We start from the raw sequence: 51,090 nt of genomic DNA, 5'->3' as shown, positions 1-51,090 counted from the left end.
GGCCGAATGGGCCGCATACCGCTGTTGTATGTGGCCCATTCGGCCGTGCCCCCGGGAGCCGCCTCAGGCGCGACTATCGCGAACACGGACTTGTGAAACAGGCGCTAGGGCCGCGCGAGCCGCCGGTACAGGGGGCGCAGCTCGTCGGTCACCGAACGGTCGTCCACGACGAGCGGGTCGAGCTGGTCGAGCAGCGCGTCCGGGCGCCGCGTGGTCGGCTCCACCACGTCCGGCACGACCTCGGCGACCTTCGGGCGTGCCCAGAAGGCCTCGAACGAGTCCTCCCGCGGTCCCTGCGGCGCTTCGGGCTCGTCGGGAGGGATGGGCGCGCGCAGGTCGCGCAGCCGGTCGAGCAGGTCCTCGCGGGACCGCCCGCGCCAGGCCAGGATCTCGAACGGGTCGGTGTCGAACGACTCGGCGAGCAGGTAGCAGGTGGCGGCGAGGTGCTTGCACGGCACTTCCCAGTCCGGGCACGTGCAGTCCATGTGCAGCTCGCGCATGGTGCTCGGGAAGAGGGTGAGGCCGAGGTCGGCGAACACGTCCTCGATCTCCGGCGGCATCTCGCCCGCCAGCAGCTTGGCCGCGAAGATCGCCTGGTCGGCCAGCGCGTGCTCGATGCGCCGCCAGTCGTCGTCGGTGAACTTCCGCACCCCGATCCGCGCCCGGTACGGCTCGGGACGCGTCCCGGTCACCAGCGCCACCACCAGGCTTGACGACAGGGACAGGCTCATCACCTGGCCGGTGCGCGCGTACGACCGGCCGCGGGCGAGGCGCGCGGCCATGCCGAACGACTCCAGCACCTCCAGGAACCGGCGCGACCACCACGTCTGCGCGATGTCGCCCCGCTTGCTGCGCAACGTGAGGCCGCCCTCGACCCGGATCGGCCGCGCCGGCGGGTGGTACCCGTGCCAGTCAGTCACCGACGGCCTCCCCGGACAGGGCGAACAGCTCGCGCAGCTCGCCGGTGGACATCTCGGTCAGCCAGTCCTCGCCCGCGCCGACCACGAGCTGGGCCAACCCGCGCTTCTCCTCGATCATCCGGTCGATCCGCTCCTCCAGCGTGCCGACGCAGACGAACTTGCGCACCTGCACGTGGTTGCGCTGGCCGATGCGGAACGCCCGGTCGGTGGCCTGGTCCTCCACGGCCGGGTTCCACCAGCGGTCGAGGTGGATGACGTGGTTGGCGGCGGTCAGGTTGAGCCCCGTGCCGCCCGCCTTCAGCGAGAGCACGAAGATCGACGGGCCGTCCTCGGCCTGGAACCGCCGCACCATCTCGTCGCGCTGCCGCTTCGGCGTGCCGCCGTGCAGGTAGAGGACTTCGGTGTCGAAGCGGGCGGCCAGGTGGGGCACGACGAGCGAGCCGAAGGCGGTGAACTGGGTGAAGCACAGCGCCTTGTCGCCGTCGGCCAGCGCTTCGTCCAGGACCTCCTCCAGCCGGGCGAGCTTGCCGGAGCGACCGGCGACCCGCGAGCCGTCACCGAGGAGCTGCGCCGGGTGGTTGCACACCTGCTTGAGGCGGGACATCGTGGCCAGGACCAGGCCCTTGCGCTTGACGCCCTCCGCCTCGGCGATCTTGGTCAGCATGTCGTCCACCACGGCCTGGTAGAGCGTGGCCTGTTCGGCGGTCAGCGTGCACAGCTGCTTGACCTCGATCTTGTCCGGCAGGTCGGTGATGACCCGCGGGTCGGTCTTGAGGCGGCGGAGCACGAACGGGCCGGTGATCCGGCGCAGGCGGACGGCGGCGTCCTCGTCGTGGTGGCGTTCGATGGGCACGGCGAAGCGGGCGCGGAACGTGTTGACCGTGCCCAGGACGCCGGGGTTGACGAAGTCCATGATCGACCACAGCTCGGCCAGCCGGTTCTCCACCGGTGTGCCGGTCAGCGCCACGCGGTGCCGTGCGGGCAGGGCGCGGACGACCTTCGACTGCCGGGTGGAACTGTTCTTGATGTTCTGCGCCTCGTCGAGCACGACCCGGTCCCAGCTCACGTCGGCGAGCTTCCCGGCGTCGCGGGCGACGACCGCGTAGGTGGTGATGACCAGGTCGCAGTCGGTGTCGAGGGCGCGGTCCGCGCCGTGGTAGACGCGCACCTCCAGGCCGGGGGTGAAGCGGGCGGCTTCGCGTTGCCAGTTGCCGACCACCGACATCGGGCAGACCAGCAGCGTCGGCAGGCGTGCGCCGTGCGCGCGGTTGTGCGCTTCCAGGGCCAGCAGTTGGACGGTCTTGCCGAGGCCCATGTCGTCGGCCAGGCACGCGCCGAGGCCGAGCCGGTCGAGGAACGCGAGCCAGGCCAGGCCGCGCCGCTGGTAGGGCCGCAGTTCGGCGACCAGGCCGTTCGGCTGCCCGACCGGCTCCAGGTGGTGCTCGACCTCGCCGGAGAGCAGGTCGCCGAGCCAGCCGGTGGCGCTGACGCCGTTGAGCGGCAGTGGCAGGTCGGCGTCCTCGGGGTGCAGGCCGGAGTGCAGCAGGACCTGCGCGGCGGTCATCTGCCCGCCGCCGCGCTTGAGGAAGGCCAGGCCCGCGGCGAGGCGTTTCGGGTCGACGTGCACCCACTGGCCGCGGACCCGGACCAGCGGGACCTTGGCCTCGGCGAGGGACTGGAGCTCGGCCTCGGTCAGCCGTTCGTCGCCGACGGCCAGTTCCCACTTGTAGTCGACCAGGACCTTCAGCCCGAGTTCGCTCTCCTTGGCGACCTGGCCCGCCGTGCCGCGACTGGTGGCCGTGAGCCGGAGCCCGAGGCGGTGGGGTTGCCGCCACCACGAGGGCAGCATCACGCCGAAGCCGGCCTCCGCCAGCACCGCCGCGTGCTGGAGGAAGTCGTAGGCGCCTTCGACGTCCAGTTCCAGCTCCACCGGTCGGCGGGCGGACAGCGCCCGGTCCAACGCCGGGTAGAGCCGACCGGCCCGGCCCAGGTCGCCGAGCAGCACGTCCTCCGGCCGGCCGACCCACCGCCGCAACACCGCGTCCTGCTTGTGCCACAACTGTTCGGCCGTCACCACGACGCTGGGTTCGTCCACGGCCTGGAGCAGGAACTCGACCCGCCACCCGTCCTTCGCCATGCCGCCCTGGTCGGGCGAGCTGAGCCGGAAGCAGGTCCGAACAGGACTGTCCTGCAACCCGTTCGCCCGCCAAGTCGCCACCTTGGCCCGCAACGCACCCACTTCACCGACCACGCGCGGCTCGTCCACCAACGCGTTCAGCCACTGCCCGACCATCCCGTCCCCGCTGGGCCGCGCACCCCGCAACGCCACCCTGACCTCACGGTCGACCGCGCGGTCCAGGACTTCGTGGACCAGGTCGCCGGGTCCGTCGGAGCCCAGGAACGCCGGCGGCACGCTCGCCCGCAAAGCCGCGAAGCGCAACGCGTCCACCCCGGACAACGCGGCCCGCCACCTCGCGAACCCGTCCCCGTCCAACGACGGCAGCACCCGCCCGCGCCGAACCAACTCCCGCCCGAACTCGAGGACGTCGACCAGGAACTTCCACGAAGCCCCACCCCGACAGTCCGGTGGCAGCGACCCGGCCACCCCCTCCACCCACACGACGGGAACCAACCACTCCCGCCACCGCAGAGCCCCCCGCCGCCCACCGACGGCCTCCCTGACCAACTCGGGCGACCCGACCGGCCCACCGGCGTAAGAGGGCAACCGAACCGAAACCTCCCCGACCACCCCACCAACCAACCGCGCGAGCCCATCCCCACCAACCGCAAACGGATGCCGGACCGCCCGCCGAGGCAACCGCCCACCAACCCGCTCCGGGAAGGCCGAATCCTCACCCCAAACCCCAACCCGCCCGCCACCCACGCCCAACGCATGCAGCACCAACACGAACAGCACTATGCGCCTACCCCGACCTCACCCCCAACCCACCCCCACCCAGCCCTCCACCGCCCGCCCGACCCCGCCACCACCCCTCCCACCCCACCTAGCCACCCAACCCGCCAGCCACCGCCCCCAACCGGGCCGCCACTGCAGCCCTCACACCGCAGCCCTCCGCGCCAAACGGTCCACCCACTCCCAACCGCACCACCTGACCACTCGCCACCACACGCCCCTGCTGCCCGGCGCACCCCCGCCGCACACCCCCCGCCACACGCTGCCCAGCCGCGCGCCATCCACCTCACGCACCTCGCCGCACCACCCGGCCGCCGCGCGTACGACCAGTCCGACGACCCAGCCGCGCTGACCCGCCGCCTCCGCATCCGGTCGCACCGCCGGCCAAGTTGGCCGGCGACGCCGACCCGCCCCACGGCCCAGCCGCACCGCTGGCCCCACGTACCTGGTGACGCCGCGTGGCCCACGCGCACGGCCGCACCGCCCAACCGCGTACCCGCGTACCCGCGTACCCGCGTTGAACCTGCCGGCCGGGATCGAGTCGGGCGGCTGCTCGCCTGGGTGAGGCCGGGCCCTTGCCCGCGGTCCCGGGGTCGGGTTGCGGCGAGGTTGGCCCGTGCGGGCAGGTGCGTGGTGGGCAGGGGGTGGTGGCAGGCCGGACGGGGTTGGACCGGGCGGCCTGCCGGTGGTCAGGGTGGTTACTGGGGCTGGCGGGACCTCCTGCGGGCCAGGGCGGTGACGCCGACGGCGGCCAGGCCGACTTGGAGGGCCAGTTCGATCCAGTCGATGCCGGAGGTGTTCGAGACGCCGATGATCGACGCCGCGAAGGTGCCCACCAAGGCCGCCGCGACACCGACCAGCACCGTCATCAGCATCGAGATCTTCTGCCTGCCCGGCACGACCAGCCGCCCGAGGCCACCGACGACCACACCGATGAACAGCGCCGAGATGAGCCCGGTGATCTCCACGAGAAGTCCTTTCCCCGCCCTATGCGTCCACCACGAGCATCACTCGACGCCCTCCCCTCCCGAATCGGGTTTGCCCCTGACCCACCCCTGATCCCGACCCTGAACCCGGAACACCTGCGCGCCGTCGGAGGACAGCTCCCGGCCGGGGACGTCCGGGTCGCAGCCCACCCTGGCCAGCCTTGACCTGATCGAGGTGGGGGAGCGTTCCAGCCGCTTGGCGATCGAACGGATCAGGTCGGCGGTCGGGGTTCCGGCGCCGGCGGCCAGCCAGTCGGCGCGCAGGCCGTCGTCCAGCTCCTGGGTCCACGGTTGGTTGGCGTTGGCCGGGCGGTCGCGGGCCGAGGGCGAGGACGGTGTGCTCAACCTGCTCAACGCCTCCAGCACCTGCGCCAGCAGCTTGCCGATCTTCGCGCCGGCGTCCGCGGGCAGGCGGATGGTGCCTTCGGCCACCAGGACACCCGAGGCGTCGACACCGGCCAGGTCGACGGACAGGTCCGGGTCGGCGGTGGCGACCACCTGGTAGGTCGTGGAGCCGATGCGGACCGCGTTCTCATACGTGGTTGTCGTCATGGTGATGACGCTAGCGGAGGGGTCTGACAATTCCGGGCCGTCGGCGATCGGGCAACGGACGGGGCCGCAGGGTGGGGGAGCGGGCCGGAAGCCCGGGGTCGCGGGCGGGAGGGCAGGGAGGTCAGGGGCAGAGCGGGCAGGTCGGCGCGGTCGGCTCGGTGCCCGTCAGGTAGGGCTTGAGGTGCTCGGCGATGGCCCTCGCCAACGACGGCGGCACGGCGTTGCCGATCTGCCTGGCCACCTCGATCTTCGTGCCGCACCACTCGAACGAGTCCGGGAACGACTGCAGCCGCGCCGCCTCCAGGTGCGTGATCGGGCGGTCGACCCGGTGGCCGTCCTCGCCCGGCTCCCACTGCGGGTGCAGGTAGCGGCCCTTCTCGGGCTTGTAGAACTCGGTGCGGATGGTCACCGACGGCTCGTCCCACCGCAGCCGGCCCATCACGTCCGTCGTGCCGCTCTTCTTCTCCCGCCAGCACCGCGGCAGCAGCTCCGTCGGCACGTCGAACCGCCCACCGCCCGGCGGGACGTGGCGGTACCGCTCCAGCGACAACGGCGTGGGGTTGCGACCGATGTGCAGGTCCGGGCTCTTGAACGGCCCCGGCAGCTCCCGACCGAAGAACTCCACCACCGAGTTCGGCAACGCGGTCGTCACCGGCCGCTCGGGCAGGCCGCGGAGCACGTCGCCCACGGTGTGCCACTGCCCGCGCGGGTGCGTCGCGACCGGCAGCGGGACGCGCCCGATCCGCGAGCCGATCACGATCGTGCGCCGACGCCGTTGCGGCACGCCGAAATCCGCCGCCAGCAGGATGCCGAAGCTCAGCTCGTAGCCCTCGGTCTCGGCCTGGAGCAACGCGAACTCCGTCGACGCCAGGAACCGGTCGACGTTCTCGATCACGAACACCTTCGGCCGGGCCTTCCGCACGAACCGCAGGTACTCGCGCCACAACGAGTTGCGCGGGTCGTCGACGTCCTTCGAGCCCAGGTTCGAGAACCCCTGGCACGGCGGGCCGCCCACGATCACGTCGACCTCGGGGATCGCGCTGTCCGGCACGGCCGCGATGTCCGACCAGCGGATGTGGTCGTCACCGAAGTTCGCCGCGTACGTCGCCGCCGCGTGCAGGTCCCACTCGACCGCCATCACCGGCGAGTAGCCGCCCGCCGCGGTGAACCCCGCGGTCATGCCGCCACAGCCGGCGAACAGGTCGATCATGGACAGCACGGGCTCAGGCTAGCCGACCGCGACGCCGCAACACCGTGGTCCGCACCCGACTCGCCGCGACGGCCGGGTCCTCGTGCTCCCACACCCGCACCGCGAGCCACCCCGCGTCCGCCAGCACCTGGTCGGTGTTCGCGTCACGCGCCTGGTTCGTCTCGATCTTGGTCCGCCAGAACTCGCCGTTGCGCTTGGGCCAGGTGCCGTGCTCCGGGCAGCCGTGCCAGAAGCACCCGTCCACGAACACCGCCACCTTGGCCGGCCCGAACACCACGTCCGCCTCACGCCGCACCGCGCGCACCGGCCGCTGGTGCACCCGGTACCGCAGCCCCAGCCGGTGCAGCTCGCGCCGCAACGCGACCTCGATGCCCGTGTCACGGGAACGCTGCTTGCTCATCCGGGCGCGGACGTCGTCCGTCGTCTCCAGGTTCGGCACCCGGCCATGATGGCTCATGCGCCTGTTCCGCCGGCGCTCGCCACGGCCCGAGCCGGTCCGGAACCTCCCTGCACCCGCCGGCGCTCACGACGGCCGGACCTGTGCCTGGCCTCCCCTCATGCCGGGTGCAGCACGTCCCGCAGCCGCCGTGCCGCGCGGTCCAGTTGGGTGCGTGACGGCAGCAGGGCCGCGCCGACCTGCGTGAACTCGGTGATCCCCAGGTCGGTGAAGAAGAACGGCGGCATGGCGTGCACCAGCAGGTCCGCCGAACGCTGCCCGCCGCCGCGCGGGTTGACGATCAGCCGCTCCACCCACGCGTCCACCTTGAACACGGTGTCCGCCAACGGGTGCACCCGCACGTCCAGCCCGTGCCCGCGCAGCACCGCGACCACGTGCACGTCACGCAGGAACCCCAGGAAGTCGGACACCACGCGGTTGCGCAGCGCCGCACGCCCCTCCGGCCCCACCTCGGCGATCACTTCACGAGCAGGCGTCCACAACATCCCCCGCGCCTGCTCGTCGGCCTCGCAGAACTCCCGGAACTCCGGCCAGCGGGGTAATCGGCCCAGCGCCTCGACCACGTGGTGGGCCACGTGCGCGAAGGCGAAGTCGGGCCGCCAGTCCCGGATCTCCGGCACGTCGGTCGGACCAGGCCGCGGCGCGCTGCGGCACGCGGCCTCGACCTCGTCGGGGGTGATCCGGTGCACGGCGACGGACTCGTGCGCCATCACGTGCGCCACGACGTGCTTGCGCCCGCTGAACCAGTGGTTGAAGTGGAACCGGGTCTCCTGCGTGACGTTGAACAGCCGGCGCACTTCCATCGCGGTGGTCATGACGCGGAGAGTACGGACGACCACCGACAGTTCCGGCGAACCCGCAGGTCAGGTGATCGACAGGTTGGCCCGGTCCGCGGCCGAACGGCCCGCGTCCCACCCCGCCGCGCTGCGCACCGGCGTCGTCTTGGCGACGGTCCGGGCGAACATCGCGCCGAAGTACTCCTCCACCGCCTTCTTGCGCTCGGCCAGCACGGGCAGCAGCCGGTCGTCGTCGGGCACCTCGTTCGCCGTCCGCAGCCGTTCCCCGATCCGGTGCGCGTAGGACAGCAGGAACGACTTGCGGAACGCCGCCGACCGCGCCTCGTCGCCCTTGCGCGCCTTGTCGCCCGCCGCGACCATCGCCCGCGTCGCCTGGACCAGCAACGACGCCGACAGCAGCTCCACGATCTCCAGGTCGAGCTCCTCGCCGACCAGCGCCACGAACCCCAGGTCGTACACCACGGCGCGGCAGCGGTTCGCCTCCGCGACCACGTGCACGACGTGCGCCTTGCCGTCGAAGTACCGCTTGTCCAGCCACAACCGGCGTGACGTCGTCGTCGGCGCCTCCAAGGGCATCCGCTCCAACGCGTGCCGCGTCACCAGCTCCTGCGCCTTGGCCGACAGCGCCTCCGCCTCGTCCGGGAACGCGGTCGACTCCGCCTTGGCCAACAGGCCGCGCACCCGGTTGAGGATCTTCGGGTCGACGTGGTGGTGGTCGACCTCGGCCAGCGGCGTGCCCGGCTTCGGCACGATCACCGGCAGGCCCGGCAACGTGACCAGCACCGCCAGCGCCGCCACCGCGGCGGCCACGGCGTCCTCGCGCAGCTCGATGTGCCTGCTCGCCCACTGGTCGACGTGCGGCTGGGAGGTGTCCCACCACACCGTCGCCCCGATCTCCGCCAGCTGCTCCCGCCAGCGCGGGTGCAACGCCGGGTAGCGGGACGCCTCGATGGCCAACGAGTCGACCAGGAACGACAACGCGCGCTCGTCCTCGTTGCGCCGTACGACCTCGTACACGTCGTAGGGCAGCCAGCCGTGCTCCCAGAGGTGATCGAAGGCACGCCTCAGCACCGCCTGGACGGCGTCGTCCACTTCGGCCGGTGGGAGGGAGGAGGTGCGCGGCAGCCGGGCCCGGCGGTTCGCCGCGGCCCGCCACAACGCCTCGCGCAGGGAGTCCACGACCGCCGATTGTCCCCTTTCGGGTGTGGTGTCGCCGCACCCGGTGCGCGTTGCGGCCCGACCCGACCCCCGACGTGCCAGCCTCGCGCGGTGAGCCGGAAGACGCAGGTGCCGAAGCGGCGGCCGATCGTGGTGGTGAACCGTCCACAGGGGACGCCGCTGACCGTGGCGCAGCGACAGGTCGTCCACCGCTGCCGCGCCCTGCCGCAGCTGCTCGACCCGCTGGAGGCCGAGCTGACGGTCAGCAGCGCGGTCGCGGACCTCCGGCCGGACGAGGAGTTCTGGGCGGGCCTGATCGAGCACGCCGTGTCGCTGCCCAGCCGGCGCAACCACGCCCTGCTGCGCGTCCTGGCCGCCGTGCTCACCGGGCGTCCGCGCGAGTGGGCGGCGAGCGCCGTCACGCCGGCGGGCCCGGACCTGGTGGTCGGCGGGGCCTGGATCTGCGACCGCTCGATCGACGCCGGCTACCTGGCCCTGATCTGCACGTACACGTTCGCCCGCGCCGAGCACGCCATGGTGTTCCTGATCGACGAGCTGTCGGGCGGCGAGGTGCGCACCGCCTTCGTCACCAGGGACGTCGTCACCGCCCGCACCCGCTTGGCCGACCAGGGCCCGCTGAACCCGATCGGGAGCGAGGCCGCGCACTGGCTGCTGGCCAAGTCCTACGACCGCCTCGACCGCAACGCGGACGCGGTGATCGACCAGGACGTCCGGCGGACCCGGCTGCTGGCGGCCCGGCGGATCGCGCTCGCGTTCGGGTGACCCCTAATTCATTACCTCGGGATCGAATCGGGTGACCGCGGTCACGATCCCACTGGTCCGAACGGAGAGCGAATTGCCGAAGTAGGGGAATGTGTTCCGTACTGGCATACCGTACGGTCGTGTTGTTGGTCGAATTGACACGCCACGGGGGTAGCGGATGTCGCGATCAGATCAGGGCCCGGACCAGGCGGCCGAGCGGGGTAACACCTTGTCGGGGTCCGTCTCCGGCGGCGCGGTGCAGGCGGCCGTGGTGCACGGGGGGATAGCGTTCCACAATGCACCGTCCACACCGCCGCCGGTGCCGCGGCAATTATTGGGCGCTCCGGTGCATTTCACCGACCGGGCCGCGGAATTGGCCGAGCTGAACGAGGCGCTGGCCGACAACCGGCGCGACGGAATCCGCATGTTCGCGGTCCTGAGCGGTCCCGGCGGGGTGGGCAAGACCGCCCTCGCGCTGCACTGGGCGCACACCGCGCGCGACCGGTTCACCGACGGGCAGCTCTACGTCGACCTCGCCGGGTTCAGCGGATCCGAGCCGGTGTCGCCGGAGGACGCGCTCGGCCTGTTCCTGCGCAGCCTCGGCGTGCCGTCCAGGGAGGTGCCGCTGGAGATCGCCGAGCAGGCCGCCCTCTACCGCTCGATGACCGCGGACAAGAAGCTCCTGGTCCTGCTCGACAACGCCTACTCGGCCGCGCAGGTGCGCCCGCTCGCGCCGAACTCGCCCGCCAGCGCCGTCCTGGTGACCAGCCGCAACCGGTTGACCGGACTGGTGGCCGAGGGCGCACGACTGGTCGACGTCGGTCCGCTCGGCAAGCTGTCGGCGGTCCGGCTGCTGGCGAAGGTGGTGGGCAAACGCCGGATCGACGACGATCCCGAACGGGCCGAGGCGCTGGTCGGCATGTGCGGCGGCCTGCCGATCGCGGTCCGGGTGGCCGCCGCGCGGCTCGCCAGCCGACCCAAGTGGTCCGTGCAGAAGATCGTCACCGAGCTGAGCGACGAGCGCAGCAGGCTGTCGATGCTGTCGGCGCCGGAGCTGTCCGTGCAGACGACCTTCGACCTGTCCTACCGCGCGCTCGGACCGACCGCCGCGGCCCTCTACCGCCGGCTCGCGCTGCACCCCGGTCGCGAGTTCGGCGCCTCGGTGGCGACCTCGGTGCTGGCGCAGGACACCTCGCACGCGTTGTTGGAGGAACTGGTGGACGGCAACCTGGTCGAGTCGGTCGGCGAGAGCCGGTACCGCTTCCACGACCTGCTCCGGCTGCACGCGCGCAACAAGGCCAACTCCGAGGACGACCCGGACGAGCGGGCGCACGCCGTGCGGCGGATGGTCGAGTGGTACCTCGCCGGTGCGATGGCGGCCGACCTCGTCGTCACGCCCCACCGGCGCAGGCAGGCCTACGAGTTCCTGGCGCGGCCCGAGGGCGTGCCGGAGTTCGCGGACCGCGAGTCGGCGCTGGCGTGGCTGGAGGAGGAGCGGCAGAACCTCATCACGTGCGGCCTGGTGGCGGAGGAACGCGGCTGGTGGGCGCTGGCCTGGCAGCTGTCCGACGTGCTCTGGCCCCTGTTCCTGCACCACAAGCACTATCGCGACCGCCTGGAGGTCGACCGGCGCGGCGTGGAGGCGGCACGCCGGTGGGGCAACCGGCTCGCCGAGGCCGACATGCTCAAGCGGCTCGGCCTGGTGTGCACCACGGTGGGCAGGTTCGAGGAGGCCGAGGAGCACTTGCGGGCGTCGGTCGCCGTCGCCGAGGAGATCGACGACCGGCGCGGCGCCGCCGACGCGGAAGAGGCGCTCGCGCTGCTGCACGTGGCCGGTGGCAGGCTCGCCGAGGCGGTCGGGCTGTTCGAGCGGTTGGCCCGGACCAACCGGGACCTGGGCGCGCGGCGGAGCCTCGGCCTCACGCTGATCAACCTCGGCCGGGCGCTGACCGGGCTCGGCCGGGTCGACGAGGCGCAGCGGGCGTTGCTGGAGGCGACGGCGCAGTTCCGCGGCTTGGAGCCACCGGACCCCTACAACCAGGCACGGGTCGTGGTGGCGCAGGCCGCGGCGTACCTGCGTGCCGACGACCTGCCGCTCGCCGCCCGGACGGCACGGAGCGCGCTGGACGAGCTGAGCGCGCTCGGCTCCAAACAGGGGATGGCGGAGTCCCACCAACTGCTCGCGGAGTGCGCCGAACGGCAGGGCGACCCCGGGCGGGCCGCAGAGCACTGGAGACAGGCCCTGCGGCTCTACACCGAGATCGGCTCCTCAAAGGCCGACGGCATCGCTCAACGACTGCACGCCCGGGACGACGACGACCCGGAGCCACCCGCACGCGACGGCTGACCGCCGTGCCCGGTGTTCCGCGCACCACACGGGCAGCCCACGCGACCGCAGCGCGCGCAGGTCGAGTCGTGCCACGTGCCACGCGTAGAGCGACTGGGCGGCCGACGCCACGACCGCCTCGACGTCGAGGCAGCGCGCCGCGGTGGCCGCGGGCGCGAGCTCGACCACCTGGCCGAGCTCGGTCCGCACCACCAGCCGATCGGTAGACACGGCGACGGCCATCGCGGCGAACGGGTTGTCGCGCAGCAGCGCGGCGGTGGGATCGTCACCGTCCACACCGGACACCTCGCGCACGACGACGTCGGCCAAGCGGTCCGACCCGCTCGTCCACCGCACTATCGGTTCGGTCACGGCGTCTCCTCGGGTGGTGTCGGAACCGGCGGCACGGCGCGGTGCCGTCCCGGTTCGGGGAGGTCCAGCAGCTCGTACATGATCTGCCGCAACCGGGCGGAGGCCCGGCCGGGCTCGGAGGTCAGCCGCTCGCGCACGACCTCGCCCAGTTCGGCCGCACGTGCGGCGGCCAGCTCCAGCTGCGGTCGCACGGGCGACCCCGCCTGGAGCCTGGGCGCCAGGTGCCGCAACAGCTCCTGCGCGGACCCGCCGGACGTCGCGACCCGCACCGGCGCGTCGACCAGGACCACCGGCCGGCCGATGGCCGCCGCGTACACGCCGACCGAACCGTGGTCGGCCACGACGTGGTCGGCGGCGATCACCGCGGCCCGCCAGTCCACGTGCGGGCCGACCACCACCAGCCCCGCGTCCCGGCACTCCGCGAGCCACGCGTCCACCTGCCGCCGACCGTGGCCGAACCACGCTCCCGGGTGCACCAGAGCCACCACTCGGAACCCTTGCGGCGTCAGCTCTTCGAGCAGGCTCGGCAGCAGGTCCTCGAACCTGGCGAACAGCGAGTCCAGCCCCCACGTGGAGCTGACCACCACGGCCTGCTGACCCGGCTCGATGCCCAGCGCGGCCCGGTACGCGTCGCGCCGCGGCAGGCTCGCGACCAGGCGGTCGTAGGCCGGGTCGCCGGCCACGACGGCGACGTCGAGCGCCTGCGGGCACTGCCGCCGCAGCACCTCCCGCTCGTCGTCGTGCGCGAGCACCAGCGCGCTCGCCAGCACACGGCCGTTGTGCAGGAGCCGTTGTGCGTCCAACCCGTAGACCACCGGCTCGCCACCGGTGGTGAAGGACTTCCCGTAGCCCGCGCCGTGCGGCATCACCACCAGCGGCGCGTGCAGCTCGTGCAGCCCGCCGTAGGACGCGGCGACGGCCAAGGAGAACTCCTGCCGGACCGCCAGCTCCCACGGCCACACGACGCCCCCGGTGGACCGCAGGAACTCCGCCACCCCGTTGCTGAAGACGTCAGGCGCCTGGGTGAAGACGACCTGCAGCCTCGTGTCCGTCTCGATCAGCTCCACGGCTTCCAGCAGACGTTGCCCGCTGGTGACCGTGTGCACCACGGCGAGCACCGGAAGGCACCCGGCGCGGCTGACCCACTGCGACGCGTCGAGCCCGATCGGCACTCGCGGCCACTCTGGACGTGTCATGCACTCCCCCTCGCGCTCCAACCCTCGGGAGAAGAGTGACGGACCGGTTTGCCGGGAACTTGCAGTCCGCTTGCATCTGCCGATCGCCGGCCGCCAAATAGGCAATTCGGACGAAAATGGGTAAACGAGCCTGCGGAACTTCCTCCCAGTGAAGCACACTGTGCCCAAGGGCAAGTTGGCCAGCGAAAGGGTGGCGCTGGTGGAGTTCAAGATCATCGGCAAGACGCGATTACACATCGACGGGAATGATTGCGATCTCGGGCCGGCCAAGCACCGCGGCGTGCTCACATTGCTCCTGTACTACTTCCCGAGACCGGTCCAAGTGGACACCATCGCGCAGGTGCTCTGGCCGGACAGCGGTCCGGAGCAGGTGAAACGAAACCTGCAGCCGATCGTCAGCAGACTGCGCTCGATTCTGGCCAAATCGGGGACAGGCGCCTCGATACCGAAGGAGGGCAACGCTTATCGGTTGGTGTTGGCGCAGGCGGACCTGATCGACTACCACCGTTTCCGCAAATTGGCGGAGATGGGTCGGGTAGCGGCCTCTCGGGGTGACCACCGCGAAGCCAAGGCATTGCTGCGCGAGGCGCTTTCGCAGTGGAACGGCCGACCCCTCGAAGAGCTCGGCGGGGCGTGGGCGGACCATTGTCGTGACCAGATGGAGACATTCGACCGGATGCCCGCGTTTTACGCGTTGCTGGACAGCCAGCGCCAACTGGGCGAGCACCTGGAGGTGATGGCGGAAGCGGGCAGGCTCACCGCGACCCAGGCCCCGGACGAGGCGTTCGCCGGCCTGTACCTGCGCTCCCTGGACGCCTTGGGCCGCTACTCCACGGCGCTCGACTTCTACGCCGTGTTCTGCCAGCGCCTGTTCGAGCACGTCGGCGCCGAACCCGGGCCGGAGCTGCGGGACCTCTACAAGAGCATCCTGCGCAAGCAGGAGAGCACCGCGGTGTCGGGCACGACGGCGCCGCACCAGCTGCCGCCGCCCGCGCGCAGCTTCACCGGCCGCGACGACCTGCTGGCCAGGCTCGACGCCCTGCTCGGCGAGGGCGACCAGGGCCGGGTCGTCGCGCTGCACGGGATGCCGAGCGTCGGCAAGAGCCAGCTCGCCCTCAAGTGGGCGGCACGGCACCGCGACCGGTTCCCGGACGGCAACCTGTACCTCGAGCTGCGCGGCGCCAGCCCAGGCACGCGGGTCGCGCCCGACGACGTGCTGGCGTTCCTGCTGAGGTCGCTCGGCGCCGAGCGAATACCCGCCACCGGCGGCGAGCGGCAGCTCGAGCTCCGCCGGGTGCTGGGCAACCGCAGGATGCTGGTCCTGCTCGACGACGCGCACGAGAGCGCGCAGGTCAGGCCGGTCCTGGCCGCGACGCCGCAGTGCCTCACGATCATCACGAGCCGGACCAGGCTGATGGGGCTGAAGGTCCTCGACCACGTCGACCTCGTGCCCGTGCCGCCGCTGTCGACGGTGGAGTCGATCACGTTGTTGCGCAACGAGATCGGCCGCCAGCGCTCCGACGCCGACCCCGCGGCGCTGCGGGACCTGGCCGGTCTGGTGGACGGCCTGCCGCTCGGGCTGAGGATCATCGCGCAGCACGTCGCGAACCGGCCGGACACCCCGATCGGCGATCTCGTGGAGGACTTCAAGGGGCAGGAAGGGCTCGGGATCCTCGGATCGGTGCACGACAGCGACGACGAGAGCGCCACGCTGCCGGCGGCGTTCTCCTGGTCGTTCCGCGACCTGCCCGCGGACACCGCGCGGATGTTCCGGCTGCTGGCGCTGAACCCGACGGCCGAGTTCTGCGTCGACGCGGCGGTCGCGCTCCTGGGCGAGCCCTACGACGCGGTCAGCGCGCACCTCAGCACGCTGGTGCGCAGCAACCTGCTGGACTACGGCGCCGTGCCGCGGCGGTTCAGGCTGCACGACACGCTGTACGGCTACGCCCTGCACCTCGTGCGCCGCGACGAGCCCGCGCAGGCGCGCAAGCACGCGATGACGCGGCTGCTGGACTGGTACCTGGCTTCGTCCGGGGTCGCGGCACACTTGTTGGACCCCCAGACCTCGCCGGTGCCGCCACTGCCCGGCATGTCGGCGAAGCCGGTGCCGCTCGCGGACCAGTCGGACGCGTTGCGGTGGCTCACCAGGGAGCGGGCGAACCTGGTCGCCGCGGTGCCGCAAGCCGTGCGCCACGGATTCCACGCGCACGCGTGGCGGCTCTCCGCGAATTTCCACGAGGCCTACGACCGGTCCGGGCATTTCGAGGACGTCCTCATCAGTCACCGGGCGGCGCTCAAATCGTGTGCCGCGCTCGGCGACCTGGAAGCGTTGAGCGGCACGCACAGCAATGTCGGAATGGTGCTGTACCGGTTGTGCAAGTACGCCGAAGCGGAAGAGCACTTCAAAGCCGGATCCGACCTGGCGGAGGCGATCGGCGCGCACGAGATCCAACTCATCTGCTCGCACAACCTGGCCGGAATCCGCCTGGCCCTGGGCGAGGTCGGCGCGGCGATCGAGCTGTACCGGGAAACCTTGGAGGCGACGCGCAGGTCCGGCTACCGCGACGGCGAGGCGTACGCCCTGAATGAACTCGCGAACGCGTACCGCAAAGCGGAGCAGGACGACCTCGCGTTGGAGCACTACTACCAGGCGCTCGCCATCCGTCGTTCGATAGGGCACATCAGGGGAGTGGCGACCACCCTCACGGACGTCGGGCGGCTCCACTTCGAGCGGGGCGAGCACGAGGAGGCCCTGCGCCGGCTCCACGAAGCCCTGGCGCTGCACCCGATCGGCGGTGATCGCGCGCGCACGGCCGACGCGCTCGTCACCCTCACCGAGGTGGAGTACGACCTGGGCCGGTTCGGTGAGGCGATCGGCCACGCTGAAGAGGCGGTTTCCACGTGTCACGTCCTAGGGGCACGTGCGGGGCAGGGGCGCGCGCTGCACGTCTGGGGTCACGCGCTCGTGGCCCTCGGGCGGTTGGACGAGGCCGAAGAGCGGTTCCGGCTGGCCGCCGGGGTGCTGCGAGGGGTGCAGGAGGTGGAGGCCGAGGTGGTGACGGAACACCTGGCTGATGTGAAGACCATTCGCAGTGCCATTCCTGAGCCTCGTGGGGCGGCACCCGACTTCACCGGGACCCCCGCCCGGGAGATCACTGAGCGTAAGAACTGACAGGAAAGGACGTCACCTGATCCAGTGAATGTTGAGTGAGACAACAAAATAGTTATGCATCAATGGTGTCGCCGCTCTTCTCTGACGGGTGGGTGACACCCGGACGAGGACCACCCCCGTGTGAACGGACCACTGGGGCGGGTGATCTACTGCGCCCGTGCGTACCCACGTGTCCCGCGCAATGCGGAAGATTGCTGCCCCGCTCATCGGTTCACTCGCCGTCGTCGCATTCGTGCTCGGCGGCCCGACGGCAACGGCCGCCGAAGCCGACCTGGGCAGCTCGGCGTGCGTTGTGCAATGGCCCGGCCGCATCGGATGACGACCGCGCAGCGGTGTCGCGACTCGAACGAGGAGCTCTGATGGAACCCGACATAGGTAGAGCCGGCAGTACCGGTGGTGGAACCTCCGAGGCGCCGACCTGAGGACGTGGGTGGGAAGAACGAGTTCCCACCCGCTCCTTCGTGGCGTTCATCGCCGGGAAAGACAACAAGAGAGCCACCGGAATGGTGACCCTCTCGCTGTGTTGTGCGCCGCCAGGGACTCGAACCCCGAACCCGCTGATTAAGAGTCAGCTGCTCTGCCAGTTGAGCTAGCGGCGCTCGGACTCTCTTGCTCCGTCCGACGTGAAGAACATTAGCACAGCGTCCGACCGGGCTCCCAATCGCCTGGTCAGGGTGGGTGTGTCGCCCTGATGCAGGGGGAACTTCGCCTTGGTAACGATCCAGCATCTCGGGCAACATCGTCAACCCTCCAGGCGTCACCTTGTCAGGGGCGCCGACAGACTCCTGTTGCGGACTGTCACGGCGTTCTGGGGACGAAGCGGAGGACGGGGATGTACCGCAAGCGGGGGGCGCGCCGAGCGCTGGGGATCGTCGCGATCGGGCTGGTCGCGACGTTGGTCACGAGTTGTTCTTCCGGCTCGGCCGCGACGGGGGACGCGGGCGGCGAATCAACCACCACCACTACGTCGTCGACACCGCCGCCCAAGCCCGTGTCGTTGACCACGGGCCCCGCGGACGCGGCGGTCGACGTGCAGCCCGGCGTGCCGGTCGTCGCCACCGCCACCGACGGCAAGATCACGTCGGTCGCGCTGACCAACCCGGAGGGCAAGGCCGTGGCCGGCCAGGTGAGCCCCGACGGTCTGCAGTGGACCAACACCGAGCCGCTCGGCTACCAGAAGACCTACACGCTGGCCGTGACGGGCGAGGGCGCGGACGGCAAGCCGGTCACCAAGACCTCCACCTTCACCACCGTCAAGCCGCGCACGCTGACCTACCTGTCGGTCAACCCGCAGGACGGCACGACGGTCGGCGTCGGCCAGCCGCTCGCGTTCTACTTCGACGAGCCGATCGCGGACAAGGCCGCCGCCGAGGCGATGATCTCGATCACCACGGTGCCGCGCGTCGAGGGCGCCTTCTACTGGTTCGACGAGAAGACGGCGCACTGGCGGCCGCAGAACTACTGGACGCCCGGCACCAAGATCACGATCAACGCCAAGATCTACGGCAAGCACGTGGGCAACGGCGTGTACGGCGAAGAAGACCGTGTGATCAACACCACGATCGGCGACGCCGTCGTGCACGAGGCGGACGGTCAGACGCACCAGGTCGTGACCAAGGTCAACGGCCAGGTCGTGCGCACCATGCCGACCTCCATGGGCGACGCGCAGAACCCGACCCCCACGGGGACCTACGTGCTGATGGAGAAGCACGCCCACATGGTGATGGACTCCCGCACCTACGGCCTGTCGCTGGAGGCGGGCGGCTACGTCACCCCGGTCGACTGGGCCTACCGGATGTCCAACTCCGGCATCTTCTTCCACAGCGCGCCGTGGTCCATCGGCGACCAGGGCCACCGCAACGTCAGCCACGGCTGCCTGAACCTCTCGCCCGAGAACGCCAAGTGGGTGTTCGACAACTCCAAGCAGGGCGACGTCGTGATCGTCACCAACTCGGGCGGCCCGGTGCTGGAGTCGTGGGACGGCTTCGGCGACTGGCAGATCCCGTGGGACCAGTGGGTCAAGGGCAACCGCTAGGGCCCTACAGCTCGGTGACGCGACCCGCCGCCACGGCCAGGCGGCGGGTCGTGCGCACCGCGTCCAGCATCCGGCGGTCGTGGGTGACCAGCAGCAAGGTGCCCTGGTAGGAGTCCAGCGCGGACTCCAGCTGCTCGATCGCGGGCAGGTCGAGGTGGTTCGTCGGCTCGTCCAGCACGAGCAGGTTGACCCCGCGCGCCTGGAGCAGGGCCAACGCGGCACGGGTGCGCTCACCGGGCGACAGCGACGCCGCCGTCCGCAGCACGTGCGCCGCCTTGAGCCCGAACTTCGCCAGCAACGTGCGCACGTCGGCGGGCGGCACGTCCGGCACGGCCGCGCCGAACGCGTCCAGCAACGGCTCGTCGCCCAGGAACAAACCACGCGCCTGGTCGATCTCGCCGACCACCACGCCCGAGCCGAGGGACGCCGAACCCGAGGTCAACGGGACGCGGCCCAGCAGCGCCGCCAGCAACGTCGACTTGCCCGAGCCGTTGGCCCCGGTGATGGCGACCCGGTCCGCCCAGTCCACCTGCAGGTCCACCGGCCCCAGCGTGAACGACCCGCGGGTCACCACCGCCGCCCGCAGCACCGACACCACCGAACCGGACCGGGGCGCGGCGGCGATCTCCATCCGCAGCTCCCACTCCTTGCGCGGCTCCTCGACCACGTCCAGGCGTTCGATCAGGCGCTCGGTCTGCCGCGCCTTCGAAGCCTGCTTCTCGGTCGCCTCGGTGCGGAACTTGCGCCCGATCTTGTCGTTGTCGGGCGCCTTGCGGCGGGCGTTCTTCACGCCCTTCTCCATCCACGCCCGCTGCGCCCGGGCGCGCTCCTCCAGCGACGACCGCGTGGACGCGTACTCCTCGTACTCCTCACGCGCGTGCCTGCGGGCGATCTCCCGCTCCTCCAGGTACGACTCGTAGCCGCCGCCGTAGGAGCGCACCTGCTGCTGCGCCAGGTCGAGCTCCACGACCCGCGTCACCGTGCGGGCCAGGAACTCGCGGTCGTGCGACACCACCACGACCCCCGCCCGCAGCCCCGTCACGAACCGCTCCAGCCGGGCCAGTCCGTCCAGGTCGAGGTCGTTGGTCGGCTCGTCGAGCAGGAACACGTCGTACCTGCTCAGCAGCAACGACGCCATGCTCGCCCGGGCCGCCTGACCACCCGACAGGGCGGTCATCGGCAGGTCGAGCGAGACGTCGAGCCCCAGGTCGGCGGCCACCTCCAGCGACCGCTCCTCCAGGTCCGCGCCACCGAGCGCGAGCCACCGCTCCAACGCGTCGGAGTAGCCGTCGTCACCCGAACCCGACGACAACGCCTCGGTCGCCCGGTCCAGCTCGACCTGCGCCGCCGCCACGCCCGTGCGGCGGGCCAGGAAGTCCCGCACGGTCTCGTCGGCACGCCGGTCCGGTTCCTGCGGCAGGTGGCCGACGGTCGCGGTGGTCGGTGAGAGGCGGATCACACCCTGCTCGGCGGGCAGCAGGCCGGCCAACGTCCGCAGCAACGTCGACTTGCCCGCGCCGTTGGCGCCGACCAGGCCGATCACGTCACCGGGTGCGACGACCAGGTCAAGGCCTTCGAACAGCACGCGGTCGCCGTGCCCGGCGGCCAGGTCCTTCGCGACGAGTGTGGCGCTCACGACAACTCCAGGGCAAAAGAAGACGCCCCCCGACTCGGGCGTCGAGGGGCGTTCCGCTTGGGGTGAGTGACGGGACTTGAACCCGCGACACCTGGGATCACAACCCAGTGCTCTGCCAGCTGAGCTACACCCACCAAGACCGGTTGACCCGGCGCGTGAAGCATACAGTGCCCTACCGCCGGGTCTGAAATCGACCCTATTCCGGACCGTCGGCGGCGAGCAGTTCGGCCGCCACGGCCTGCGCCTGCTCCGAGGACGGGCCCGGCTGCGGCACGAACGCCGTCCGCCGGTAGTACGCCAGCTCGCGGATCGACTCCTTGATGTCGGCCAGCGCGCGGTGCGCCAGGCCCTTGCCCGGCTGCGCGTAGTAGATGCGCGGGTACCACCGCCGGCACAGCTCCTTGATCGACGACACGTCGACCATGCGGTAGTGCAGGTGCGCGTCGAGCTCGGGCATGTCACGGGCGATGAACCCGCGGTCGGTGGCGATCGAGTTGCCCGCCAGGGGAGCGGTGCGCGGGTCCGGCACCCACTCCTTGATGTAGGCCAGCACCTGCGCCTCGGCGTCGGCGAGCGTCACGGTCGACCGCCGCACCTCCTCGGTGAGCCCCGACTTGGCGTGCATCTGCATGACGACGTCCGGCATCGAGTCGAGCGCGGTGTCGTCGGCGTGGATCACCACGTCGACACCCTCGCCGAGCACGTTCAGCTCCGCGTCGGTCACCAGCGCCGCGATCTCGATCAAGGCGTCCTTGCCCAGGTCGAGGCCTGTCATCTCGCAGTCGATCCACACCAAGCGATCCATCACCCGCGCGAGCCTAGTCGCCCGGTCCCGCCGGCCCCGCGTCGCTTCGGGTGGCGGCCCCTACCAATCTCATTACGCTCAGGGCGATGACGGCCCAGAGCGACATCGCTGCCGGTTACGCCTCCGAAGGCGCGGCCATCGAACTCGGTGCGGTCCTCGTGGACGGCACGGTGGAGCCGACCGCGCGCGTGCGGCTCCCGCTGGCCACGCTGAACCGGCACGGCCTGGTCGCGGGCGCGACCGGCACCGGCAAGACGAAGACGTTGCAGCTGATCGCGGAGCAGCTGTCGGCGGCGGGCGTGCCGGTGGTGATGGCGGACGTGAAGGGCGACCTGTCGGGGTTGTCACGTCCGGGCGAGGGCGGCGAGCGGGTCACCGAGCGTGCCACCCAGACGGGTGACGACTGGCAGCCGCAGGCGTGCCCGGTGCAGTTCCTGTCGCTCGGCACGGGTGGGGCGGCGGTGCCGGTGCGGGCGACCGTCACCAGCTTCGGGCCGATCCTGCTGTCGAAGGTGCTCGGGCTCAACGACACCCAGGAGTCCACGCTCGGGCTGATCTTCCACTGGGCCGACTCGCGCGGGCTGCCGCTGCTGGACATCAAGGACCTGCGGTCGGTGATCGGGCACCTCACGTCCGACGAGGGCAAGGCGGACCTGAAGGGCCTCGGCGGGGTGTCGCCGGCGACGGCCGGTGTGATCCTGCGCTCGCTGGTGAACCTGGAGGCGCAGGGCGGCGACACGTTCTTCGGCGAGCCGGAGCTCGACCCGCGCGACCTGATGCGGCTGGTCGACGGCCGCGGTGTGGTGTCACTGCTGGAGCTGGCGGAGTTGCAGGCCAGGCCCGCGCTGTTCTCGACGTTCCTGATGTGGCTGCTGGCGGAGCTGTTCGAGGTGCTGCCCGAGGAGGGCGACCTGGACAAGCCGAAGCTGGTGTTCTTCTTCGACGAGGCGCACCTGGTGTTCGCCGACGCGTCCAAGGCGTTCCTGGAGCGGATCACGCAGACGGTGAAGCTGATCCGGTCCAAGGGCGTGGGCGTGTTCTTCTGCACGCAGCTGCCGACCGACGTGCCGAACGCGGTGCTGTCGCAGTTGGGCGCACGGGTGCAGCACGCGTTGCGGGCGTTCACGCCGGAGGACCAGGCGGCGCTGGCGAAGACGGTGAAGACGTACCCGACGACGCCGCACTACGAGCTGGACGAGGCGTTGACGTCGTTGGGGATCGGCGAGGCCGTGGTGACCGTGCTGAGCGAGAAGGGCGCGCCGACGCCGGTCGCGTGGACGAGGCTGCGGGCGCCGCGGTCCTTGATGGACACGATCGGGTCGGACGCGATCACGCAGGCCGCGGAGACGTCCGAGCTGCACGCCAAGTACGCCGAGACCGTCGACCGCGAGTCGGCGTACGAGAAGCTGGCGGCGAAGGTGGCGCCCCCGCCCGCGCGGGAGGAGGCGGCACCCCCGCCCGCGCGGGAGGAGGCGCCGCCCCGGGAGCCCGAACGCCGGGCCGAGCGCGAGGAGCCGGGCGTGGTGTCGCAGGTGCTCGGCAACTCGGCGGTGAAGTCGTTCCTCCGGTCAGCCGCGAGCGCGCTGGGCCGTGAGATCACCCGTGGCCTCTTCGGGACCTCCCGCAAGCGCCGGTGAGCGCTTGACCTTCATCGACAGGAACGCGGCGCCGATGCTGAGCAGGCCGGCCACGTACCAGGCCGGCGCGTAGTCGCCGAAGTGGTCGCGGGTGAGGCCGGCGGCGGTGGCGGCGATCGCCGCGCCGATCTGGTGCGAGGCGAAGACCCAGCCGAAGACCACCGGGGCGGACAGGCCGAACACCTGCCGGCACAGCGCCACCGTCGGCGGGACGGTGGCGACCCAGTCCAGGCCGTAGAAGATGATGAACACGAGCATCGACGGGTGCACCGAGTCGTGGAACAGCTGCGGTAGAACGAGCAGCGACGCGCCGCGCAGCGCGTAGTACACGGCGAGCAGGACCCGTGAGTCGACGCGGTCGGTGAGCCAGCCCGACAGGACCGTGCCGACGATGTCGAAGATCCCCACCAGGGCGAGCAGGCCCGCGGCGGTGGTGGTGGGCATGCCGTGGTCGTGCGCGGCGGGGATGAAGTGGGTGCCGACCAGGCCGTTCGTGGTCGCGCCGCAGATCGCGAAGCCCGCCGCCAGGAACCAGAACGGTCCGGTGCGCGCGGCGCTCCTCAGCGCGCCGAGGGCACGGCGGGCCGCACCGCCCGTCGACGGCGGGACGGGCACGATCTCGTCGCCGCCGTAGGGCGGCACACCCACGTCGGCGGGGTGGTCGCGCAGGAACAGCAGCGCCAGCGGCACCACCGCGAGGGCCGCGACCGACACCACGACGGACGCGCTGCGCCACCCGGAGGACTCCGACAACGCCGCCACCACCGGCAGGAACACCAGCTGCCCCGTCGCGCCGCCGGCGGTCAGGATGCCGGTGACCAGGCCGCGGTGCTTGACGAACCAGCGGCCGGTGATGGTCGCCACGAACGCCAGCGCCATCGAACCGGTGCCCAGGCCCACCAGCACGCCCCAGAACAGCACCAGCTGCCAGGCCGTGGTCATGAACACGGTCAGCCCGCTGCCCACCGCGACCAGCGTCAACGCCGAGGCCACGACCTTGCGCACGCCGAGCCGTTCCATCAGGGCGGCGGCGAACGGCGCGGTCAGCCCGAACAGCATGAGGTTGACCGACACGGCGAAGCCGATCGTGGCCGTGGACCAGCCGAACTCGCGTTGCAGCGGTTCGATCAACGCGCCCGGGGTGGCCCGGAACGCCGCGGCGCCGACGAGCGCGATGAAGGCGACGCCGGCGACCACCCATGCCCAGTTCTGCCTGCTGCGAATCACGTGAGGAAGCCTCACCGATGGCCCCGGTTCCGAAAAGTGGCTGGATGGCCATCATGTGCAAAAATCCGGCCATGAAGAGCCGTCACCTGGTCGCCGTGCTCGCGCTGGACGAGGTGGTGACGTTCGACCTCGGCACGCCGACGCAGGTCCTCAACGCCGCCCGCGACGAGCAGGAACGGCGTTACTACCGGGTGCGGGTCTGCACGCCGGGCGGACGTCCGGTGCGCAGCGCGGCCGGGTTCGCCATCACCCCCGACCACGGCCTGGAGCTGATGGCGGAGGCGGACACGGTGATCGTGGCCGGTGTGCACTACGGGGCGCAGGTGCTGGCGGACGGCACGGTCGAGCCGGCGGTGCGCGACGCCCTGCTCGCGGCGGCGGAGCGGGGCGCGCGGGTGATGTCGATCTGCACGGGCGCGTTCGTGCTGGCCGCGGTCGGCCTGCTGGACGGGCGCAGGGCCACCACGCACTGGGCGCACGCGGACAACTTCCGCCGCCTGTTCCCGGCCGTCGACCTCGACCCGGACGTGCTGTTCGTGGACTCCGGCGACGTGCTGACCTCGGCCGGCGTCGCCGCGGGCGTCGACCTGTGCCTGCACGTCGTGCGGCACGACCACGGCAGCGAGGTGGCGAACATGGCCGCCCGGCGGTGCGTCGTGCCGCCGTGGCGGCCGGGCGGGCAGTCGCAGTTCATCGTCCGCCCGATCCCGGACCAGGCCGACACGTCCACCGCGCAGGCCCGCGCGTGGGCCGTGGCGCACCTGCACGAGCCGCTGGACCTGCGCGCGCTGGCCGCGCAGGCCCGGATGAGCGTCCGCACGTTCACCCGCCGGTTCCGCGAGGAGACCGGCGTGAGCCCCGGCAAGTGGATCACGCAGCAGCGCGTCGAACGGGCACGGCACCTGCTGGAGACCACGGACCTGGCCATCGACCGGGTGGCCCGGCACGCGGGCTTCGGCACGGGCGCGGCGCTGCGGCAGCAGATGAGCGCGGCGCTCGGCGTGTCGCCCAGCGCCTACCGCACCACGTTCCGCTCAGCGGGCTAGCGCCTCCGCTGCCGGCACACCCCGCTCACCGCTCCAGGAACGGGCGCAGCAGGCCCGGCACGGCCTCGTCGGCGAGCGCCAGGCCGTCGGCCTCGCCCACGTCGACCACGTGGTACGCGCCGTCGCCCGCCGCGGTGGTGGCGGTGATCGTGACCAGGCCCGCGCGGCGTTGGAAGAACGAGCGCGAGATGCGCCAGCCGATGATGCCGGTGCGTTGCAGCGCAACGGTTTCGCGGACCGCCGAGCCGGCGCGGGCGAGGAGGTGGCGGTCGGTCAGGGCGTGGCCGAGCGAGCGGTAGCGGTCCCAGCCCAGGGCGGCGGAGAACGGCACCAGCGCCAGCACCACCTGCCACGTCCAGCTCGGCGCGAACCACGCCAGGACGGCCGCCGGCACGAGCAGCGGCACGACGGCGCGCACCATCCGGCGGCGCAGGGCCGCGATCGGGTGCCGGCGCAACGGCGTCCGCGTAGGCGACGCCCCGGCCCGGTCAGCGGTGGTGACCGGGTCATTGGTGCCGTCCCGGTCACCGGTGCCGGCCTGTTCGGCAGTGCCGGCGTGTTCGGCAGTGGCGGTCCAGTCAGTGGTGGCGGCCCGTTCGGCAGTGCCAGGCTGTCCAGTGGTGGCGGCCCAGTCAGCAGTGCCGGCCCGGTCGGTGGTGGCGGCCCAGTCGGCGCTGTCGGTCGTCGACCGCAGCACCTCCGCGGACACGCGGTGGGCCTCGGCGACCGGCGCGGGCGGCAGCAGCAGGTTGCTCTCGCCCTTGCGGCCCAGGCCGGTCGTCACGGTCTTGGCGTGCGCACCCCGCCCGGCGCGCAGCAGCAGCGGTTCGACCAGCTCGACGCCGCGAAGTCGTTGCTCCGCAACGGAAACCGAACGGGTGGTGAGCAGGCCGCGGCGCACGCGGACCGTGTCGTCCGGCTCACGGGTCAGCCGGTAGCCCCAGAACTGCACCACGTACACCAGCACCGAGCCGAACGTGGCCACCAGCAGCACGACCGCGGCGAACACCGCGACGGTCAGCCCGAGCGGCTGCGCCACGACCCAGTGCGCGGCCTCGCTCATCGGCTCGAACACCTCGATGTCCAGCTCCCGCGCGAAGTTCATCACGAACCCGAACAGCGCGCCCGCCGCCACCAGGCCCGACAACGTCAACGGCGCGTACCGCAGCCACCGGTTGTCCCATTCGGACAGCACGACGCCCGGCCGCTCCTCCTCCGCGACGGCAGGGGTTTCCGCCTTGGCGATGGTGAGCAGCAGCACGCGCAGCCGTTCCGCCTCGGCCGACGACACCGCGTCCAACGTCAGGCCGTCCTCGCCCGGCTGGTCGCGCTGCCCGGTGCCGACCCGGATCGCGGACAGCCCGAACAGCCGGTGCCCGAGCTTGGCGGTCAGGTCGACCGTTCGGATCCGGTCGCGCGGCACCGCCAAGCGCTTGCGCACGAGCAGCCCGGTGTGCATCTCGACCTGCTCGGTGGTGATCCGGTAGCGCGTGGTGATCCAGCGCAGCAGGCCGAACAGCACGATCGCGACGATCACGCCGACGCTGAGGAGGATCCGCCACGTCTCGCCCTTGCCGAGCACGATGAGGCCGACGAACAGCGGCACCAGGCCGAGCAGCTCGTTCAGCGGTCGCACGACGAGCATCCGCACGTCCAGCCGGTGCCAGTCCACCACCGGCTCGGCGTACTCGGGCGCGGCGGGCAGGTCCGTGCTCACGTGGCGTCACCCGGCGTGGCCTGCGTGGTCGTGGTCAGCTCGTCGGCCAACCGCACCGCGTCGTCGTGGTCGAGGCCCTCGATGAGCACGGGCCCGGCGGCCGAGGCGGTGGTCACGGTGACCGTGGACAGCCCGAGGAGCTGTTGCAGGGGACCGCGCTTGGTGTCCACGGTCTGGATGCGCGAGACCGGCGCGATGCGCCACTCCTGGTTCAGCCAGCCGGCCAGCGTGTACACCGCGTCCGGGGTGGCCTCCCAGCGGTGCACCCGGTACCGCCACCGCGGCATGACCAGGGTGTGCGCGGTGCCGAGCACGAGGGTCGCGATCGCGGCGGTCACCTGCCACGGCGAGGCGGCGAAGATCAGCGCGACCAGTTGCGGCACGAGCAGCACCGCCCAGCCGATCAGCGCGTGCAGGGTCCAGAGGGTGATCGACTTGCGGCTCACCTGGTGCCGCGGCGCACGCAGGCGCAACACTTCGTTGCTCACGCCGTCCACTGTGCCTCAAGGCCGAGCCCGCGTGCGCGCGAACCCGGCCTCGGGACCGATCAGCTACGGCTGCGGTGCGTAGGGCGCCTGGAACACCCTGGCCGTGGCGCTCTCGCCCTGGACGGCCACGGCGGCGGGCACACCCACGACGACCGCGAGACCGGCGCAGACGGCGAGCGCAGCCATGATCTTGTGCAGGGAGTGCACAACCATCGTCGAACTCCGTTCGATCGTAGCGGCTTGTCGGCAGGGGGGAGCCGGACCAGATCCGCGGACAACGCCCGGAAGCGTCCAAGCGGAGCATGGCACAGGGGGGTCCTCACGGTCATCACCCACTTCTGCCCCTGCCCACTAGGCAATACCCACGGGACGGCGGCCCCGATCGTCGGGGACATCCCACCATTACGGGTAACGAGCCGGAAACCCGGAGGTGACTCAGTCGAGCAGCGGTCGTGCCCGGGTCTCCTCGTCCAGGTCCACCCACCAGACCGCCGCGCCCGCCCGGTCGCGCACGCCGATCGTCCGGTAGATCCGCTGGAGGTGGTTCTGCACGGTCTTCGGCGACAACGACAGCTCGGCCGCGATCGCCGCGGTGCTCTCACCGGCGGCCACGCGCCGCAGCACCTCGATGCCCCGCTTGGTCAGCCCGGACCCCAGCGCCCGCGCGATCCGCCGGTGGTCCTGCTCGGCGGTGGCCGAGCTGCGCAGCGGGTCCGGCGCCGCCCGCTGCTCCCGGCGCAGCCCGAACGTGCGCTCGGCCAGCTGGTCGACCAGCCTGGCGGACAGGTCGTGCTCCCGCATCCGCAGCAGGTCCCGGCCTTCCTGGAGCTCCCACAGCCGGTACTGCTCCAGCTGGGACCTGGCGTGCCGCAGCGCGGAGTCGAGCTTCCCGGCCCGCTCGTGGGCCACGCTCAGCGCGCCGTGCGCCCGCACCGCGACCTCCCGCGCCAGCACGCCCATCGCCAGCTCCGCCGCACGGGTCAGCAGCCGCACCTGGTCGTCGTGCCGCTCCCGCACCCCGCTGATCCGGGCCCGGGCCATCAGCAGCTCGGCCCGCAGCACGGGCCGGTCCTGCCCGGCGAGCAGCCGGTCGGCCCGCTGGCACGAGCGCAGCGCCCGGTCCACGTCGCCCAGGTCCAGCCGCACGTGCGTGAGCAGCAGGTTCAGCCGGGCCATCCGCAACGGCTGGTCGAGGTGCTTCCACCGGTCGCGGGCCTGCGCGCACAACGCCTCCGCGCGCCGCAGCTTGCGCGTGCACGGCTCGCCGTCCGGGCTGCACCGGCTCGCCGCCGTGCGCACCATGCAGTGCTCGTGGTACTGCGTGCGCAGGACGCCGGCCTGCTCGTACAGGATCGAGCCGATCAGCTCGACGTCCTTGGTCAGCTCGGCCAGGCCGAGGGCGCGCGCCAGCGAGTGCAGCGACCGCTCCCGCGAGTCCAGCCGCAGCTCGACCACGGCCTGCGAGAAGCTGCACCACGCCTGGAGCCCGACGTGCCGGTTGGCCGCCGCGATCGCCTGCACCCGGTCGATGGTGTCCAGCGCGCCCGGCAGCAGCCCGCGCTTGCCGAGCGCTACGGACTGGGCCAGCACGCTGTGCGCCACGCCTTCGGCGTCGTCCAGCCACGAGAACGCGGCCACCGCCTTCTCGGCGGCCTCCAGCGCGTCGCCGGGGCGGCCCTCGTCCAACGCCATCCGCGCCTCGCGCAGGTTGGACACCGCGGCCTCGCGCGGGTCGGCCGCCCGCTGGACGGGAATCGTCATCAGTCTGCCCCCGCTGGAGAGGGTACTCACCCCAACTCGCGCTTCAGCACCTTTCCCGTCTCATTGCGCGGCAGGGCGTCGAGGAAGACCACCTCCCTCGGCACGGAGAACCTGGCCAGGTTGCCGCGCACGTGGTCGAGCACCGCCTCCTCGTCCACCGCGCCCGGCGCCTCGGGCACGACGTACGCGGCGAGCCGTTGGCCGAACTGCTCGTCCGGCACGCCGACCACGGCGACCTCGCGCACCCCAGCCATCCCCGCCAGCAGGTCCTCGACCTCGCGCGGGTACACGTTCTCCCCGCCGGAGATGATCATCTCGTCGTCGCGGCCCGCGACGAACAGCAGGCCGTCCCGGTCGCGGTAGCCGAGGTCGCCGGTCGACATGAGGCCGTCGCGGACCTCCTTGCCCGCGCCGTTGGTGTAGCCGTCGAACAGCATGTCGTTGGCCACGAAGATGCGGCCGGTCGTGCCGGCCGGCACCGGGTCGCCCGCGTCGTCCAGGATCGCGAGCCGGGTGCCGTGCGGCGGCAGGCCCGCCGTGTCCGGGCGCCGGGCCAGCTCCTCGGGCCGGGCGATGGTCACCCACGACACCTCGGTGGAGCCGTAGAGGTTGTAGAGCACCGGGCCGAACTCCTCCAGGCACCGCCGCGCCACCGGTGGCGGCAGCGCCGAGCCGCTGGAGGCGATCACCCGCAGCTTCGGCAGGTGCGGGCGCCCGGTCAGCTCCAGGATGCGTTGCAGCATCACGGGAACGGCGAACAGCGCGTCGCTGCCGTGGTCGCGCGCGTCGGCCAGCGTGAGCGCCGGGTCGAACTTGCGGCGCAGCACGAACGTCGCGCCGAGCACGAGCCCGATCTGGAACGCGGCCAGGCCCCAGGTGTGGAACAGCGGCGCCGGCACGGAGAACCGGTCGCCCGCCCGGAACGGGATGCGGGACAACAGCGCGGCGGCCGGCGCGAGGCTCGCCGGCTCCGGTCGCCTGGCGCCCTTGGGCGCGCCCGTGGTGCCCGACGTCAGCACGATCATCCGGCCGCGCGGCGGGCGTCGGGGCAGCGGTGTGGCGGGTGAGCCCTCGATCAGCTGCTCCAGCGTCCTGCTCTTGGTGACGCCGTCGACCCACGCCATCACCCGGCGGACCTTGCGCGGCGCGTTGGCCAGCAGGCCGCGGAACTCGGTGTCGGCGACGACCACGGACACGTCCTGCTCGCGCAGCACCGCGGCGACCTGGGCCGCGCTCAACCCGGTGTTGACCAGCACGGTGTGCGCGCCGAGCTTCACGCACGCGCCCACGGTCTCCACGAAGCCGCGGTGGTTGCGGCACAGCACCGCGACCTTCGACCCCGACCGCACGCCGAGGTCGTGCAGGCCGTGCGCGAGCCGGGTGGTGCGTTCGTCGACCTCGGCGTAGGTGAGCGTGCCCGCGTCGTCGATGATCGCCGGCCGGTCGGGGTGGCGCGCCGCGCCGGTGGCGAACCCGAACGCGACCGTGATGTCCCACTGGAGGAAGGCGTCGACGACGCCGAGCAGCCGGCCGGGGCCCATCGGCCGCACGACGCCGGCGCGCACCAGCGTCGCCAAGGCGCGCAGCGCTCCCAGGACCCGGTTCACCGCGTCGCCCGCAGGACGAGGCGGGTGACGCCCGCGGCGACGGCGGCCAGCGGCGGCGTGTGCGGCGTGCCCCGCTCCGGCATGGCCCGGTAAGCGAGGTGCACCAGCGACCGCACGTGCTTCGGCGCGGTCTTGCGGGCGAGTTCGGCCAGCAGCCCGGACGGGAGGTTGACCTCCTCGGGACGGCGCTCCAGCGCGTGGACGACCCACCGCGCCGCGCGCTCGGGCGTCGCCGCCGGGAACGCGTCGTAGGCCTTCGTCGGCCCGATCATGGGTGTTCGCACCAGCGGCATCCGCACGGAGGTAAACGTGACACCGTCCGCCACCGTCTCGCCGGCCGCCACCCGGCTGAACGCGTCCAGCGCGCTCTTGGAGGCCAAGTAGGCGGAGAAGCGAGGCGTGTTGAGCTGCACGCCCATGCTGGAGATGTTCACGATGTGCCCGGACCTCCGTTCCCTCATGTGCGGCAGCAGGCCGAGGACCAGCCGCAGCGGCGCGAAGTAGTTCAGCGCCATGGTGCGCTCGTAGTCGTGCAACCGGTCGACGGACAGGTGCACGCTGCGCCGGATCGACCGGCCCGCGTTGTTGACCAGCGCGTCGATGCCGTCGTGCTCCGCGAGGACCTGCTTGAGCAGCGCGCCGACGGCTTCCGCGTCCGTCAGGTCGCACGGGTAGGTGTGCGCCGTGCCGCCCTCCGCGCGGATCCGCTCGGCGACGTCCTCCAGTTCGTCGGCGCGGCGCGCGACCAGCAGCGGCACGGCTCCCTCCCGGGCCACGGCGAGCGCGGTGGCCGCGCCGATGCCCGACGACGCGCCGGTGATCAGCACGGTCCGCCCGGCCAGGCCGTGCTTGCGCGCGGCGCGCAACGGGTCCAGGTGCGCCGACCAGTACTTCCACAGCACGTGCGCGTAGCCGGCGAAGTCGGGCGGTTCCAGGCCGGTGACCGTGCGGGTGGCGGTCGAGTCGAACTCGGCGTGCACCGCGAGGTGCGGCACGACCTGCGGCGGGATGCCCAGCTCGGTGAGCACGCCGGTGACGATCGCGCTCGTCGGCGCGGCGGGCAGCGGCAGTGGCAGGGTGAACCGGACCTTCGGGGCGCGGGCGGCGGCGGCCAGCGCGTTGTGGACCTCGTCCAGCGGCTGCGAGCGGCGCGCGGTGAGGTGGAACGTGCTGCCGGACGGCACGTCGGCGTGGATCAACCGGTCCAGCGCCGCCACCACGTAGTCGACCGGGACCAGGTTCGCGGCCCCGAAGTGCGGCGCGACCAGCGGCAGCAGGCGTGGCAGGCGGGCGAGCGCGGCCAGCGCCGGGAAGAAGTAGTACGGGCCGTCGACCTTGTCGGTCTCGCCCGTGCGCGAGTCGCCGACCACGGCGCCCGGCCGGTACACGCGCCACGGCGTGCCCTGGTCCCGGACGATCCGCTCGGCCGCGTGCTTGGTCACGTGGTAGGGCGAGGGCAGGTGCTGGCCGAGGTCGAAGTCGTCCTCGGTGAACGGGCCCCGGTGCTCGCCCGCGACCGCGATGGACGACACGTGGTGCAGCACCCCGCAACCGGTGCACCCGGCGTACTCCACGACCCGCCGGGTGCCCTCGACGTTGACGGCGTGGTGCGCGTCGGCGGACGCGGTGAAGTCGTAGACGGCGGCCAGGTGGACGACGTGGTCGACCCGGTCGGCGTCGATCGGGGAGCCGAGGTCGCCCAGCACCGGCGTCAGCTTGCCGTGCCGGCCCAGCTTGTCCGCGGACTGCGGCCTGACCAGCGCGAACACCCGTTCGCAGTCCGGTCGCCGCAGGAGCTCGGCGACCAGGCGCCTGCCGATGAAACCCGTCGCGCCGGTGACGAAGTAGGTACTCACGCCCCGATACTGACACTACCTACCCGCGAGTAGGAAGAGCGCGGGGTGAAATCGGAACGCCTGTGATCAGTTTTCCGGGGTGCCGGACGCGTTCACCACCGCGTCGCGCAAGGCCGCGCGCAGGCGGCCCACCTCCAACGGCGTCAGCACGGCCGCCTCACCCGGCGGCACCGTCACCACGACGTGGCCCTGGCTGACGAAAACGGTCATGTCACGGCGACGTGACGCGATGTCGCGGCAGGAGATCTGCCACTCCTTGCCTGTGCTCACGGCCCCCAACCTCCAGGTGTCTCGACACGGGGTGCTCGGACCAATCCGGGCGCTCGTGGGGATGAGACGCACGCGGGTTGGTGCCATGACGGGGCAATCCGCCGGGCGACCGCGCCGAGCTGTCGCTAGCGTCGCATGTGGCTGTCGTCGCAGTCACCTGAAGGGGTGAGAAAATGGCTGAACCGCAACGGATCGTGATAATCGGGTCCGGTCTGGCCGGCGCCTCGGCGGCCGGGGCGTTGCGCGAGCGCGGTCACACCGGTGACGTGGTCGTCTTCGGCCGCGAACGGCACCGGCCCTACGAGCTGCCGGCGTTGTCCAAGCAGGTGCTGCTGGGCGACGCCGAGGAGCCGGTCCGCGTGCACGAGCCCGATTTCTACGACGAGCGCCGGATCGAGCTGCGGCTCGGCGTCGAGGTCGTCGGGGTGGACGTCGACCGGCACGTGGTCGAGGACTCCGGCGGTGGGTCGCACTCGTACGATCGGCTGATCCTGGCAACGGGTTCGACGCCGCGCCGGTTGCCGGTGCCGGGCGGAGAGCTCCCAGGTCTGCGGACGTTGCGCACCGTCGAGGACTCGCTGGCGTTGCGGCGGGAGCTGACCGACGGCCGCGAGGTGGTCGTCGTCGGCGCGGGGTGGATCGGCTGCGAGGTCGCCGCCGCGGCCCGGCGGCACGGCGCGTCGGTGACGGTCGTCGACCCGGTCGACCTGCCGCTGCGGCGGGTGCTCGGGCCGCGGATGGGCGAGGTGTTCCGCGACCTGCACGCCGCGCACGGCGTGCGGTGGCGGCTCGGCGTCGGGGTGGACGGCTTCACCGAGCACGGCGTCCGGCTCGCCGACGGCGGTTCGCTGACCGGTGACGTCGTGGTGGTCGCGGTGGGCGCCGCGCCGGACCTGGGGCTCGCGCGGGACGCCGGCCTGGCGTTGGCCGACGGCGGGGTGGCGGTGGACGCCGCGCTGCGCACCTCCGCGCCGGACGTCTTCGCCATCGGCGACATCGCCGCGCACGAGCACCCCCGCTACGGGCGGCGGGTCCGGGTCGAGCACTGGGCGAACGCCAAGGGCCAGGGCGAGCACGTGGCCGGCACGGTCCTCGGGCACGACGAGCCGTACGAGGCGTCGCCGTACTTCTTCACCGACCAGTACGACCTGGGCATGGAGTACCGGGGGCTCGCCGACGCCGAGCACGACGAGCTGGTGGTGCGCGGTGACGTGGACGCGCGCGAGTTCACCGCGTTCTGGCTGCGCGACGGGCGCGTGCAGGCGGCGATGAACGTCAACCAGTGGGACGACGGCGAGGCGTTGCAGCTGCTGGTCGACGCGCGGGCCGAGGTGGCGCCGGACCGGCTGCGCGGCGGCGACCTGGCCTAGGCGGTCACAGGCAGGAGCCGCTGTCCGGCCCGTGGTCGGCCGCGATCAGGCGCTCCAGCAGGTCGTGCAGGGCGCGGGCCTCATCCGGCGCGAGCTCGGCGGTGAACTCCCGCTCCACCTGGACGTGCAGCTTCTCGACCTCGCGCTGGACGGCCCGGCCCTGCTCGGTGATCACCGGCACGCGCACGCGCCGGTCGTTGGGGTCGGGCTTGCGCATGATCAGCCCCGCGCGTTCCAGCCGGTCCAGCTCCGCGGTCAGCGTGGTCTTGTCGACGCCGAGCGCGTGGCCGAGGGCGAGCTGGGTGCGCTGGAACTCCTCGCTGATCAACGCGGTCAGCACGATCTGCCCCCGCGTGGTGATGCCGTGCCGCACCGCCGCTTCCTGCGCGACCGTGCCCAGTTTCTGCGCCGCGCGGTGCAGCAGCCAGTTCAGGCCCGCACGGCTCGTGCAGCCGAGGCTGGGGGCGAGGTCCATGCCCGGGATCATACGCCGGCTGTGAGATATTCTTGAGTAAGAACGTCTTGACTCATAACGACTCTGCCCATATGTTCCGAACCGAGAACTTCCGAGAGGGGACTATGGTGCACCTGTTGCACATCGACACCAGCCTGCGGTTCGAGGGTTCGGTGTCGCGCGAGGTCAGCGGCGCTTTCGCCGAGGCGTGGCGGGCCGCGCGCCCGGACGGCGGGTACACCTACCGCGACCTGGCCGCCGAGCCGTTGCCGCACGTCGACCCGGCGGCGCTGGCCACCCGGGAGGCCGACGGCGACCGGCCGTTGGAGCAGCGGCTGATCGCCGAGGTGAAGGCGGCGGACACGATCCTGCTCGGCGTGCCGATGTACAACTACGGCCTGCCGTCGAGCCTCAAGGCGTGGCTGGACTGGATCATCGTGCCGGAGCTGATGGCCGACCAGCAGACCGGCGAAGGCGTGCTGACCGGCAAGCGGGTCGTGGTCGTCACCGCGCGGGGCGGCTCCTACGGGCCCGGCACGCCCCGGCACTCGTTCGACTTCCAGGAGCCGTACCTGCGCGCGGTGTTCGGCATGCTGGGCCTGGACCGGGACCTGGAGTTCGTGCACGCCGAGCTGACGTTGGCCGGCGTCGTGCCGCACATGGCCCAGTTCCGCGACCTGGCGGTCGCCTCGTTGGAGGACGCGCACCGCGTGGTGCGCGAGTTGGCCGTCGCCTGAGGGGGAGATCGGGTGACGGGCCGTGGTCGAGGGGGCGGCCCGTCACCCGATAGTGCAGGCGTCGTCGGCCTGCGACCATGTGGGCCATGTCGGAGTCGATCGCCGCGGTCGTGGTGCGTGCCGCCGAGCTGACCGCCCGCGGGTTGCCGCGCAAGGCGATCGAGCTGCTCCAGCCGGCCCTCGCGGCCAACCCGCTGCACGGTGAGGCGTGGTGCCGACTGGCCGCCGCCTACCTCGACGCGGGCGAGCCCGACCCGGCGCTGAGCGCGGCCAAGCGGGCCCTGGTGCTCGACGGCGACCCAGCGTGGGCGCAGCGGCTGACCGCGCTGGCGTTGAGCGAACTCGGCCGGCACGCCGAGGCGGTCGTCGCGGCGCGGGAGTGCGTGCGGCGCAAGCCCGGCGACTGGCGGTGCCAGGTGGTGCTGGCCGAAGTGCTGGCCGACAGCCCCGACGGGCAGCGCGAGGCCGTGGCGGTGGCGCGGGAGGCCGCGCACCTCGCGCCGACGGAGGCCCGCGCGTTCCAGGTGCTCGGCGACTCCGCGCTGCGCGTGCGCGACTGGGGCACCGCCGAACGCGCCTACCGCACCGCGTTGCGCCTCGACCCGGACGACGGCGACGTGCGCGCGAACCTGGCCACCGTCCGGCGCAAGCGCGGCGGCGTGCCCGTGCCGCCGCCGTCCGGTGAAGCGCTGCACGCCGCGCACGTCCTGGTGTGGCCCGCGCTGTCCCGGCTGGCCGCGCTGCTCGTCGCCGGCGGCCTCGTCCTGATGCTGGCGGGCATGCCCAAGCCGACGCCGCTGCTCGGCTGGTTCGCCGGGCTGCTGGTCGTCGGCTGCCTCGTGGTCGCGGGACTTGCGCTGTTCAAGGCCCGGGGCGGTGTGCGGCGGGCGTTGCTCCGCCTGCCGCTGCACCGGCCCAAGGTGGCCTTCGTCACGACCATGTTCGGGCTGTCCGCGGTGATCCTCGCCGGCTGGGCGGTGGCGCTCCTCCTCGGGGCCACGACGATGCAGCCGCTCGTGATCGCGTGGCTGTGCGCCCTGCTCGGCGGAGCCGTCGTGGTCCTCGCCGGGGGCCGCTAACCTGGACGTCGGGAAGGAGGCCGATGACCCGACGCGCGCTGCTCGCGATCCTGGCGTTGATCGCGGGTTTCGTCGTGTCCGGACCCGGCCCGAGCACGACCGCCGACGTGGCCGCCGTCTCGTCCACCGTGGACGCCGCCCACCTGCCCGGCACGGCCACCCGCGGCACGAACGCCGCGCACCCCGTGCAGGTGCACGTGGGCCAGCCGCTGGACGGCGTCCAGCCCGCCGTGCACGTGACGCCCGCGCCGCCGGTGCGGGTGCGCGTCGTCGACCCGACCCACCGCACCCCCGAGCGCAACGGCCAGACCCCGCTCGGCGAACGCGCGCCGCCCACCACCTCCGGTAGCTGAACCCACCCCGTTCACCTCACCCGGAGGTCCTTCCACCATGCCGCGCCCCAGCGCGCGGCGAGCGCTACTCGTCCGTGGGCTGCTGGCCCTCGGCGTGCTCGCCGCGTCCGCGTTCACCCTGCTCACCGTCCAACCGCGCCTCGGCCTCGACCTGCGCGGCGGCACCCAGATCGTGCTCGAAACCCCGTCCGAGGCCACCTCCGACGCCACCGACCGGGCGATGGAGGTGCTGCGCCGCCGGGTCGACGAGCTCGGCGTGGCCGAACCCGTGCTGGCCCGGTCCGGCGATCACCGCATCGTGGTGGAGCTGCCCGGCGTGCAGGACCCGACCGAGGCCATCGAGGTGCTCGGCCGCACGGCCCAGCTGCGCGTGCAGCCGGTGACCGGGCCGGGCGACGTGCCCACGCCCGAGGGCGACGCGGTCGGCCTCGGCGAGGTCGTGATGACCGGCGAGGGCATCGAGGACGCTCGCGCCACGCCCAACCCGCAGGGCGTCGGCTACCTCGTCGGCGTCGACTTCCAGGGCGACGCGCCGCAGGCGTGGCAGCGGGTGACCGCCGAGGCCGCGTGCTCACCACCGGGCGACCCGAAGCGGCGGGTGGCGTTCGTGCTCGACGGCGAGGTCGTGTCCGCGCCTCAGGTGGACGTCTCGACGGTGTGCGGCACCGGCATGATCGGCGGCAGCACGTCGATCACCGGGCGGTTCGGCCAGGCCGAGGCCGAGGAGCTGGCGCTGGTGATCCGCTCCGGCGCGCTGCCCGTGCCGGTCGAGGTGGTGGAGCAGCGGACCGTCGGTCCGACGCTCGGCGCGGAGGCGATCGAGGCCAGCGCCCGTGCGGCGATCATCGGCGTGGCGCTGACCGGGCTGTTCCTGGTGTTCGTGTACCGGCTGGCCGGGCTGGTGGCCGTGTTGGCGCTGGGCGGTTACGCGGCCTTGGCGTACGCGGCGATGCTGGCGATCGGCGCGACGCTGACGTTGCCGGGGTTGGCCGGGTTCGTGCTGGCCATCGGCATGGCGGTGGACGCGAACGTGCTGGTGTTCGAGCGGTCGCGGGAGGAGTACGCGCGGCGCAAGCGCCTGCCGCGGTCGGTGGACCAGGGCTTCCGCGGCGCGTTGAGCGCGGTGGCGGACTCGAACGTGACCACGCTGCTGGCCGCCGGGCTGCTGTTCTGGCTGGCCACCGGGCCGGTGAAGGGGTTCGGCGTCACGCTGTCGATCGGTGTGCTGGCGTCGTTGTTCAGCGCCCTGGTGCTGAGCCGGGTGCTGTTGCAGCTGGTCATGCCGCTGCTGGAACGGCGGCCTCGGTGGAGCGGGCTGCACACGTTGGGGCGGGTGCGCACGTGGCTGACCTCGCGTGGGATCACGTTGTTCCGGCGGCCCCGGCGGTGGCTGCTCGCTGCCGGGCTCGTGCTGCTGGCGGCCGTCGGCGGACTGGTGCTGCGCGGGCTGGAGCTGGGCGTGGAGTTCACCGGCGGTCGGATGCTGGAGTTCACGGCCGCCTCGGTGGACACCGGTCGGGTGCGGGCGGAGCTGGCGTCCGCCGGGTTCGGTGACGCGGTCGTGGTGACGTCGGGCTCGGACGGCGTCTCGGTGCGCACGGGTCCGATCGACTCGGCCGCGGCAGTGCGGCTGGGTGAGGCGGTGGACCGCGCGACCGGTGGTGCGGAGCAGGTCAGCAACGAGCTGATCGGCCCCAGCCTCGGCTCGGAGCTGCGGCGCAACGCGTTGATCGCGCTGGCCATCGCGGTGGCCGCGCAGCTGGTCTACCTGGCCGTGCGGTTCGACTGGCGGCTCGGCGTGGCCACCGTGGTCGCGCTGGTCACGGACGTGGTCGTGCTGGTCGGCGCGTTCGCGTGGCTGGGCAAGACGGCCGACGGCGTGTTCCTGGCCGCGCTGCTCACCGTGATCGGGTACTCGGTGAACGACTCGGTGGTGGTGTTCGACCGGGTGCGCGAGCTGCGGCGGACGCGGGCGCCGTTCCCGGAGGTGATGAGTTCGGCGGTGCTGCAAACCCTGCCGCGGACGGTGAACACGGGTATCGGCGTGCTGTTCGTGCTGGCCGCGCTGCTGGTGCTCGGTGACGGTTCGCTGGCCGACTTCTCCACCGCGCTGCTGATCGGGCTCGTCGCCGGCACGGTCTCGACGGTGCTGACCGCGGCGCCGGTGGCGATCGTGCTGGAGGACCGATGAGCACCGGCCACGCGTTGCTGGCGGTCGGTGGGGCGTTCCTCGCCGCGGGCGTGATCGCGCGCGCCGGCGTCCGGATCGGACTGCCGACGATCCCGCTGTTCATGGTGGCGGGCATCCTGTTCGGGCCGCACACCCCTGGTCTGTCCCTTGTGGACGATCCCGGCGAGCTGGCGGTCCTGTCCAGCCTCGGCTTGGTGTTCCTGCTGTTCTACCTCGGCCTCGAGTTCTCGGTGGACGACCTGGTGTCGGGCGGCCGGCGGCTCGCGGTGGCGGGCGCCGGGTACCTGGTGCTCAACATCGGCGGTGGGCTGGCGTTCGGCTTCGCGCTCGGGTGGGGCACGCGCGAGGCGTTGGTGATCGCCGGCGCGATCGGCATCTCGTCGTCGGCGATCGTGACGAAACTGCTGGTCGAGGCGCGGCGGTTGCGCAATCCCGAGTCACGGCTGGTGATGGGCATCATCGTGATCGAGGACGTGTTCCTGGCGCTGTACCTGGCCGTGCTGCAGCCCGTGCTCAGCGGCACGTCCGGGGTGTCCGCGCTGGTGGACTTCGGCAAGGCGTTCGCGTTCCTGCTGGTGCTGGCCGCGATCGCGCGGTGGGGCGGTCGGGTGGTGACCAGGCTGTTCGGTTCGGCGGACGACGAGCTGCTGGTGGTGTGCTTCGTCGGCGTGGCGGTGACGGGTGCGGCGGTCGCGCACGAGCTCGGGGTGTCCGACGCGATCGGCGCGTTCATGGTCGGCGCGGTGCTCGGCGGTTCCGGCGTCGCACCCCGCGTGCACAAGCTGGTGCTGCCGCTGCGGGACGCGTTCGGCGCGCTGTTCTTCTTCATCTTCGGCCTGAGCATCGATCCCGGCGCCGTGGGGACGGTCGCGCTGCCGATCCTGGCGGCCGTCGCGGTGACGATCGTGCTGAATTTGGGCGCCGGCCTGTTCGCCGCGAAGCTGCACTCGTTCGACCGGCAGCAGGCGGTGGACATCGGCCTGACCGTGTTGACGCGCGGGGAGTTCTCCCTGGTCCTGGCGGCGATGGCCGTGGCAGCCGGCCTGGACTCCCGCGTCGCACCGTTCGTCGCGGGCTACGTCCTGCTGCTGGCCGTAGTGGGTCCGCTGGCCGTGCTGCGCTCGGCCCGGCTGACCTGGCTCCTGCCGAAACGGCTGTTCGCCGACCGCGTGCGTGAGGCGTGAGGATCGGTCGACAGGCCTCCGGGTCGCCGTCGTTCGGCCGGTCCGGTAGTGCCGCGATCGAGTGCTTGCGGGCGGCGCGGGCGGGAACGAGCATGATCGGCGAACCGACGACGCGGACGGGACCGCAGAGGGCCGGCAACCGGCCCGAGCGGGGGATGAGGGCACATGACTGGTCAGTTCGCCGCCTACCAGAACGAGATCTTCTGAGTGCTGTTCTGGCTGACCAGTCCTCTTCGGACTCCGCAAGCCTCTGACCAGCGCAGACTCTCTCGTTAGTTCTTGGTGGTTCTCGTGACCGCCCGACGTTGTACGGCCTGGTGACGGCCTGGAAATTGATCACCACATGGGCGCTGTCCTTGATGCGAACGACGCGTCAGGGACAGCGCCCGTCGTGCATCCTGGGCCTGGTGCTCATCGCCGGTGACCTTCTCGATGGCAAGACGGCGCAGCCGTCGCGGCAGCCGATCGCCGTGCCCAGCCCGACCAGGCCGCGTGACCGCGCGATCGTCCCGACCGGTGTTGCTCCCGAGCTGCTTGCGGATCTGGCCTCAGTGCTGGCGCGCCGCCACCCGGCCACGTGCACCGACTCCGCGCACGGCCGACGGGCGGAGCGAAGCGGGAGCCCGGCGTGCCGTGATGCGGGGAGTCGGTGCCAACATGTGCCGGACTGCCGCGCGCTGCCGCAGGCGGCGCGCCTTGATCCTATAGAGCCAAGCTCGGCAGACTATCCCTACACCGATCAGCGGTCCGCATACTCTTCATCGAACTCTTGGTCAGCGTCATCGGTGTCGTCGAGCTCCACGTCCGCACCGGCGTCCGACATATCGCCAAGTTCCTGGTCATCGTTGGAGAGAAACGCAATAAGCGCCTCTTCTCGCCGCACCCTCCGGCCTCGATCGCTAGCCGCCTTCTCCACTGCAACTTTATAGCGGATCACAGCCGGGGTTTCATCGCTATTGGGCTGCAGAGAGTCTACCCTAGATGCGAAGTCAAGCAACTTTTCCCGAAGGTCATCAAGCGGCCATTCCTGGACATCAATTTTCCGTCGAGCGATCGCCAGGAAAAGCGTGTAGAAGTCAGTCTTCCGGTACCAGCGAGACCCGTTCATCTTGGGTCGCGGAAAGAGGTCGACCAGATACGTCAGCACCTTATCGAAGCGTGCCTGCACATCGGATGCGAAAGGAAAATCGGCACTATATTGACGGTAATAGTGGTCTACGTCGTCCTTCTTGTTCTGTGGCCAATGAAGGTAGCCGATTATCAACTCGCTCACGTATTCCGAATCAAGCATCCGACGTTGCTGTAGCTTGGTGAACAAGCGGAAATGATCCCACTCGTCCCGTTTGACTAGCCATTCGACGACGTTCAGGAGGCCGCCGTGGTACATGGAGTACCTAAGTTCTTGTGAATTGAGAGCGATGTTTGATTGGTTTAGTCGGTGAAACATGTGGCGAATCTGCTGGTCGGATACTCCTTCCAGGTCGCGTACGATCAGCTTATAGCGCCTAAAGCGTTCCCTCGTGGTCGACTCCAGTTCGGAGAATTTCTTCCCCATCCATGGTGTCTCACGAAGAGCGTAAAGAGGCTGCAACTTCGCAGGGTCGAACTTGACGGCATACCCGTCGGCCATGTACTCGAGGATGGCCCGAAGCCGCTGCTGACCGTCAACTACGGCATACGTTTGAACGTCCTCGCCGGAGGCATCAACGATGATTGTCGAGTGCACATAGATTTCAGGAACCGGATAACCGCGAAGGACCGAGTCGATCAGAAAAGACTTTTCTTCGGTTGTCCATACAGGGCGACGCTGAAATGGTGGCTTCAAGTCCAAATAATTACGACGATTAAGGTCATTAAACCAGCCGATGGTTTGATGACTTGTATTGAGGAAGCTTTCACCCGACATCTCATCGGCCCTTCGTGTCATTCTTCTTGTTCTCGAGGTAGCGCCTGTACTGGTCCAACGATCGTATTTGCGCTTGCCGCAAAGACTCACTGTCCATATAAATTCGTACGGACATCTTGCGCCCTTGCAGCACCTCGGGTAGATAAGAGTTAGTGCGCTGCAACTCCTTGAACCACGTGGAGCCGAAAGGCAGATGGCCGAGGAAGTAATTCGCCGCGATCATCCCATCGAAGACATATGCTTCCCGATGCCTTCTGAAGAGCTTTCCGCCTTCCTCGTCCAAGCCAAGGACTACGGGATCTGTCCTTCTGAACCACGACCATGCTATATCGAAATGAGTGCGAGATATTACCGCTATATCGACATCAGATTCTCGTCCGAACACTCGGAAGTGCTTTCGGGGATTCAAACTGCGACCGGTTTTTGCGCTACCGACCAGCACAATGTCCCGCTGGTCGACCTCTAGACCGCTAGCGAGTTCCGCCCGCCATTTGAAGTACTGAGATTTAGAGTCGAAAACCGCGGGCAACCGGTCCAGTATCAGCTTGCCGACAAGCAAGGAGATCGGTTCGTCGGACTGTACGGCCGCAATGAAATCTTGCGGGCTGATCTGGAGCCAGTCAGACAATTTCTTCCGCTTTCGGTCGGCATGGTGTCAGATTGTACTTCTAAATCCCCGGTTAACTGGCGCATCGGGCGATTCCAAGTCTATCGTGTCGAAAATTTGCGTGAACTTCAGGGCCAGTGCTGGTGTGGCTGCGACCGTGTCGAACGATTGGTCAGTATGCGGGACGCCGCGACTGTCCGTCACGACGGCACCCGCTTCACGCGCAATCAGAATTCCGGCTGCCATGTCGAGCGTGTTGTTTGACAGGAAAATGGCGGCATCGGTTCGCCCCTCAGCCAGCCAAACCAGGTCATGTGCGGCCGATCCGAACATGCGTATCCGCTCCACTCGTCCTGCCAATGCAGCGGTCAATGCTATACGTCGTTCGTTCTTGCTAGCCGCAGCCTCGCCGGTTGCATAATCCCCTATGGATACGATAGCTTCTGAAAGCTTGGCGGTCTCCCTTGCGCGAAGACGGGCACCGTTTCCATAAGACCCCTGTCCACTCGCAGACCAATATTGCATGTTCATGTAGGGAAGGGACACGGCGGAGACGATGGCACGTCCCTCGTGGATGAGTGCGATTTGCACCGCACAGAGAGGAATGCCGTGGACGAAGTTCGCTGTTCCGTCGATAGGGTCGAGTGCCCATACATACTGACTGTCGGATGCGCGATTCGCTCGGCCCTCTTCTTCGCCGATGAATCCAAAATCAGGGGTTGTCTCCGCTAGGTAGGAGCGGATCTGGCGCTCGATTTTCACGTCTACATCGGTATAGGTATCACGATCGCCCTTTTTGGTGACGACTTCCGGGCGAGTGCTGCGGATGAGGTCTTCACCGATGCTGGCCGCCCGGCGTGCGATCTTGACTAGTCGGTCGAGGTGCTGCATCACCCAGTCTCCTTCGCGCGATCCCACATGGAGTCGAACACCTGGGAGAAGGTGGCGAACAGGCCGGGTACCGCTTCGTCCTTCTCGATCACGAGCGTAGGGGACTCGACGCCTCGGGCATCGGGCAAGTAGGGCTGGACCACGCAGGTCGCCTGGTCGGTGATGAGGATGTTGTACCGGAGTGGTTCGTCATAGACACGGATGTTGAGCTGTCCGCGTGCGTCGGGTGAGACCTTGGCACCGACTCGGCGCAGGGCTTCGATGTTGAGGCGGGTGAGCATGGAGAGGTGGCCATCGGGTAGACCCTCCTCCTGTTCGCGGGCTGTGATGTTGTGGCCGTTGGGGTCGAGGAAGAGAGCCTTGATGGTGGTGCCGGTTTCGATGGAGTCGAGTAGGGCCTTGTCGGAGTACTGCTGGCACAGGACGTTGAGGGACAGGCCCGCGATGTCGATGCTCTTCGCGCCCTCGAAGAGGTCGCGTGGGGTGACGTTGTGCAGGAACTCAGTTCGGCTGGGGTAGACGGCGGTGACGTCGGCCAGGCGGGCCTGTTGGGGCATCTGGACCGGGCGCGGCACGGGGTGGGTGGAGGCCGCGGTTCGTTGGGGCGGGGTGATGAGGCTGTCGGTGTCGCCCTCGTGTGGGGACAGGAGCTGCTCGGCAGTCCAGCTGGGGAACATCTTTTCGAGGATGCGGCAGTGGTCGGCGTAGGGCAGGCCGAGGAGGTCGCCGGACAGCCAGCGGTAGAACTGGGCCTTGCTGGGGTAGCGGCCGATCAGGTCGGTGTCGAGTTGCTTGGCGACGCGGTCGTACTCCTTGCAGAAGGTGCGGTAGCCCTGCATGTGGCGTTGTCGGAGCAGGACTCTCAAGAGAGTGGACTCTGTGGCCATGTGGTCTCCCCCCACGTGGTTCCTTCGGCCGAGGCTAGCACTTAGACGAGACCAAGACGAGACAACCTGAGATCGACACGCGGGCGGTACGCGGCAGGTGAGACCGCTGCGGAGCTGGGACGGGACCATTGGCCAACGAATCTGAATGGGCAAGCCGCGACACAGCGGCACCAGTCAGAGGAGTGAAGCCGATGGCGATCAGCAAGGGGTACCGGTTCCCCGTCTCGTTCGATGACGCGTTCCCTCAGGGCCTGGTGATGGTCGGGGAGGTCATGCCGGACACGGAGTATCAGACCCGTGACGAGAGGGCGGCCGGTCGGCCGGTGCGTCAGCGGGTGGACGAGGCGACCGGTAAGCGGCAGTGGAAGGTCACGGTCACCGACCCGCACGAGCCCAACGCCAAGCGCAAGAGCTTCGAGATCACGCTCTTGGCCGATGTTCAGCCGGTGCCGACGACCGGAGAGGTGTTGCCCGGTATGCGGCCGGTCGAGTTGGACGGGCTGACGGCTGAGCCGCGCATCGCGGGCAACGGTGAGTTCAAGTACCAGTCGTTCCTATTCCGGGCGACCGGTTTCCGGGCGGCGGGGAGGTCGGCTGGATCGGCTCCGGCCGGTGGCAAGTCGAACGGTGGCAGCGCCGAGGCCAAGGCCGCGTGAGCCGTGTCCGATCTTCAGCAACTGACCGTGCAGTGGCAGGCGGCGTACCGGAAGTACACCGAGGCGCACGAGGCGAACCGGTACGTCGCGGCCGATGATCCGGCGGCTGCGGCTCGGATCGCGCCGACCTATCGGCGGGTGGCGTGGTTGTGGCGGCAGCTCGCGGCGTTGGAGAGCACGCCGTGGTGGGCCAAGGCGGCGGCGTTGCACGCGGCCGAGACGTTCGACCACCAGGCCGACGTCAACGAGCGCGTTGCGGGTGGCGATCGGCAGGCCGGTGGGCATCGCGTTCACGCGCCGGTGGAGGGGGTGAGCGGTCGTGGCGAAGACCAAGCCTGACCGGTGGGTGGCGGCGTACGCGGTGACGTTGCTCAAGGACGCCCACGAGGCGTTGACGCACCTGATGCCCGCGCCGGATGCGTCGCCTGAGGTGTGGCGGGAGTTCTACCTGCGGTCGGCCGAGGTGTACGCGCGGGTCGCAGAAGTTGATCGAGGTCACCACCACGAGGCGCTGTATTGGGCCAAGCGCGAGGGTGCCAAGGCTGAGGGGGTTGAGTCGGATGAGCGTTGATCAGGCTGTGGAGCGGGGCCGTCGTCGGTCGAACGGGGTCGGTGGTCTGGCCCGTGTGGTGGGTGACGGCCTGCCGTTGGAGCAGTTGTCCGATGCCGGGTACACGTCGTTCATGTTCGAGGCGGTGATGCGCCGGCTTGTCGGCTACCCGAACGAGGCGTGGTCGTTGCGCTCGTTGGCGCGGTCCGTGGAGCTGCCGTACTCGGTGGTGCGCCACATCTGCAACGACCTGGTGGAGCTGGGTCACGTGACCGTCGACCAGGAGACGTTGCAAGGAGCGCTGTCCGTACACCGGCATCGTCTGTCGTCCGAAGGGCTCGCCTACTGGGGCGGGCCGGTCGTGGCGCACGAGTGGTTGCGGGATGCGGACATGTGGCGTGATTCGCGGTTGGTTCCGGTGATGGGGTCGCGCCTGTCGGACGAGGACCGGGCGCGTGGTGAGGCGGTCGGCTACTCGTTCCCTGTGCTGTACCGGGTGGCGGATGCGCTGGTACTGGTGCCGTCGCGAGCGTGGACGGTCGAGGACTTGGTGACGGCGGCGGGCGCGGCTGAGGAGATGGTGCGGCTGGCCTGCCTGGACTTGGTCGCGGCCGGTCACGCCACGGCGCACGAGTGGCGGGAGGACGGCGGGGAGGAGCGCGAGGAGACGCGGTTCAAGATCACCCTCGGCGGTCTCGCGGCCTGGTTGCGCTGGATGCCCGATCCGCTCGACTACTAGCTGACCGGTGGTGTGGGCGGGCATCGGATGCGGCGGTGTCCGCCCGCACTGGCGGGTGACAACTGAAGACGATCACTGACCTGTCGGTCGTGGTCGTCGGTGAACGGACCTCAAGTCTTGGCGGGCCTGGAGCAGTTCACCGACGACACAACGACCGGTCATTCTCGCGCGCTTTTGTTGACACACAAGGGGTTCCGGTCATGTCAAGGCTATCGGTACGTGGGGGTCACGCGTCAAGTCGGCGCGATGCCCCGTCTGTGTGGAAGCTGTCCAACGGTCGCCCCTGCGGGGCGTGCAATCGGTTCGGGATCTACGCGCCCAACCAGCTCGTCTGCTGCTCGTGTCTGGGGTGGCTGCCGCTGATCTTCGCCCCGGTGGGGCGTGCGTGATGGGCGGCAAGTGGGTGGACCCGGCTCCGTTCGAGGGTGTGCGGCCTCGGGTGCCGTGGTGGGCGCTGATGCCCGGTAAGGCGAAGTGGCTGGCCCTGCTGGTGGTCGCAGTGTGGCTGGGCCTGGTCGGCGTCGTGCGCCTGGTGCTCGTTGTCGTCCGGTATCCGGTGGTCACGTTGGTGCCGGTGTCGGCGGCTTGGTGCTGGTGGCGGTTCGGGCTCTCGCCGCTGGTGCTGGCGTTGTTGTCGCTGGTCGCGGCCCTGACCATCTGGGCCGGATTGGATCGCGGGTCGTTCCTGAGGCACGGCTGGTACCGGCTGCTGACCGAATGGCGACGCGCCACCGTGTACGTGCCCCGGTGGCGGTCGGTGATGCGCCTTGCCGACCTGGCCAAGCGGGACCGGGGGCGTGAGTTCCAGCCGAAACTGCGGCGGGTCCGGTCGGACGGCTGGCGGGATCGGGTCCGGGTGCGGATGGTGCCTGCCCAGTCGCCGGAGGTATGGGAGCTGCGGCGGGACGGCTTGGCGCACTCGTTCGGCGCTCGCTCGTGCCGAGTCCGGGTGCTGCGGCCTCGGGTGATCGAGCTGGACTTCGTCCACCGTGACCCGCTGCTGCGCCCCCTGACCGTGCCCACGCTGACGGATGCCGAGGTGGATCTCAAGCGCGTGGTGGTGGGCAGGACGGAGACGGGCAAGCCGTGGCGACTGCGGTTGCTCGGGTCTCAGGTGCTCGTGGTCGGCGTGCCGGGTGCGGGCAAGGGCTCGGTGCTCTGGTCGCTGGTCTGGCAGCTCGCTCCGGCCATCCGGACGGGGTTGGTGCGGCTCGTGGGGATCGACCCGAAGGGCGGGATGGAACTCGGTCAATGTCCCGACGCCTTCGATCGGGTTGTGTACGACAACGGACCGGAAGCCGTTGCCCTGCTTGAGGAAATCGCCGCAGAGGTCAAGGAGCGGGCGACGCGATACCGGGGTGTCCGGCGGCTGTGGGCGCGGTCGACGGGGGAGCCGTTCACGGTCCTGGTGGTGGACGAGCTGGCGGACCTGATCGCCTACCAGCCGGACAAGCAGCTCCGCGAACGAGCCGTGCGGGCTATCCAGACGATCACCTCACAGGGTCGCGCACCCGGCTACGCCGTCGTGGGCCTCGTGCAGGACCCGCGTAAGGAGGTTGTCGGGTTCCGGCACTTGTTCAGCACCCGCGTGGCGCTGCGCCTGGATGAGCCGCAACAGGTGGACATGGTCCTCGGTGATGGCGTCCGGCAGCGCGGCGCGGCGGCCCATGAGATCAGCGAGAACACGCCCGGCGTCGCGTGGGTCAAGCACGACGGGCAGCGGGAACCGGAACGGGCTCGGGCCTTCCACGTCACCGACGCCGATCTTGTCGAGCTTGGCGTCTACCTGGCTAACGCGACTGTGCACGACTTCCCCAACCAACCGGGCGGCACCGAAGGGAGGACGGCGGCATGAGCGGCGAGACTCGCGCGGAGCGAATGCGTCAGCCCATCGCCCTGGACGTGGCCAAGGCTGCCGCCGAGAAGTACGGCGTCTGCGTCCGGCCCTTCACGATGGAAGTGGAGGACCGGGCCACCTTCGAAGTCCGCTACGTGGCAGTGCCCTGCGGGTCGACGGTCGAAAGCGTCTGTGCGCCGTGCGCCAAGAAGGCCAAGGCGTTGCGGATGGTCCAGTGTCGTGAGGGCTGGCACATGGCTGAGGAACCCGACTTCACCCCGACCGCGCCGACTGAGGATCAGAAGGAGCTGCTGACGTTCCGGGCGGATCTGGTCAAGGCGTATCGGGAGGCGGTCGACGCCGGGGCTGCGGGTGACGCTGACGAGCTGCGGGAGGAGATTCACTCGGTCGACGCGGAACTTCGGCAGCTCGGTGTCCGGGGTCGCTTCCCCTCGCCCGACGCACCACCGAAGCGGCCGGTGAAGCGGTCGACCAGGCGGCGGCAGGATGCGCCGAACTTGCCTCGGCGGCGGGTGGAGAAGCGGACCGTGGGCCGGGAGTACGCGGGAGGATTCCGGCCCTCGATGTTCGTCACGCTCACCCTCGACACCTACGGGCGGGTGCGCGACGACGGCACACCGGTCGACCCGGACACCTACGACTACCGGCGGGCGGCTCGGGACGCGGTGCACTTCGCCTCACTGGTCGACCGGTGGTGGCAGAACCTGCGTCGGGTCGTCGGCTGGGACGTGCAGTACTTCGCCACGGTCGAACCACAGCGTCGAGCTGCGCCCCACCTCCATGCGGCAATCCGCGGTTCGATCCCGCACGAGACCATCCGGCTCGTCACGGCGGCCACCTACCACCAGGTCTGGTGGCCCAACCACGACGAACGGGTCTACGGCGGTGACCACCTGCCGGTCTGGGACGCACGGGCGGAAGCGTTCGTCGACCCCGACACCCGGCGGCCGTTGATGGTCTGGGCGGACGCGGTCGAGGCCGTGGACGAGCCGGCGCACGTGGTGACCTTCGGCCGTCAGGTTCACTCGAAGGGCATCCTCGGCGGCTCGGAGGAAGCCGGGCGGCACATCGGCTACCTGACCAAGTACCTCACCAAGTCCATCGGTGAAGTGGTTGAGCAGAGCACCGACCGACAGCGGCGGCACGCTGACCGCCTGGCGGACGAGCTGGCCGTGACGCCGTGCTCTGACCGGTGCGCCGTGTGGCTGCTCTACGGCATCCAACCGCGTGGCGTGGGCTCCCGAACTACCCCTGGGCACTGCAAGGGGCGGGCGCATCGGCGGACCACTCTCGGCCTGCCTGGTCGGCGGGTGCTGGTGTCGCGCAAGTGGTCGGGCAAGACGCTCGCCGACCACCGGGCCGATCGAAAGCGCTTCGTCATGGAGGCGCTCAAGGCCGTGGGCATCGAGAAGCCGGAACCCGACACCTCTCAGCTCGTCTGGCACAAGGTCCGGCCCGGTGACCCGAACGTGCCACCACGCGCGCACCAACTCATGCACGCCATCGCGGAACGAACGCGATGGAAAGCGGAATACGACCGGGCGATGCTCGCGGCCGGTGAACCGGCGGAAGTTTCGGCAACTTCGCTAGCAGCTTGACAACCGTGGGGGGAAGTCATGACTGAGATCGAACCTCTGTGGGGTGTGGACGAGGTATCGGCGTTCTTGGGTGTTCCGGTCAAGACGCTCTACCAGTGGAAGTGGCAGCGCGTCGGACCGCCCGTGAAGAAGGTGGGGAAGTACCTCCGTTATGTCCCGGCTCGGGTGCGGGCCTGGGCTGACCAGGTGGACGAGAACGCCGCCTGATCTTTCGGCAATTCGATCGACAGGAGAAGACTGCCGTGGGGCACATCCAAGACCGCTGGTGGCGGCCGAAGGTGGACGAGTCGGGCAAGCCTGAGCTGGATGCCAAGGGCAAGCCCACTCGCGAGAAGACCGAGCTGTACGGGGTGGGGATGCGGTACAAGGTCCGCTACATCGACCCGTCCGGGCAGGAACGCAGCAAGAGCTTTCCGGACAGGCAGCGGAGTGCTGCTGATGCGTTCCTGCTCGAAGTCGAGAACCAGAAGCGCACCGGTACGTACCTCGACCCGGAAGCGGGCAAGGTGTCGTTTCAGGTGTACGCGGATTCGTGGCTGAAAGATCAAGCTTTCGACGGCAGTACGCGCAACGCGGTCGAGCGGCGGTTGAAGAAGTTGGTCTATCCGTATCTGGGCGGTAAGGAGATCGGCTCGATTTTGCCGACTCACATCCGTAGCTGGCTGCGCGCGTTGCAGCAGAAGAAGTTGGCCGGTGGAACGCGGGCTGTCGTGTTCGTGCATGTCTCGGCAATCTTCAACGCCGCGATTGACGACAAGATGATCGCCGAGAACCCGTGCAAGGCCAAGAGCGTGACTCGACCGCAGCCGGACAAGCGCAAGATCGTGCCCTGGTCGGCGGGCAAGCTGGCGGCTGTCCGGCTCGCGTTGACGGCCAAGTACAAGATCGTCGTTCCGCTCGCGGCTGGTTGCGGCCTGCGTCAGGGCGAGGTCTTCGGGCTCTCGATGGACGACGTCGACCGCGACGAGAAGGTGCTGCACGTTGTTCGGCAAGTGCGTGTCGTGGACAACGTGCAGGTGTTCGCGCCTCCTAGGGCGTGTCCGCCGGAATGTTGATCGTAGGGTTTGATCAAATTGCGTTGTGGCGCGTGGTGATCTGACGGATGCGGAGTGGGCGATCCTGG

At 70.5% G+C, this 51,090-nt stretch carries 45 protein-coding genes and 2 tRNA genes; 20 read left to right on the top strand and 27 right to left on the bottom strand.

All coding sequences use genetic code 11. The features are described 5' to 3' along the window. Nucleotides 1-104: 104 nt before the first annotated feature. The 8 genes from ACZ7GX_RS36830 to ACZ7GX_RS36795 all read right to left on the bottom strand — a co-directional run bounded on the left by ACZ7GX_RS36830 (nt 105) and on the right by ACZ7GX_RS36795 (nt 9,015). Entirely contained in the window at nt 105-920 is an 816-nt protein-coding gene (locus ACZ7GX_RS36830) for an SWIM zinc finger family protein (RefSeq protein ID WP_498783842.1), read from the bottom strand. Beyond that, nucleotides 913-3,540 carry a DEAD/DEAH box helicase gene (locus ACZ7GX_RS36825; protein ID WP_498783840.1) on the bottom strand — a complete coding sequence of 876 codons (2,628 nt, stop codon included), beginning with the start codon at nt 3,538-3,540 and terminating at the stop codon, nt 913-915. Before ACZ7GX_RS36825 ends, ACZ7GX_RS36830 begins: the two co-directional genes overlap by 8 nt. Nucleotides 3,541-4,532: 992 nt before the next feature. Continuing rightward, complete coding sequence (locus ACZ7GX_RS36820) at nt 4,533-4,802, bottom strand: GlsB/YeaQ/YmgE family stress response membrane protein (protein WP_498783837.1); 270 nt, start codon at nt 4,800-4,802, stop codon at nt 4,533-4,535. A gap of 39 nt (nt 4,803-4,841) precedes the next feature. After that, nucleotides 4,842-5,372 carry a hypothetical protein gene (locus tag ACZ7GX_RS36815; protein WP_498783836.1) on the bottom strand — a complete coding sequence of 177 codons (531 nt, stop codon included), beginning with the start codon at nt 5,370-5,372 and terminating at the stop codon, nt 4,842-4,844. A 121-nt stretch (nt 5,373-5,493) separates the two neighbouring features. After that, nucleotides 5,494-6,582, bottom strand: a complete 1,089-nt coding sequence (locus ACZ7GX_RS36810; RefSeq protein WP_498783844.1) for a DNA cytosine methyltransferase — start codon at nt 6,580-6,582, stop codon at nt 5,494-5,496. Nucleotides 6,583-6,595: 13 nt separating this feature from the next. After that, on the bottom strand, nt 6,596-7,039 hold the full coding sequence (locus ACZ7GX_RS36805) for a very short patch repair endonuclease (protein WP_498783834.1): 444 nt from the start codon (nt 7,037-7,039) through the stop codon (nt 6,596-6,598). A 98-nt stretch (nt 7,040-7,137) separates the two neighbouring features. Next, on the bottom strand, nt 7,138-7,854 hold the full coding sequence (locus ACZ7GX_RS36800; RefSeq protein WP_498783832.1) for a hypothetical protein: 717 nt from the start codon (nt 7,852-7,854) through the stop codon (nt 7,138-7,140). Between the two features lie 48 nt (nt 7,855-7,902). Next, entirely contained in the window at nt 7,903-9,015 is a 1,113-nt protein-coding gene (locus ACZ7GX_RS36795) for a DUF2786 domain-containing protein (RefSeq protein ID WP_498783830.1), read from the bottom strand. 90 nt (nt 9,016-9,105) lie between these two features. Here ACZ7GX_RS36795 and ACZ7GX_RS36790 point away from each other — a divergent pair, with 90 nt between their 5' ends. Beyond that, nucleotides 9,106-9,777: a hypothetical protein gene (locus tag ACZ7GX_RS36790; protein WP_498783829.1), complete on the top strand. Its 672-nt coding sequence runs from the start codon at nt 9,106-9,108 to the stop codon at nt 9,775-9,777. Nucleotides 9,778-10,102: 325 nt separating this feature from the next. Beyond that, nucleotides 10,103-12,103 carry a tetratricopeptide repeat protein gene (locus tag ACZ7GX_RS36785; RefSeq protein ID WP_498783827.1) on the top strand — a complete coding sequence of 667 codons (2,001 nt, stop codon included), beginning with the start codon at nt 10,103-10,105 and terminating at the stop codon, nt 12,101-12,103. On the opposite strand, the gene ACZ7GX_RS36780 is transcribed toward ACZ7GX_RS36785, so the two are convergent. Beyond that, a complete protein-coding gene (locus ACZ7GX_RS36780; protein WP_498783824.1) occupies nt 12,026-12,454 on the bottom strand; it encodes a hypothetical protein in 429 nt (142 codons plus the stop codon). The two genes, ACZ7GX_RS36785 and ACZ7GX_RS36780, sit on opposite strands and share 78 nt — an antisense overlap. After that, nucleotides 12,451-13,650 carry an NADPH-dependent FMN reductase family protein gene (locus ACZ7GX_RS36775; protein ID WP_498783822.1) on the bottom strand — a complete coding sequence of 400 codons (1,200 nt, stop codon included), beginning with the start codon at nt 13,648-13,650 and terminating at the stop codon, nt 12,451-12,453. Before ACZ7GX_RS36775 ends, ACZ7GX_RS36780 begins: the two co-directional genes overlap by 4 nt. Before the next feature lie 148 nt (nt 13,651-13,798). On the opposite strand from ACZ7GX_RS36775, the gene ACZ7GX_RS36770 reads away from it, so the two are divergent. Continuing rightward, nucleotides 13,799-16,822: an AfsR/SARP family transcriptional regulator gene (locus ACZ7GX_RS36770; RefSeq protein ID WP_498783820.1), complete on the top strand. Its 3,024-nt coding sequence runs from the start codon at nt 13,799-13,801 to the stop codon at nt 16,820-16,822. Between the two features lie 526 nt (nt 16,823-17,348). On the opposite strand, the gene ACZ7GX_RS36765 is transcribed toward ACZ7GX_RS36770, so the two are convergent. Further along, nucleotides 17,349-17,421 (bottom strand) — tRNA-Lys (locus ACZ7GX_RS36765). 233 nt (nt 17,422-17,654) lie between these two features. Between ACZ7GX_RS36765 and ACZ7GX_RS36760 the strand changes: the two genes are divergently transcribed. Then, nucleotides 17,655-18,857, top strand: a complete 1,203-nt coding sequence (locus ACZ7GX_RS36760; RefSeq protein WP_498783818.1) for a L,D-transpeptidase — start codon at nt 17,655-17,657, stop codon at nt 18,855-18,857. Nucleotides 18,858-18,861: 4 nt separating this feature from the next. On the opposite strand, the gene ACZ7GX_RS36755 is transcribed toward ACZ7GX_RS36760, so the two are convergent. The 3 genes from ACZ7GX_RS36755 to orn all read right to left on the bottom strand — a co-directional run bounded on the left by ACZ7GX_RS36755 (nt 18,862) and on the right by orn (nt 21,301). Continuing rightward, nucleotides 18,862-20,493: an ABC-F family ATP-binding cassette domain-containing protein gene (locus ACZ7GX_RS36755; protein WP_498783816.1), complete on the bottom strand. Its 1,632-nt coding sequence runs from the start codon at nt 20,491-20,493 to the stop codon at nt 18,862-18,864. A gap of 58 nt (nt 20,494-20,551) precedes the next feature. Then, nucleotides 20,552-20,627: transfer RNA gene (locus ACZ7GX_RS36750), tRNA-His, on the bottom strand. A 62-nt stretch (nt 20,628-20,689) separates the two neighbouring features. Next, nucleotides 20,690-21,301: an oligoribonuclease gene (orn, locus tag ACZ7GX_RS36745; RefSeq protein ID WP_498783814.1), complete on the bottom strand. Its 612-nt coding sequence runs from the start codon at nt 21,299-21,301 to the stop codon at nt 20,690-20,692. Between the two features lie 83 nt (nt 21,302-21,384). Here orn and ACZ7GX_RS36740 point away from each other — a divergent pair, with 83 nt between their 5' ends. Then, nucleotides 21,385-22,935, top strand: coding sequence for a helicase HerA-like domain-containing protein (locus ACZ7GX_RS36740; RefSeq protein WP_498783812.1), 1,551 nt, complete (start codon nt 21,385-21,387; stop codon nt 22,933-22,935). Here the strand turns inward: ACZ7GX_RS36740 and ACZ7GX_RS36735 are convergent. Continuing rightward, the gene (locus ACZ7GX_RS36735; RefSeq protein ID WP_498783810.1) at nt 22,867-24,162 is read right to left on the bottom strand and encodes an MFS transporter; all 1,296 of its coding nucleotides are present in this window, start codon (nt 24,160-24,162) and stop codon (nt 22,867-22,869) included. The two genes, ACZ7GX_RS36740 and ACZ7GX_RS36735, sit on opposite strands and share 69 nt — an antisense overlap. A gap of 71 nt (nt 24,163-24,233) precedes the next feature. Here ACZ7GX_RS36735 and ACZ7GX_RS36730 point away from each other — a divergent pair, with 71 nt between their 5' ends. Next, on the top strand, nt 24,234-25,208 hold the full coding sequence (locus tag ACZ7GX_RS36730) for a GlxA family transcriptional regulator (protein WP_498783808.1): 975 nt from the start codon (nt 24,234-24,236) through the stop codon (nt 25,206-25,208). 25 nt (nt 25,209-25,233) lie between these two features. Here ACZ7GX_RS36730 and ACZ7GX_RS36725 read toward each other — a convergent pair whose 3' ends face one another. The 7 genes from ACZ7GX_RS36725 to ACZ7GX_RS36695 all read right to left on the bottom strand — a co-directional run bounded on the left by ACZ7GX_RS36725 (nt 25,234) and on the right by ACZ7GX_RS36695 (nt 32,907). Continuing rightward, nucleotides 25,234-26,925 carry a PH domain-containing protein gene (locus tag ACZ7GX_RS36725; protein WP_498783806.1) on the bottom strand — a complete coding sequence of 564 codons (1,692 nt, stop codon included), beginning with the start codon at nt 26,923-26,925 and terminating at the stop codon, nt 25,234-25,236. Beyond that, nucleotides 26,922-27,413, bottom strand: a complete 492-nt coding sequence (locus tag ACZ7GX_RS36720) for a PH domain-containing protein (protein WP_498783803.1) — start codon at nt 27,411-27,413, stop codon at nt 26,922-26,924. Before ACZ7GX_RS36720 ends, ACZ7GX_RS36725 begins: the two co-directional genes overlap by 4 nt. Nucleotides 27,414-27,476: 63 nt before the next feature. Next, nucleotides 27,477-27,626, bottom strand: a complete 150-nt coding sequence (locus tag ACZ7GX_RS36715; protein WP_230565996.1) for a hypothetical protein — start codon at nt 27,624-27,626, stop codon at nt 27,477-27,479. Nucleotides 27,627-27,848: 222 nt separating this feature from the next. Further along, nucleotides 27,849-29,174: a LuxR C-terminal-related transcriptional regulator gene (locus ACZ7GX_RS36710; RefSeq protein WP_498783801.1), complete on the bottom strand. Its 1,326-nt coding sequence runs from the start codon at nt 29,172-29,174 to the stop codon at nt 27,849-27,851. A gap of 26 nt (nt 29,175-29,200) precedes the next feature. Further along, the gene (locus tag ACZ7GX_RS36705) at nt 29,201-30,781 is read right to left on the bottom strand and encodes an AMP-binding protein (RefSeq protein WP_498783800.1); all 1,581 of its coding nucleotides are present in this window, start codon (nt 30,779-30,781) and stop codon (nt 29,201-29,203) included. Next, on the bottom strand, nt 30,778-32,637 hold the full coding sequence (locus ACZ7GX_RS36700) for an SDR family oxidoreductase (RefSeq protein WP_498783797.1): 1,860 nt from the start codon (nt 32,635-32,637) through the stop codon (nt 30,778-30,780). Before ACZ7GX_RS36700 ends, ACZ7GX_RS36705 begins: the two co-directional genes overlap by 4 nt. A gap of 66 nt (nt 32,638-32,703) precedes the next feature. Beyond that, nucleotides 32,704-32,907: a hypothetical protein gene (locus ACZ7GX_RS36695; RefSeq protein WP_053722955.1), complete on the bottom strand. Its 204-nt coding sequence runs from the start codon at nt 32,905-32,907 to the stop codon at nt 32,704-32,706. Between the two features lie 173 nt (nt 32,908-33,080). Here ACZ7GX_RS36695 and ACZ7GX_RS36690 point away from each other — a divergent pair, with 173 nt between their 5' ends. Continuing rightward, entirely contained in the window at nt 33,081-34,277 is a 1,197-nt protein-coding gene (locus ACZ7GX_RS36690; protein WP_498783795.1) for an NAD(P)/FAD-dependent oxidoreductase, read from the top strand. 4 nt (nt 34,278-34,281) lie between these two features. Here ACZ7GX_RS36690 and ACZ7GX_RS36685 read toward each other — a convergent pair whose 3' ends face one another. Further along, nucleotides 34,282-34,752, bottom strand: a complete 471-nt coding sequence (locus ACZ7GX_RS36685) for a MarR family winged helix-turn-helix transcriptional regulator (RefSeq protein WP_498783793.1) — start codon at nt 34,750-34,752, stop codon at nt 34,282-34,284. Between the two features lie 107 nt (nt 34,753-34,859). Between ACZ7GX_RS36685 and ACZ7GX_RS36680 the strand changes: the two genes are divergently transcribed. From ACZ7GX_RS36680 to ACZ7GX_RS36660, 5 genes are all read left to right on the top strand, one after another. Beyond that, nucleotides 34,860-35,468, top strand: coding sequence for an FMN-dependent NADH-azoreductase (locus ACZ7GX_RS36680; RefSeq protein ID WP_498783791.1), 609 nt, complete (start codon nt 34,860-34,862; stop codon nt 35,466-35,468). Nucleotides 35,469-35,554: 86 nt separating this feature from the next. After that, a complete protein-coding gene (locus ACZ7GX_RS36675) occupies nt 35,555-36,547 on the top strand; it encodes a tetratricopeptide repeat protein (protein ID WP_498783789.1) in 993 nt (330 codons plus the stop codon). A gap of 23 nt (nt 36,548-36,570) precedes the next feature. After that, a complete protein-coding gene (locus ACZ7GX_RS36670; RefSeq protein ID WP_498783786.1) occupies nt 36,571-36,900 on the top strand; it encodes a hypothetical protein in 330 nt (109 codons plus the stop codon). Nucleotides 36,901-36,937: 37 nt separating this feature from the next. Then, nucleotides 36,938-39,091 (top strand): protein translocase subunit SecD, encoded by a 2,154-nt coding sequence (gene secD / locus ACZ7GX_RS36665; protein WP_498783785.1) that lies wholly within the window; start codon nt 36,938-36,940, stop codon nt 39,089-39,091. Continuing rightward, nucleotides 39,088-40,275, top strand: coding sequence for a cation:proton antiporter (locus ACZ7GX_RS36660; protein WP_498783784.1), 1,188 nt, complete (start codon nt 39,088-39,090; stop codon nt 40,273-40,275). Before secD ends, ACZ7GX_RS36660 begins: the two co-directional genes overlap by 4 nt. Nucleotides 40,276-41,014: 739 nt before the next feature. Here ACZ7GX_RS36660 and ACZ7GX_RS36655 read toward each other — a convergent pair. From ACZ7GX_RS36655 to ACZ7GX_RS36640, 4 genes are read right to left on the bottom strand one after another with little or no spacing between them, the layout of a single operon-like run. Beyond that, nucleotides 41,015-42,181 carry a GmrSD restriction endonuclease domain-containing protein gene (locus ACZ7GX_RS36655; RefSeq protein WP_498783782.1) on the bottom strand — a complete coding sequence of 389 codons (1,167 nt, stop codon included), beginning with the start codon at nt 42,179-42,181 and terminating at the stop codon, nt 41,015-41,017. 1 nt (nt 42,182) lies between these two features. Further along, a complete protein-coding gene (locus ACZ7GX_RS36650) occupies nt 42,183-42,809 on the bottom strand; it encodes a hypothetical protein (RefSeq protein WP_498783780.1) in 627 nt (208 codons plus the stop codon). 27 nt (nt 42,810-42,836) lie between these two features. Continuing rightward, entirely contained in the window at nt 42,837-43,679 is an 843-nt protein-coding gene (locus ACZ7GX_RS36645; protein WP_498783843.1) for an inositol monophosphatase family protein, read from the bottom strand. After that, nucleotides 43,679-44,566, bottom strand: coding sequence for a DUF5919 domain-containing protein (locus ACZ7GX_RS36640; protein WP_498783778.1), 888 nt, complete (start codon nt 44,564-44,566; stop codon nt 43,679-43,681). The genes ACZ7GX_RS36645 and ACZ7GX_RS36640 overlap by 1 nt, the downstream gene beginning before the upstream one ends. Nucleotides 44,567-44,757: 191 nt before the next feature. Here ACZ7GX_RS36640 and ACZ7GX_RS36635 point away from each other — a divergent pair, with 191 nt between their 5' ends. The 8 genes from ACZ7GX_RS36635 (at nt 44,758) to ACZ7GX_RS36600 (ending at nt 51,022) form a co-directional block, all read left to right on the top strand. Continuing rightward, nucleotides 44,758-45,222 (top strand): hypothetical protein, encoded by a 465-nt coding sequence (locus tag ACZ7GX_RS36635; RefSeq protein WP_461121667.1) that lies wholly within the window; start codon nt 44,758-44,760, stop codon nt 45,220-45,222. A gap of 3 nt (nt 45,223-45,225) precedes the next feature. Next, on the top strand, nt 45,226-45,561 hold the full coding sequence (locus tag ACZ7GX_RS36630; RefSeq protein ID WP_498783776.1) for a hypothetical protein: 336 nt from the start codon (nt 45,226-45,228) through the stop codon (nt 45,559-45,561). Then, entirely contained in the window at nt 45,542-45,793 is a 252-nt protein-coding gene (locus ACZ7GX_RS36625; RefSeq protein ID WP_498783774.1) for an AMED_5909 family protein, read from the top strand. Before ACZ7GX_RS36630 ends, ACZ7GX_RS36625 begins: the two co-directional genes overlap by 20 nt. Then, nucleotides 45,783-46,511: a hypothetical protein gene (locus ACZ7GX_RS36620; protein ID WP_498783773.1), complete on the top strand. Its 729-nt coding sequence runs from the start codon at nt 45,783-45,785 to the stop codon at nt 46,509-46,511. The genes ACZ7GX_RS36625 and ACZ7GX_RS36620 overlap by 11 nt, the downstream gene beginning before the upstream one ends. Nucleotides 46,512-46,899: 388 nt before the next feature. Then, the gene (locus ACZ7GX_RS36615) at nt 46,900-48,366 is read left to right on the top strand and encodes an FtsK/SpoIIIE domain-containing protein (protein WP_498783771.1); all 1,467 of its coding nucleotides are present in this window, start codon (nt 46,900-46,902) and stop codon (nt 48,364-48,366) included. Further along, nucleotides 48,363-49,967, top strand: a complete 1,605-nt coding sequence (locus ACZ7GX_RS36610) for a replication initiator (protein WP_498783769.1) — start codon at nt 48,363-48,365, stop codon at nt 49,965-49,967. Before ACZ7GX_RS36615 ends, ACZ7GX_RS36610 begins: the two co-directional genes overlap by 4 nt. 18 nt (nt 49,968-49,985) lie before the next feature. Beyond that, the gene (locus ACZ7GX_RS36605; RefSeq protein WP_498783767.1) at nt 49,986-50,174 is read left to right on the top strand and encodes a helix-turn-helix domain-containing protein; all 189 of its coding nucleotides are present in this window, start codon (nt 49,986-49,988) and stop codon (nt 50,172-50,174) included. 35 nt (nt 50,175-50,209) lie between these two features. Then, nucleotides 50,210-51,022, top strand: coding sequence for a tyrosine-type recombinase/integrase (locus tag ACZ7GX_RS36600; RefSeq protein ID WP_498783765.1), 813 nt, complete (start codon nt 50,210-50,212; stop codon nt 51,020-51,022). Nucleotides 51,023-51,090: the final 68 nt, after the last annotated feature.

The organism is Actinosynnema sp. NPDC037264, assembly GCF_055603705.1.
The sequence above is the reverse complement of the archived record's forward strand: the minus strand, read 5'-3'. Positions and strand labels throughout refer to the sequence as shown.

Bases quoted from the DNA above. Each gene is read 5' to 3' on its own strand.
- ACZ7GX_RS36815 (WP_498783836.1), bottom strand. From the start codon at position 5,372: ATGACGACAACCACGTATGAGAACGCGGTCCGCATCGGCTCCACGACC.
- ACZ7GX_RS36810 (WP_498783844.1), bottom strand. From the start codon at position 6,582: ATGATCGACCTGTTCGCCGGCTGTGGCGGCATGACCGCGGGGTTCACC.
- ACZ7GX_RS36805 (WP_498783834.1), bottom strand. From the start codon at position 7,039: ATGAGCCATCATGGCCGGGTGCCGAACCTGGAGACGACGGACGACGTC.
- ACZ7GX_RS36800 (WP_498783832.1), bottom strand. From the start codon at position 7,854: ATGACCACCGCGATGGAAGTGCGCCGGCTGTTCAACGTCACGCAGGAG.
- ACZ7GX_RS36775 (WP_498783822.1), bottom strand. From the start codon at position 13,650: ATGACACGTCCAGAGTGGCCGCGAGTGCCGATCGGGCTCGACGCGTCG.
- ACZ7GX_RS36760 (WP_498783818.1), top strand. From the start codon at position 17,655: ATGTACCGCAAGCGGGGGGCGCGCCGAGCGCTGGGGATCGTCGCGATC.
- ACZ7GX_RS36740 (WP_498783812.1), top strand. From the start codon at position 21,385: ATGACGGCCCAGAGCGACATCGCTGCCGGTTACGCCTCCGAAGGCGCG.
- ACZ7GX_RS36730 (WP_498783808.1), top strand. From the start codon at position 24,234: ATGAAGAGCCGTCACCTGGTCGCCGTGCTCGCGCTGGACGAGGTGGTG.
- ACZ7GX_RS36715 (WP_230565996.1), bottom strand. From the start codon at position 27,626: ATGGTTGTGCACTCCCTGCACAAGATCATGGCTGCGCTCGCCGTCTGC.
- ACZ7GX_RS36710 (WP_498783801.1), bottom strand. From the start codon at position 29,174: ATGACGATTCCCGTCCAGCGGGCGGCCGACCCGCGCGAGGCCGCGGTG.
- ACZ7GX_RS36690 (WP_498783795.1), top strand. From the start codon at position 33,081: ATGGCTGAACCGCAACGGATCGTGATAATCGGGTCCGGTCTGGCCGGC.
- ACZ7GX_RS36685 (WP_498783793.1), bottom strand. From the start codon at position 34,752: ATGGACCTCGCCCCCAGCCTCGGCTGCACGAGCCGTGCGGGCCTGAAC.
- ACZ7GX_RS36675 (WP_498783789.1), top strand. From the start codon at position 35,555: ATGTCGGAGTCGATCGCCGCGGTCGTGGTGCGTGCCGCCGAGCTGACC.
- ACZ7GX_RS36670 (WP_498783786.1), top strand. From the start codon at position 36,571: ATGACCCGACGCGCGCTGCTCGCGATCCTGGCGTTGATCGCGGGTTTC.
- secD (WP_498783785.1), top strand. From the start codon at position 36,938: ATGCCGCGCCCCAGCGCGCGGCGAGCGCTACTCGTCCGTGGGCTGCTG.
- ACZ7GX_RS36660 (WP_498783784.1), top strand. From the start codon at position 39,088: ATGAGCACCGGCCACGCGTTGCTGGCGGTCGGTGGGGCGTTCCTCGCC.
- ACZ7GX_RS36655 (WP_498783782.1), bottom strand. From the start codon at position 42,181: ATGTCGGGTGAAAGCTTCCTCAATACAAGTCATCAAACCATCGGCTGG.
- ACZ7GX_RS36645 (WP_498783843.1), bottom strand. From the start codon at position 43,679: ATGCAGCACCTCGACCGACTAGTCAAGATCGCACGCCGGGCGGCCAGC.
- ACZ7GX_RS36640 (WP_498783778.1), bottom strand. From the start codon at position 44,566: ATGGCCACAGAGTCCACTCTCTTGAGAGTCCTGCTCCGACAACGCCAC.
- ACZ7GX_RS36635 (WP_461121667.1), top strand. From the start codon at position 44,758: ATGGCGATCAGCAAGGGGTACCGGTTCCCCGTCTCGTTCGATGACGCG.
- ACZ7GX_RS36620 (WP_498783773.1), top strand. From the start codon at position 45,783: ATGAGCGTTGATCAGGCTGTGGAGCGGGGCCGTCGTCGGTCGAACGGG.
- ACZ7GX_RS36615 (WP_498783771.1), top strand. From the start codon at position 46,900: ATGGGCGGCAAGTGGGTGGACCCGGCTCCGTTCGAGGGTGTGCGGCCT.
- ACZ7GX_RS36610 (WP_498783769.1), top strand. From the start codon at position 48,363: ATGAGCGGCGAGACTCGCGCGGAGCGAATGCGTCAGCCCATCGCCCTG.
- ACZ7GX_RS36605 (WP_498783767.1), top strand. From the start codon at position 49,986: ATGACTGAGATCGAACCTCTGTGGGGTGTGGACGAGGTATCGGCGTTC.